Raw genomic sequence first — 50,580 nt, 5'->3', positions numbered from 1 at the left:
TTCCTTTGCCCATTTTGCCTGGTGGGTCGATCCTCCACAAGCCCTCTTGGTTTGGGGTTCCGTCCAGGGCCCCCCTTGGCCCGGAAGGCGGGGCAGGGATCAGCTGGCGGTGGCTGGCCGGTCGTCGGCGAGCTCGCGGCGGGTCTCGGAGCGGGTCGGCGCGGCGGCAGCCCGGCGGGCCGGGTCGGTGCAGAGCTCAGCGATCTGGGCCTCGGTCATCGGGCCGCCCCGGGACCGGGTGACGCCCAGGTGGTCGGGGACCTCGACGGTCGCCTCGAAGTCCCAGATGTACCACTCCTTGCGGCCCCAGGCCTTGTTCTTCAGCTTGATCTCGATCGTGCCCTGGGCGGTCTGCAGCTTGGGGCTGCGGTCCAGCGCGGCCCAGCCCGACGGGCCGGCGTTGAGCGACGTGGTCCGGGAGACCGTCGACTCCCAGTTCCACTGCCGGCCGATGCTCTGGCTGATGCTCGTCGACACGTTGCTCAGCGCGCTGGAGCCGAAGGTGGTCGCGGGCACCTCGGCGGTCATGCTGATCGACCCACCGGTGGTGTCGGACCATTCGACCGACAGGCTGTTGTCGTACGGGGTGCAGTTGAAGTGCGAGGCGACCTCGTGGAAGCCGGCGGTGGTCTCGGTCACCGGTGTCCCCGCAACGAACTGGCAGGACACGGCCCGGCTGTCGCAGTGCTCGAAAAGCTCCGCGCGGGACGGTCCGTCCCAGAACCTGACCGAGCTGTACTGGTTGTCGGCGGGCACCTGCGCGAGCTGGTCGTGCGAGTACCACATGTGGGGGGTGCCGGACTGGTTGGTGTTGACGTAATAGTTGCTGGCGCAGTCGGTGATGTTCTTGTATGAACTGATCACGTTACTCCAGGCGGCGCCGGCGTCAGCGAGGTTGTTGAAGTTGTAGTACTTGCCGCCGCTGCAGGTGCCGGATCGCGAGACCATGCTCAGTGAGCCGCCGGTGTAGTTGGCGTTCTGGTACGCGATCCCGAGGACCACCTGGGCGGCCGCGGACGTACCCGAAGCCATGGCGCGGGTGGCGGCGGTGCCGGCGGCGGCGATCCGCTCGGTGGTCGCCGCGTCGAGTCGGCTGCCGTCACGCGGGGCGTCGGTGACCGCCCCGGCGGTCGCCACCTTCATGGCGGTCCGGAAGTCGCGGTAGCAGGCCAGCTCTTCGGCGGACTCGTAGAGCAGACAGTCGGCCATCTCCGCGGTGGGCACGGTGGAGGAGGCGGCGGCCGGGGTGCTCACGGCGAGCATCGGACCCAGCATCAGTACGGACAGGACGGTCGCGGTGCGGGCGTGTCGGAACATCCGACGGCGTTGCAGGAATGTCATGAGTGCCAAGTCTGGTGATGCAGGACCGCGCAGCCTTGGTGGAATTCGAAGGATCAGCTGAGGAAAATATGAGGAAGGAACATGGCCAGTGCTCTTTCCGGTGGAGTCAGTGATCGCCGTTACATTGACTCTGCCCGAAACCCTACAGCATTTCTGTCGGGTCTGAAACAGTGCGACCATTCGTGGCGCCGCTGACCAGGGCGTTCTGGTCGCCGCGAGGCGGTGGCCAAGATCGTCCGTCGAGGGCCGGGCGCGCACCGGGGGTACGCTCAGCCGATGGCCGGCGACACCTTCCGCTTCGGCGAGTACGAACTGGACATGGCCCGCTACCAGCTGCGGCGATCCGGTGAGCCGGTCCACGTGGAGCCCCGGGCACTCGACCTCCTGCAGTACCTCATCGAACACCGGGACCGGGTGGTATCGAAGAACGAGCTGCTAGACCAGGTGTGGGGCGACCGTTTCGTCAGCGAGGCGGCGCTGACCACCGGGCTGCGTACCGCCCGGATCGCCGTCGGTGACACCGGCCGTCACCAGCGGCTGATCCGGACCGTGCACCGGCGGGGGTACCAGTTCGCGGCACCAGTGACGGTGACCCGGGCCGGTGACCCCGCGGCCCCCGGACCGCAGCCGGCCGCACACCCGACCCGACCGGCACCGGCCCGGTCTGTGGTCGCCGGGGAGGCCGGCGGCGCGGACCGCCAGATCGTCCGGTTCTGCCGGGCCGACGATGGCACCCGGATCGCCTACGCCAGCGTCGGTTCGGGTCCGCCGCTGCTCAAGGCCGCCAACTGGATGACCCATCTCGATCTGGAGTGGACCACCCCGGTGTGGTCGCACTGGCTCAACGGGCTGGCCCGGGACCGGCAGCTGGTCCGCTACGACGAGCGGGGGTGCGGCCTGTCCGACTGGGACGTGCCCAGCTTCTCTTTCGACGACTGGGTCGACGACCTGGACACCGTGGTCGAGGCGGTGGGGCTGGACCGGTTCCCGCTGCTCGGTGTCTCCCAGGGCGGTGCGGTAGCGGTCGCGTACGCCGTGCGCCGGCCGGAGCGGGTCAGCCGGTTGATCCTCGCCGGCGCGTACGCCCGGGGCCGCCAGGTCCGGGCCCGCAGCCAGGCCGAGCAGGACGAGGCGGCCCTGGATCTGAACCTGGCGCGGGTCGGTTGGGCACACCAGGACCCCAGTTTCCTCGGTGTCTTCGCTTCCCAGTTCCTGCCCGAGGGCACTCCGGAGGAGTTGGAGGAGTTCATCGGCTTTCAGCGGCGGACCACCTCGGCGGCGAACGGGGTCCGGTTCCTGGAGGAGTTCGCCCGGATCGACGTCTCGGACATCGCCCACCGGGTGCAGTGCCCGACGTTGATCCTGCACTGCCGCGATGACATGCGGGTGCCCACCTCGCAGGCCAGCGAGCTGGCCACCCTCATTCCGGACAGTCAACTGGTGCTGCTGGACAGCCGCAACCATCTGCTCACCGCGTCCGAGCCGGCCTGGCCGGAGTTCCTGGCCCAGATCGACGCCTTCCTGACCGATTGACCAGCGGAGAGCCAGCATGAGGATCCTTGTCGTGGGCGGGACCGGCCTGATCGGTACGCACGTCGTCGACCTGCTGCGCGAGCGCGGCCACGCGGTGGCCACGGTGGCGCGGACCGCCCGTACCGGGGTCGACCACGTGCTCGACGTCGAGACCGCCTCGGTCGAGGACCTGCGGCCGCTGCTCACTGGCCACGACGGCGTCGTGTACGGCACCCGGGTCGACGAGCAGCGGGTACTCCCCGCACCGATCCATCCCGTGCTGCGCAGTGAACTCGTCGATCCCGTGGCGCGGATGTTCACCGCTGCCCGGCACGCCGGCCTGACCCGTGGGGTCCTGCTCGGCTCCTACTACACCTACCACGTCCGGCTTCGTCCCGAGTGGCGGCTCGGCGAGCGGCACGCGTACATCCGGTGCCGGCTGGAACAGGCCCGGCAGGTGCGGACGGCGGCCGGAACCGACCTGCCGGTCACCGTGCTGGAGCTGCCGTTCGTCTTCGGCCGAGCCGGTGACCGGCTACCGAACTGGGCCGGTCCGCTGGACCGGTGGGCACGGTCGGCGGCGCCGCTGCTGGTCCCGGTCGGCGGAACCGCCGCGGCCTCGGCCGGCAGCGTCGCCGCCTCGGCGGTCGACGCGATCGAGGGAGCGTACGGCGGGGACGTTCCGGTCGCCGACGCCAACCTGACCTGGGTCGAGATGCTCGGGCGGATCGCCGAGGCGGTGGGCCGGCCCCGCCCGGTCCGGCGGCTGCCCGCCGGTGCGGTCCGCGTGGCCCTGCGGGCCGGCGGGGCACTGCAGGCGCTCGCCGGCAGGGAATCCGGGCTCAACCCCGCTCACCTGGCCGACCTGCTCCTCGACGAGCTGTTCATCGAGCCGCTGACCGGCCGGTCGCTCGAACCGTCGTTGCAGGAAACCTTCGGCGCGTCACCTGCCGGCAGGTGAGCGGGTCACTCGGCCGGCTGCAGGGGTTCGCAGGCGGCCAGCGCCGCGGCGACGGTCGGATCCGAGGAGTCCAGGTCGTCGGCCCACTCGACGTCGTTCTCCGCCAGGCAGTTGCGGTACGCGACGATGCCGCTGGCGTCCGCCCCGTTCTCGGTGCCGCCGCCGGGTCCACGGGCCGGTAGCTCGGACTGACACGCCTCCTGCGCCGCCGCCCAGGTGTCGTCGTCGACGTCGTCAGGTCGGAGCATGTCGCCGAATCCGCCGCCCATCCTGCCGCCGCCCGGTCCCGCACCGCCTGGCCCGCCGGACGGGAACCCCGACGGCGCGCCGGACGGCAACCCCGACGGCCGGTCGCCGGGCTGCCCCGACGGCATCCCGTTCGGGGCACCACGTCGGAAACCTCCTCCGGCCTCGGGAACCTCCACGCCGTCGACCCCGTTGTCCCGCAGGCAGTCCACGTACTCCGCCATGGCTCCGGCGCCAGCTGCCGCGGTTTCGCTGTCCGAGTCCGGGTCGGACGCTCCACAGGCGGCAAGTAGCAGCAGGCAGACGCCTCCGGCAGTGCCCCACATCGAACGACTGAGCGCAACGTGCACGATCATGCCCTCCCCATCAGATGGCCCGCGACGGACGTCGCCGGTGCGGGCGTCAGCAGAGCTGACGAACCTCCGCGTCACGTCAGGATTTGCTGTGACGGCGCTGGGGATGGCGACCAACGCGGGGAGGGCACCGGCGAACCGTCGGTTCACAGGAAACGCCGAGCTGTCACCGAGCCGGTCCTGAGCCGGTGCCGGAACACTTCCCGGTCATGAGACTCGGCTCCATCAGGGCGCTGGTCAGCCGGCTGCCCGCGAGCCGGTGGCTTGTCGCCGTGGCGGCCGGTGCGACGCTGATCCCGGCGGGTGTCGTCGCCTACGCGGTCGCCGTCCCGACGAGCACCGACGACGCCGTACCCGTAGCCATGACGCAGGTGGACAGAGGGACGGTCACCGTGGCGATCGCCGCGGCCGGCTCGGTCGCACCGGCCGAGGACCGCCAACTCGGCTTCGCGGTTGCCGGCACGGTGACCAGGCTGGACGTACGGCTCGGGCAGGACGTCGCCGCCGGTGACGTGCTCGCCGCCGTCGACGACAGCAACGCGGCGGCAGCTGTCGAACAGGCTGAAGAGGCGCTGACGGCAGCGCGGGAAGCCCTCGCCGAGGCGCAGGCGGACGCCCGCACGGACGGGACGGACACCGACGTGAGCACCGGGTGCACGACGACCGCGCTGGCGGCCTGGACCGCTTCCGACCCCTCCACCAGCCCGACGCCGGAGGCGACTAGGTCGGCCACCCCGGACCCGTCCCCTACTGTCGGCACCACCACCTCGCCGGCACCTTCGCCCACCGCGTCCGTACCGGCGGAATCGCCCACCCCGACCCCACCGGCCACGCCGGCGAACTCGCCGGCCGCGCCCACCGGCGACCCCGGGGACCGGGCCGACGGTTCCGACAGCGGTTGCGGTAGGGCGGCGGACGGGCGCTCCAGCGGAGACCCGGTGCTGCGGGCCCGGCAGCAGGTCACCGCGGCGCAGCTACGACTCGCCGCCGCCGAGGACGATCTCGCCGGTACGGTGATCAGCGCTCCAGTCGACGGCAAGGTGCTCGGTGTCTCCGGCACCGTCGGCAGCACGGTACGAGCCGGTGACACCTTCATCGAACTCGGCGCGGTCGCCCAGATGCAGGTGACCGCGAGTTTTCCCGAGGCCGACGCCGCGCGGTTGTCGGTCGGCCAGCCGGCCGTCGTCACCCTGGCCACCCGGCCGGGCGAGGAGTTCCCCGCCCACCTCGGTCAGGTCGACCCGGTGGGCAGCGTCGACGGCCAGCTGGTGCGCTACGGCGTGATCGTCGACTTCGACGACGTCCCGGCCGGCCTGCTGGTCGGTCAGAGCGCCGGGGTACGGGTCGTCGTTGACGAGGTGACCGACGTGGTACGAGTCCCGGTCACCGCGGTGAGCCGCAGCAGCGTCGGCGGCGAGGACATCGTCGTCGTGCGGGACGGATCCGGCGTTGAGCAGCAGCGGGTGGTGACCGTGGGCGTCCGTGGCGACCAGTACGTCGAGGTCATCGACGGCCTGGCGGTCGGCGACGAAGTGGTGGATGGGTGATGCGATCCGCCGGTCGGCTCTCAGCCGCCACCGAGCCCGCTCCGAGTCCGCGTCGAGGAAGTCACCAGAAGCTGTCCGCCATGCCTGTGCGTCGCCTCGCCGGCCTTCGCCGGCCGTTGATCCTCAATGCGGTTCTTGTCCTGGCCGTACTCGGCCTGCTCGGCTGGACGTACCACACAGTGGTCGGGCCGGACAACACCGCTGTCGCCGCCGGCTCGGCGGCAACCGCGACCGTCGTCGTCGAGCAGGCCACGGTCACGGCGACGGTCACCGCCTCCGGTTCGGTACGCAGTGCGAAGACGGCGGTCGCTGACTTCGTCACCGGCGGCACGGTCACGGAGATCCTGGTGTCCGTCGGGCAGCAGGTCGACGAGGGCGCGGTCCTCGCCCGGGTCGACGACACGGTGGCCCAGCGGGAACTGGACGCCGCGCGGGCCAACCTCGACGCCGCGCAGGACGCCCTCGACACCGCCGAGGTCGCTGGCGTGTCGACGGCTGACGCCGTCGCCGCGGTGACCGAGGCGGAACTCGCGGTCGACGAGGCGCAGGCGGCCGTCGACGGCACGACGTTGACAGCCCCGGTGGCCGGTACGGTCGTCGCGGTCAACGGCAGCGTCGGCGCGTCGACCGGAGGCGGCACCGGGTCGTCGTCGGCGGGTGGCGGCACCGGGTCGTCCTCGTCGTCGGGTGCCAGTGGGTTCGTGGATCTGGCCGACCTGACCCAGTTGGAGGTGACCGCCTCGGTGTCGGAAACCGATGCGACGCGGCTCGAGACCGGTCAGCCGGCGACCGTACGGTGGAACGCGCTGCCGGACACCGAGGCCACCGCGAGCATCGGGGTCATCGACCCGAACGCGGCCACCACCAACGGCGTGGTGAGCTATCCGATCACCCTCGACCTGGACTCGCTGCCCGAAGGCGTCCGGCCTGGACAGACCGTGGAAGTGACGGTGGTTGTCGGCGAGGCGGTGGACGTGCTGACCGTCAGCCCGGCCGCGCTGACCGGCACCGGCACCCGGCAGTCGGTCACCGTGCTGGTCGACGGCGCACAGGTCAGCCGTACCGTCGAGGTCGGCCTGCAGGGCGACGACGCGGTGGAGATCATCTCCGGGCTGGCCGTCGGCGAACAGGTGGTGGTCGTCATCCCCACCGAGTCGGAGAGCGGGTCCGGCGGCTTCCCCGGTGGCGGCGGGTTGACCGGCGGTGGCGGCTTCCCCGGCGGGGGCGGACCGGGTGCCGGTGGCTTCTCCGGTGGCGGCAGGCCGGGGGGTGGCCGGTGAGCCCGGTTCTGGACGTACGGGACGTGACCAAGGTGTACGGCGTCGGTGAGTCGGCGGTCGCCGCTCTGCGGGGCGTGTCGCTGCAGGTCGACCGGGGTGAGTTCATCGCCGTGATGGGCTCGTCCGGCTCCGGCAAGTCGACGCTGATGAACATCCTCGGCTGTCTGGACGTGCCCAGCACCGGCCGCTACCTGATCGACGGGGTGGACGTCAGCCAACTCACCGAGCGGCAGCTGGCCATGGTCCGTAACCGCCGGATCGGCTTCGTCTTCCAGTCGTTCAACCTGATCCCGCGGACCACCGCCGTGGCGAACGTCGAGCTGCCGCTGGCGTACGCCGGGGTCCGTCCGACCGTGCGACGCCGGCGGGCGCTGGCCGCGCTCGACCTGGTCGGGCTGGCCGGACGGGCTGGGCATCTGCCGAACCAGCTCTCCGGCGGCCAGCAGCAGCGGGTCGCGGTCGCCCGCGCGTTGGTGACCGAACCGGCGCTGGTGCTGGCGGACGAACCGACCGGAAACCTGGACAGCGCGTCCACCGAGGAGGTGCTGACCATCTTCGACCAGCTCAACGCCGACGGCCGCACCATCATGCTGATCACCCATGAACCGGAGGTCGCTGACCGGACCCGCCGGCTGCTACGGGTCCGCGACGGGCGGATCGTCTCCGACGACCGACGCCACGGTGCCGGTCAGCCGGGTGCGGGCAGACCGTACCGTGAGGTCGCCCAGTGGGGCCCGTAGAGATTGTCCGCTCCGGGCTGCGCGGCATCGGCGCGAACAAGCTGCGTTCGGCGTTGACCACACTCGGCATCCTGATCGGCGTGGCCGCGGTGATCCTGCTCGTCGCCGTGGGCAACGGGTCGGCGCAGACGGTCAACGAGCGGATCGAGGCGCTCGGCACCAACACGATCACCGTGTCGGCGTCCGGCGGTGGCGGCGCCGGGCTGACCGTCGCGGTCGCCGAGGCGCTGCACGATCCGGTGCTCGCCCCGGACGTCCGTTCGGTGTCGCCGGTGGTCAGCACCTCGGCGACCCTCACCTACGGCGACGCCGACCACTCCGTCGGGCAGTTCGTCGGCAGCTACCCGAGCTACCTGGCGGCGTCGAACACGCCGGTCGGCGAGGGGGTCACCTTCACCGAGGCCGATGTCGCGCAGGGCCGCCGGGTGGCGCTCGTCGGGCAGACCGTGGTCGACGAGCTATTCGCCGGAGCGGATCCGCTGGGCAGTCAGATGATGGTCGACGGCACCCTGTTCACCGTGGTCGGCGTGCTCGCCGAGAAGACCTCCACCGGCGGTCTGCAGGACGCCAACGACCTGGTGGTGGCGCCGTTGACCGCGGTGCGCCAGACATTGACCGGGTACGGGTCGATCAACTCGGTGCTGGTGGAGGCGGCTGGGCCGGACCGGGTCGACGCCGCGCAGGCACAGGTCAGCGCGATCCTGGACCGCAAGCTGGCCACGGACGGCGCTGCCGGCTCCGGCGGCGTCTCCGGCGGTTCCTCGTACCGGATTCAGAACGCGGCACAGCTGCTGGAGACGCAGGCGTCGACGGCGGAGACGTTCACTGTGCTGCTCGGCGCGGTCGCGGCGATCAGCCTGCTGGTCGGCGGGATCGGCATCACCAACATCATGCTGGTGACGGTGACCGAACGGACCCGCGAGATCGGTGTCCGCAAGGCGCTCGGCGCCCCACCCGGCACCATCATGGCCCAGTTTCTTGTCGAGGCGACGCTGCTCAGCGCGATCGGCGGCGGGGCGGGGGTCGCGGTCGCGGTGATCGGCAGCCGGTTCACCATCGTCGGGGTGGAGCCGGTGATCGTGCCGAGTTCGGTGCTGCTGGCGCTGGGCGTGTCGGTGGCGATCGGCCTCTTCTTCGGCAGCGTCCCGGCCCGCCGGGCGGCGAATCTGCGACCCATCGACGCCCTGCGGTACGAGTAGGTGACCGACTGATGACAACGGGTGGAGATGACGTGCGCGACGACGACACCGAATGGCTGGCCGCGGCGACGCCTCGGCCGTGGACGAACCGGCTCACTCCGTGGCTGGTTGCCGTGCTGCTGTTGGTCGCCGGGTTCGCCGTCGGCGTGGCGGTGCCGTCCAACGACGACACTGGCGCGGGTGCCGGGCCCGGACTGCGCGGATCCGGCGCCGGGCAGTTTCAGCCGGGGGCGGGGCAGTTGCAGCGGGGCGGCGCGGCCGACGCGACGGGTGCGGAAGGGGGCGGCCCGCAACCGGCAGCGGTCGGCACGGTCAAGCTGGTCGACGGCGACACGGTGTACGTGGAGACCGAGGCCGGGGAGGTGGTGATCGTGCGCACCGATGGCGGGACGGCCGTCCGGGTGCCTGGTGACCTCGACGGGTTGGCCGTCGGCGTGCCGGTGTCGGTGGCCGGCGAAACCGCGACGGACGGCACCGTCAGCGCCGAGTCGATCGTCGCCGGTGACTGACAGCTGACGCTGATCACATCCAGATCGACAAGATCAACAGTAGTTGGCAACATCGATGTGACGTCGGCAACACGATAGCGCAACGTCGATTTCCCACTCTTGGGCGATGGGTGACCACGGCAGTCCCGACCTGGTCGGGAACGTGCTGACCCACTGCCCGTACTGCTCGCTGCAGTGCGGCGTACGGATGCGGCCGGCGCCGCCCCGACCGCCCGTCATCGAGCCGGCGGACTTCCCCACCAACCGGGGCGGGCTCTGCGCCAAGGGCTGGAGCGCGCCGGAACTGCTCGACCACCCCGACCGACTGCTCACCCCGCTGGTGCGCGCCGACCCGGCCGACCGGCGCAGCCCGCTGCGCCCGGCCAGTTGGGACGAGGCCCTCGACCGGATCACCGCCGCCATACAGACCAGCCAGCACCGGTACGGACCGGCCAGCGTCGGCCTGTTCGGCGGCGGCGGGCTGACCAACGAGAAGGCGTACCAGCTCGGCAAGTTCGCCCGGGTCGGACTGCGTACCCCGCACATCGACTACAACGGCCGGTTCTGCATGTCGTCGTCGGCCACTGCCGGCAACCGGGCCTTCGGTATCGACCGAGGCCTGCCGTTTCCGCTGGCCGACATCGCCGACGCCCGCGCGGTGCTGGTTGTCGGCGGCAACCCGGCCGACACCATGCCACCGGCGATGCAGTACTTCGACGCCGGCCGGGCCGCCGGCGCGGTCCACATCGTCGCCGACCCGCGCCGCTCGGCGACCGCCCGGGGCGCCGGCATCCACCTGCCGGTGGCGCCCGGCACCGACCTGGCCCTGGCCAACGGGCTGCTGCACATCGCCATCCGGGCCGGCCACGTCGACCAGGCGTACATCCGGGACCGGACCACCGGGTTCGACGCGGTCCGCACCGCCGTCGCCGGCTACTGGCCGGACCGGGTGGAACGGATCACCGGCGTGTCCGAGGAGTTGCTGCAGCGTACGGTGCACGCGCTGGCCACCGCGCCGACCGCGATGATCCTCACCGCGCGCGGTGCCGAGCAGCACAGCAGCGGTACCGACACCGCGCAGGCGTACATCAACCTCGCCCTCGCCCTCGGCCTGCCCGGCCGGCCCGGCAGCGGCTACGGCACCATCACCGGGCAGGGCAACGGCCAGGGCGGCCGGGAACACGGCCAGAAGGCCGACCAGCTGCCCGGCTACCGGCGCCTCGACGACCCGGCCGCCCGCGCCCACGTCGCCGCCGTGTGGGGCGTCGACCCGGCCGACCTGCCCGGCCCGGGGGTCTCCGCCACCGAGATGATCGACCGGATCGGTACCCCCGGCGGGGTGCGCACCATGCTGGTGTTCGCCTCGAACATCCTGGTCTCCGCGCCCGACCGGGACCGGGTCGCCGACCGGCTGGCCGCGCTGGACTTCCTCGCGGTGTCGGACATCTTCCGGTCCGAGACGGCCGCCGTCGCCGACGTGGTGCTGCCCACCGCCCAGTGGGCGGAGGAGGAGGGCACCATGACCAACCTGGAGGGTCGGGTGCTGCGCCGCCGCCGGGTGCTGCCACCACCGGACGGGGTACGCGACGACCTGAGCGTGCTGGCCGCGCTCGCCGACCGGCTCGGCCGGGGCAAACACTTCTCCACCGACCCGCAGACCGTCTACGACGAGCTGCGCCGGGCCAGCGCCGGCGGGATCGCCGACTACGCCGGCATCAGCTACCAGCGGATCGAGGCCGAGGACGGGGTGTTCTGGCCGTGCCCGGCCGACGGCCATCCGGGTACGCCGCGACTGTTCACCGAACGGTTCGCCACCGCCGACGGGCGCGCCCGGTTCATCCGCGTGGAGCACCGGGATCCGGCCGAACTGCCCGACCGCAGCTACCCGTACCTGCTCACCACCGGCCGAATAATGGGCCAGTACCAGAGCGGCAACCAGACCCGCCGCTCGCCGTCGCTGGCCAGCACCGCCAGCGACCCGAAGGCCGAGATCCACCCGGACCTGGCCCGCCGGCTCGGCATCGGCACCGCAGACCTGGTCGAGTTGACCACCCGCCGGGGCCGGGCGGTGTTCCGGGCGTACCTGACCGAGCACATCCGGCCGGACACCGTCTTCGTGCCGTTCCACTGGGGCGGCACGGCCAGCGCCAACGCCCTGACCGATCCGACGTTGGACCGGCACTCCCGGATGCCGGCGTTCAAGGTCTGCGCGGTGGCGGTCCGCCGCTTCGCCGGACCCGACGGAGCCGGCCGGGCCACCACCGGCCCGGTCGGAGCCGGCCCGAGCAGCGCCGCCCCCGACGATTCCGCCACCTGACGAAGGGACCCACGATGCAGTCGACCCCACGTTTCCTGCAAGGAGTGTTCGCGTTCGACGGCAAAGGGTTGGACACGCCGCTGCCGTTGGATGGCAGCCTGCGCTACACGGTGCCGGACGGGCTGGTCACGCAGACCGTCTACTTCCGGGGCGGCAACAGCAGCGGCGAGCTGGTCTACGTCCTGCTGCTGCGCGACGGCGACCCGATGCGCTACTTCCCGATCGGCGCCCGCGACGCGGTGCACGTGCCGTTGCGGGTCGTCGAGGACCTGGTCGCCGGCACCGTGGTGGAGCTGCAACTCGCCGCGCCGGAAGGCGTCACCGGCACCGTCGTGCTCGATCTCGGCCTGGTGGAGGTGTGAGGTGACGCAGCGACGACCGCGACTGGTGGTGGTCGGCAACGGCATGGCCGGTGCCCGTACCGTCGAGGAGATCATCGACCGGGTCGGCCCGGATCGGTACGACATCACCATGTTCGGCGCCGAACCGTACGGCAACTACAACCGGATCCTGCTGTCCAACGTGCTCTCCGGCGCCGAGGAAGAGGACGGCATCTTCCTCAACAGCCTGCCCTGGTACCAGGAGAACGGCATCGCCCTGCGGGCCGGGGTGGAGGTGACCCGGATCGACCGGTTCGCCAGGGTTGTTCACGCCGTCGACGGCACCGTCACCCCGTACGACAAGTTGGTGATCGCCACCGGCAGCGTGCCGTTCGTGCCGCCGATCGACGGCGCCCACCACCCACGACGCGGCTTCCACCAGGGAGTGTTCACCTTCCGCACGCTCGACGACACCCGGGCGATGATCCGCTACGCCCGCGACCACGAGCGGGCGGTGGTGATCGGCGGCGGCCTGCTCGGCCTGGAAGCCGCCCGCGGCCTGCAGCAGTACGGCGTGTCGGTGACCCTGCTGCACGCCGCCGGGCACCTGATGAACGCCCAGCTCGACGCCACCGGCGGAGACATCCTGCGGCGCAGCGTCGAACGGCTCGGTATCGACGTGGTCACCAAGGCCCGCACCGAGCGGATCCTCGGCCGGGACGCCGTCGATGGGGTCCGGCTCGCCGACGGGCGCACGTTCGCCGCCGACATGGTGGTGATCGCCGCCGGAATCCGACCCAACACCACGCTCGCGCAGGTCAGCGGCCTGCCGGTGGAGCGGGGCATCGTCGTCGACGACCACCTGCGGGTGCTCGACGAGCCGGACATCTACGCGGTCGGTGAATGCGTGCAGCACCGAGGGCAGACGTACGGCCTGGTTGCGCCGCTGTGGGACCAGGCGAAGGTGCTCGCCGGGCAGCTCACCGGCACCGACCCGACGGCGGCGTACCACGGCTCGCGGACCGCGACCAAGCTGAAGGTCGCCGGGGTCGACGTGGCCGCCATGGGGGTGACCGCGCCGGAACGCGACGACGACGAGTTCGTGGTCTTCGCCGAACCCCGGCGCGGCGTCTACAAGAGCGTGGTGGTCCGCGACGACCGGCTGATCGGTGCCACCCTGGTCGGCGACGTCGGCAAGGTCGGCTTCCTGATGCAGGCGTTCGACCGGGGTTCGCCGCTACCGGAGGAGCGGGTCCGGCTGCTGTTCGACCTCGGCGGGCCGTCGGCCGAGGTGTCCGCCGCCGAACTCGACGACGACGCCCAGGTGTGCAACTGCAACGGGGTCAGCAAGGGCACGCTGGTCGCCACCGTCGCCGGCGGGGTTCGCACGGTGACCGGGGTGATGGACGCCACCCGGGCCGGCAAGGGCTGCGGCTCGTGCAAGAGCCTGGTCGGCCAGATCGTCGAGTGGGCGGCCGGCGGCGAGGTCGGGGAGGACCCGGCGGCCAACTGGTACGTGCCCGGGGTGCCGATGGACAAGCCGACCCTGATGGCCGAGATCCGCGCCCGTGGGCTGCGCAGCGTGTCGGCGGTCTTCGAGGCGCTCGCCGACGGCCGCGAGGACGCCAGGAGCAAGATGGGGCTGGTGTCGCTGCTGCGGATGATGTGGGGCGACGAGTACGTCGACGAGCGCGGCGCCCGGTTCATCAACGACCGGGTGCACGCCAACATCCAACGCGACGGCACCTTCTCGGTGGTGCCGCAGATGAAGGGCGGCTGCACCACCCCGGCCCAGCTGCGCCGGATCGCCGACGTGGCCGAGAAGCACCAGGTGCCGTTGGTCAAACTGACCGGCGGGCAGCGCATCGACCTGCTCGGCATCCGCAAGGAGGACCTGCCGCAGGTGTGGGCCGACCTGGACATGCCGTCCGGGTACGCGTACGGCAAGAGTTTCCGGACCGTGAAGACCTGCGTGGGCAGCGAATTCTGCCGGTTCGGCCTGGGTGACTCGACCGCGCTCGGCATCGCGATCGAGGAACGGTTCCAGGGGCTGGAGGCGCCGGGCAAACTCAAGCTGGCGGTCACCGGGTGCCCGCGCAACTGCGCCGAGGCGTACGTCAAGGACCTCGGGGTGGTCGCGATCGAGGGCGGCCGTTGGGAGATCTACGTCGGCGGCGCGGCCGGTGCCCACGTACGCAAGGGCGACCTGCTGGCCACCGTCGACGCGCCGGATGAGGTGATGACGCTGACCGGCCGGTTCCTGCAGTACTACCGGGAGAACGCGAACTGGCTGGAACGCACCTACGCGTTCGTGCCCAGGGTCGGCGTCGACCGGCTGCGGGAGCTGATCGTCGACGACGTCGACGGGCTCGGCCCCGGACTCGACGAACGGATGGCGGCGGCGGTGGCCGGCTACCGGGATCCGTGGCGGGAACGGGACGCCCCGGCGACCCCGGGCCAGTTCCGGACCGCGTTGCCGCTGGTGCCGCTGCCGGCGGTACCGGTCCGCGCCGAGAGCAGCCGGTCGTGACCGCGGTCGAGGACAGCCGGCTGATCGAGCACCGGATCGGACCCGGCGACGACATCCCACCCGGCGAGGGCCGGGCCTACCCGGTCGCAGGTGACCTGGTGGCGGTGTTCCGGCTGACGTCGGGGCAGTTGCGGGCGGTGGCGGCGGTCTGCCCGCATGCCGGCGGCCCGCTCGCCGACGGGCTGATCGACGCCGAGGTGGTGATCTGCCCGCTGCACCAGCACGTCTTCGAGCTGGCGACCGGGTGCTCGCGCACCGGGCAGCCGGCACTGCGCAGCTACCCGGTCCGGCAGGACCCAGCCGGCACGGTGTGGGTGTCGGTGCCGGCGGCACGGGTTCCGGTACCGCCTGCCGGTGGCGCCGGCCGGTAGATCTCACAACGTCGGGGCCGGCCCGGTGCGAACCATGACCACGCTCCGACATCACCGTTTTCCACGCCAGGAAACATTCGGTTCATAACCTGACTCCCCAATGCCACCCCGGTAGACGTCCGATCATCGCCGATCCGGAAACGTCGCTCGGCAGCATCTCGATCGCCACCCTACGGCACCCGATGGCTAAGGAGCCAACCTGATGGCCAACGAGACAGTCAACGCGGAGACCATCGAGACCCGCCCGCAGGAGAACCGGAAACGGTGGATTGCGCACTGGGAGCCGGAGGACCCCACCTTCTGGCGTACGGTGGGCCGGCCGGTGGCCCGGCGCAACCTCATCTTCTCCATCTTCGCCGAACACATCGGCTTCTCGGTGTGGCTGCTCTGGAGCATCGTGGTGGTGCGGCTGAGCAGCGCCGGGTGGGACCTCAGCGTCAGCCAGACGCTCTGGCTGACCGCCGTACCGAGCGGTGTCGGGGCGTTCCTGCGGCTGCCGTACACCTTCGCGGTGCCGATCTTCGGCGGCCGCAACTGGACGGTCGTCTCCGCCCTGCTGCTGATCATCCCGTGCGCCGGTCTCGCCTGGGCGGTCAACAATCCGGAAATCGGGTACGGCACCCTTCTGATGATCGCCGCGACAGCCGGATTCGGCGGCGGAAACTTCGCATCCAGCATGGCCAACATCTCGTTCTTCTACCCGGAACGGGAAAAGGGCTGGGCGCTCGGCCTGAACGCCGCCGGTGGCAACATCGGCGTCGCGGTGGTGCAGTTCCTGGTGCCGAAGGTGATCGTGCTCGGCGGCGGGCTGGCGCTGTCCCGGGCCGGCCTGATGTACATCCCGCTGGCGGTCATCGCGGCGGTCTGCGCCTACCTCTACATGGACAACCTGGCCGAGGCGAAAGCGGACGTCGAACCGGTCTGGTCGTCGTTGCGCCACCCTGACACCTGGATCATGTCGCTGCTCTACATCGGCACGTTCGGCTCGTTCATCGGCTACTCGGCGGCCTTCCCGACCCTGCTGAACGCGGTGTTCAACCGGCCGGACATCGCGCTCGGCTGGGCGTTCCTCGGCGCCGGGATCGGCTCGGTCGCCCGGCCGCTCGGCGGTCGGCTCTCCGACCGGATGGGCGGCGCCCGGGTGACCGCGGCCAGCTTCGTCGTCCTTGCGGCCGGCGCCTACGCCGCGCTGTGGGCGGTGCAGCAGCAGAACCTCGGCGTCTTCTTCGTCAGCTTCATGGTGCTGTTCGTCGCCACCGGCATCGGCAACGGGTCGACGTACCGGATGATCTCGAAGATCTTCCGGGTGAAGGGTGAGGACCGCGGCGGCTCTGCGGAGACGATGCTGCGGATGCGCCGGGAGGCGGCCGGCGCGCTCGGCATCATCTCGTCGGTCGGCGCGTTCGGCGGCTTCCTGGTGCCGATCTGCTACGCCTGGGCCAAGTCGACGTACGGCAACATCGAGCCGGCGCTGCGCTTCTACGTCGTGCTGTTCGTGGTGATGCTGGCCGTCACCTGGTTCGCCTATCTGCGGCGGGGTTCCCGGATGGCGCAGGCCGGCGTCTAGGATCGGGCGTCGTGCGCGTACTTCTCATCGGTAGCGGCGGACGCGAGCACGCGCTCGCGTCCAGCCTGGCCGCCGACCCCGCCGTCGACCAGTTGATCGCCGCTCCGGGCAATCCGGGCATAGCGGCGGTGGCCGAGCTGCGCCCGGTCACCGCCACCGACCCGCAGGCGGTCGCCGCCCTCGCCGTCGAGGTGGCGGCCGACCTGGTCGTGGTCGGTCCGGAGGCACCGCTGGTCGCCGGGGTCGCCGACGCGGTACGCGCCAAGGGCATCGCCTGCTTCGGGCCGTCCGGCGCGGCCGCCGTACTGGAAGGCTCCAAGAGTTTCGCCAAGGACGTGATGGCCGCCGCCGGGGTGCCGACCGCCCGCGCCGTGACCTGCCGGAACGCCGACGAGGTGGCCGCCGCGCTGGACGCCTGCGGCACCCCGTACGTGGTGAAGAACGACGGGCTGGCCGCCGGCAAGGGGGTGGTGGTGACCGACGACCGCGCCGCCGCCCTCACCCACGCCGACTCCTGCGGGCAGGTGGTGGTCGAGGAGTACCTGGCCGGGCCGGAGGTGTCGCTGTTCGTCGTCACCGACGGCACGGCGGCGGTGCCGCTGCTGCCGGCCCAGGACTTCAAGCGGGTCGGCGTCGGCGACACCGGCCCGAACACCGGCGGCATGGGTGCGTACGCGCCGCTGCCGTGGGCGCCGCCGGACCTGGTCGACCAGGTGATGGCCGAGGTGGTGCACCCGACGCTGACCGAGATGCGCCACCGGGGCACCCCGTTCGCCGGGCTGCTCTACGTCGGGCTGGCGGTCACCGCCGCCGGCCCCCGGGTGATCGAGTTCAACGCCCGGTTCGGCGACCCGGAGACCCAGGTGGTGCTGGCGCTGCTGGAAACCCCGCTGGCCGGCCTGCTGCACGCGGCGGCGACCGGCACGCTCGCCGACCACCCGCCGCTGCGCTGGCGGGACGGGGCAGCGGTGACCGTGGTCCTCGCGTCGGCCGGCTACCCGGCGGCGGCCCGCACCGGCGACGTGATCACCGGTGCCGGGCAGGCCGGGATCAGCCACGCCGGCACCGCCCGCGACGCCACGGGGCAGCTCGTCTCGGCCGGTGGTCGGGTGCTCAGCGCCACCGGAGTCGACGCCGACCTGGCCGGCGCGCGGGACGCCGCGTACCGGCTGCTGGCCGGGGTCGACCTGCCCGGTGGGCACTTCCGGGCGGACATCGCCCTGGCCGCCGCCGAAGGCCGGATCACCCTGCCCTGACCCCGGGTGCCGGATCACCCCGTGCCGGCCGGATAGCGGCCCGCGCGGCGGGTACGCCCCGGCGCATGGGGACGAGCTACCAGGACGTACTGGACAGCCTGAACGAGCTGGACTTTCCCGCCGACAAGGAACAGATCGTCGCGGAGGCGCGGCGGGTCGGCGCCAGCCCCGGCGTGGTACGCGCGTTGCGCGGCCTGCCGCCGGTCGAGTACGCCAACCGGACGGAGGCGGCCCGCTCGGCGCACATCGACGCCGCGCCGGAGCAGGACCCGGCCCAACGGGCGGCGCGGGCGCGGTTCCGGGACCACCAGCGGGTGGCCCAGCATCTGCGCCAGCCGTAAGTGCCGGGGTTCACCAAGTCCGGGCCGGGGGGTCAGCTGCCCGGCGGCCGGGGCAGGTCCCGGGTGACAACCTTGCCGGCGGCGTTGCGCGGCAGCGCCGACAGGAAGATCACATGCCGGGGGACGGCGAACCGGGCGCGGTAGCGGCGCACGTACTCCCGGACCGCCTCGGCGTCGAGCGTCTCCTCCGGGTGCAGCACCAGGTACGCGGCGAGCCGCTGGCCGTACTCCGCGTCGGGCAGGCCGACCACCGCGGCCTCGCGTACCTGCGGTAGCTGGGCCAGCAGGTCGGCGACGTCGGACGGGAAGACGTTCTCCCCGCCGGAGACGATCATGTCGTCGGCCCGGCCGCCGACGAAGAGCAGCCCGTCGGCGTCGACATGGCCGAGGTCGCCGGTGCCGAGCAGCCCGTGCCGGCGTTCGGCCGTGCCGTCGTCGCTGGTGGTGTAGCCGTCGAAGAGCAGCTCGTTGCCGACGAAGATCTGCCCGACCTGCCCGGTCGGCACCGGTTCGCCGTCCGGCCCGAGCACCGCCAGCCGGGTGCCGTACGGCGGCCGGCCGGCCGTGTTCGGTGCCCGGCGCAGGTCGGCCGGAGTGGCGATGGCCGCCCAGGAGACCTCGGTCGACCCGTACAGGTTGTAGAGCACGTCGCCGTACCGGTCCATGAACCGGGTGGCGATGCCGCCGCCGAGCGCCGAGCCGCTGACCGCGACCACCCGCAGCCCGGTCGGCTGCTGCCGAGGCTCCGGTACGTCGTGCAGCAGCCGTTGCAGCATCACCGGTACGGCGAACAACGCGGTGCAGTCGTGCCGGTCGACGGCGGCCAGCGCGGCTGCCGGCTCGAATCGTCGGTGCAGCACCACGGTGGCCCGCAGCGCGAACGCGATCTGCAGGGCGGCGTACCCCCAGGTGTGGAAGACCGGCGTCGCGATCATGATCCGGTCGTGGACCCGCAGCGGGATCCGGTCGATGATCGATGCCAGCGGTCCGAACCCGGTCGGGGTCCGTCGCCGGGCGCCCTTCGGGGTGCCGGTGGTGCCGGAGGTGAGCACGATGATGCGGCCGTCGCGGCGCGGCGGCTCCAGCCGGGTGTCCGTCGGAGCGTCGCGCAGCAGCTGCGCCACCCGGGTCTCGTCGACCCGGACCACCCCGGTGTCGACCTCGACCACCTGCTCGCCGAACTCGCGGTCGTGCAGCAGCACCCGCAGCCGCAGCTCGTCGGCGACGGCGGCGAGCTGCGGCCCGGCCAGCCCGGTGTGCAGCAGTACGGTGTCCGCGCCGAGTAGCCCGGCGGCGACCATCGCGGCCACCATGTCGGGGTGGTTGCGGCAGAGCAGGCCGATCCGGTCCCCGGCGGAAACATCCAGTGCGGTACGTAGCGCCCCGGCCAGCCGCTCGGCGCGGTCGAGCAGCTCCCGGTAGGTCAGCTGTTGTCCGCCGTCGTCGATGAGCGCGACCCGGCGTGGATCGCGGGCGGCGGCCTGGCGCAGTTCGCCGACGAGGGTGAACCCCCAGCGACGCAGTGCGGCGAGTTGGGCGACGGTCCGCACCGGCGAGCCGGGGGTGAGCACCCCGCGTCGGGTCAGCGTGGAAATCAGGAACGGCAGGTCCACCGGCACACACCCCCAGCTGCGGGCGTGACCGGTCGGAGGGATGGTCGACCCCGCTGATACAGGACACGTATCAGGCGGGGTTACGGATCGGTGGTCAGCTCTTGGGGATGTCGAACAGGTTGGGGATCTGGGCGGCGAGTCCGAGATCGCCCTTGGCCTTGAGTTTGCCGGTCATGAACATCATCATCGGGTTCGCCGTGCCGGCGACGACCTTGAGGAAGTCGACCGGTCCGAGGGTCAGGCTCAGCCGCGGTTCGCGCTCGGCGGCCGGGGATACCACGCAGGTGCCGTTGTCGACGACGATCTCGTAGGTGTCGGTGCCGCCGTCCGGCCGGCCGGTGATGTTCCAGTGGATCACCGCGCTGGTGGCGCCGGCCTTCTCCGGACGGAACAGCACGGGCATCCGGTTGAACACCTCGTCGAGGACCTTGCCGCGCAGGTCGCCCTGCATCACCTCGGCGATCTTGGAATGCGGGGTGGTCTTGACCAGCTTGCTGAACTCCTTGGCGTCGATGGACGCGAAGTTGGCCGGGTCGAACTCGGTCATCGCATACCCCTCCAGATCGGAACGTCGGGCCTACCTTAGCGTAATGTTACGCGTCGGTAGGTTCGGCCGGTGGGGCCTGACGCGGACCCCAGCCGCTGCGGGGGCCCGACCACCCGTAGAGTCGGGCGTGCTCAGTCCTCGCCTCGGTAGACGCAGCCGGAGGTGCAGGTTTCCCGGACCGTAACCGCTGACAACGGCAACTGACCGGCAAGTCGCTGCCAGATCCATCGGGCCAGCACTTCGCTCGTCGGGTTCTCCAGCCCGGCGATCTCGTTGAGATAGTGGTGGTCGAGTTGCTCTCGGACCGGTGCGAACGCCTGCTTGAGGTCACCGAAGTCGATCACCCAACCGGTGCGCGCTCCGACCTGGCCACTGACGTGCACGGTGACCCGGTACGAGTGTCCGTGCAGGCGGGCGCACTTGTGGCCTTCGGGTACGTAAGGCAGCCGGTGTGCGGCCTCGAAGGTGAACTCCCGAAAGATCTCCATCAGGCAATCCCAATGTATTTGTGAGTCTGTAAACTCAGACGCCACTGCGGATTCTCTAGGCAGTACCGCACCGCAGCCGCAGTATTGGCGACTCGATCCGGCCCGTCCATCGGCTGCAGCAGAAAATGGCCGAAGTCGAGGTGCTCGAAGCGGGCCGGGTCGGCCTCCGGCTGGGGAAAGACGAGCTTCAGGTCGTCACCCCGGGTGAGTAACACATCCGCGCCGGCCTTGGGACTGACACAGATCCAGTCGATGCCCGCAGGTGCGGGCAGAGTGCCGTTGGTCTCGACCGCGACCTCGAAGCCTGCTTCGTGCAGGGCGGTCACGGCCGCCTCGTCCAGCTGCAACAGTGGTTCGCCGCCGGTGCACACCACATACCGTCGGCTGCGGGGGTGCGCCCGCCCTCGCCAAGCCTCGGCGACGGCGGTGGCCAGCTCGGCGGCGGACGAGAACCGCCCGCCCCCGGTGCCGTCGGTGCCGACGAAGTCGGTATCGCAGAATTGGCAGATCGCACGATGTCGATCGCGTTCCCGCCCGGTCCAGAGGTTGCAACTAGTGAATCGGCAAAATACTGCGGGGCGACCGGCATGCGTACCCTCGCCCTGAAGCGTGTAAAAGATCTCCTTGACCCGGTACACGCCGATCATCCGTCGCCGGAGATGGCAGGATCGATCATGCCGAGCTCGGCGAAACCGCGTTGACGGAGCAGGCAGGAGTCGCAGCTGCCGCAGGCCCTGTCGTCGATCGGGTCGTAGCAGCTGTGAGTCCATGCGAAGTCGACCCCCAGCTCCAGGCCCCGCTGGATGATCGCGGCCTTGGTCAGCCGGATCAGCGGGGTGTGGATGCGCAACCGCTGTTGCCCCTCGACGCCGGCCTTGGTGGCAAGATTGGCCATCGCCTCGTACGCAGCGATGTACTCAGGGCGGCAGTCCGGGTAGCCGCTGTAGTCCAGTGCGTTGACCCCGATGAATATGTCCGACGCGTTCAAGGTCTCCGCCCAGGCCAGCGCGAACGACAGGAAGATCGTGTTGCGTGCCGGTACGTAAGTGACCGGGATGGTGTCGTCCATCTCATCGGGGTTGGTACGGTGCGGTACCGCGAGCGCGTCGTCGGTCAGTGCGGACCCGCCGAAGGCCCGCAGATCGATGTCGGCGACGATGTGTTGGGCCGCGCCGAGCGCCTTCGTCACGCGGGCGGCGGCGTCAAGTTCGACAGTGTGTCGCTGCCCGTACCGAAAACTGAGCGTGTGGGCCCGGTAGCCCTCGTGTATCGCGATCGCGAGCGCCGTCGTGGAGTCGAGGCCGCCGCTGAGCAGCACCACAGCATTCCGCGTCCCTGTCGGCAGGTGCTCCGTCACCTTCCACCCCCGTCCATCGGCACAGGTCTAGCCAGCTGGCAAGCATACCCAGCGTGCCGCCGGAGCCTCGCTCAGGGCCGGCGTTCCGGCCGGGAGCGGAGTCCTCGTATCAGTCCATTCGAGTGGGGTGTTGTTCCGTTGGTGACCAGGGGAATACCCGTTCCTTGCGGGCGGGGAGGAAGCCAAGCGTTGTGGGCGTTCAGGCAGGCCCTTCATCAGGCGGCCGTGGCTCAGCGCCGGTAGGTGCTCGACGCTGCCAGCGCGATGCCGCCCCGGACGTTGAAGTCAACCGTGACCTTGAGAAAGACGGGGTCGAGTGCGGCTACCAGATCATCCCGCATCCTCGTGGCCAGGTGCTCGTGGAAGATGCCTTCATCCCGGAAGGTCTCCAGGTAGAGCTTGAGGCTTTTGGTTTCCACACCCCGGTCACCCGGACGGTAGTCGATCCGGATGGTCGCCCAGTCCGGCTGCCCCGTGATGGGGCAGCGGCAGGTGAACTCCCGGCAGTCGATCGTGATTTCCTGCGAGCTGTCCGTGATCGGAAAGGTGTCGAGTGTCCCGTCAGGCTTGGCCTGCGCCTGCCCGAGCTTAGTCAGCGCCATGGACCGATCATAGGCTCTGCCGTAATGTGTCCATCTTGTCCCTGTTCCCGGCCGCTGCGTGCGGCATGCCCGGTACGTCCACTCGCTGCTGGTGACCCGGGAAGCCGCCCGCACCCGAGGTCATGATCTTGCTAGTTTCGAAGCCGGGTGGCAGCGTCACGTACCGTGGTGCTGCATGGAGATGGAGGCTGCTTGACCCTTCGGTGCCGGCTTGCGGAAACAAGCCTCACACCACCACGAAAGGCGTTGGCTGAAGACCGTCGTCCTGAGCGTGGTTGGAAAGCGCACGGCCGGGATCGCGTCAGGTACGGACGGGGAAGGTCGGAGGTGATTCTCGGGATGAACCTGGGGGAAATTTGCCCACTTCCCCGGTCCGCTCTGGGCGGTGGAGATCCTGAAGAGGGGTGGTGCCAGGATTCCGGGCATTCCCAACGCGGTCGGCCGGGTGGCGCAGACCGCCTTCGTGTACTATGGATCAAGCAATGACGCAATCTGCGGGCGACAGCCGAGTCGACGAGATCGAGCAGGTCATCGTGAAGAGTCGGCGCTACCAGACGGTGGCTTCAGCCACCGTGCGACGTCTGGCCGGAGCAGCTCTCGTCGCGGCTCGCGGCGATGTTCCCGATGCGGTGAAACGCACCAAGCGCGGGCTACATGAGATTTACGGTGCGTTTTTACCGCCCAAGCCGCCCAACTATGCAGCGTTACTCAGGCAGATCGAATCTGCCGTTGACACCGGAGACGACGAAGCGGTACAGGCGGCCCTCCGACGTGCGATGACGGTGCATCTATCCACCCGGGAGCGGCTGCCACACCTGACAGGGTTCTACCAAGAAGTCTTTCGTGAACTGCCCGAGCCGAGTACGGTGCGTGATTTAGCCTGCGGCCTCAGCCCGCTGGCTGTGCCGTGGATGGGCCTACCCGAGCAGGCCGTGTACGTCGCGTCCGACATCGACGCCCGCCTGATCGACTTCGTGGGTTCCGTGCTGACGAGATTGGGTGTAAAACACCGGGTGGGGGTGGCTGACATCCTTGAGGATCGCGCTCGCGAGCCGATCGATGTCACACTGCTGCTGAAGACGTTGCCCTGCCTGGAAACTCAGCGCAGGGGATCCGGTTGGGAAGCGATCGACCTCGTCAACTCGCCGATCATCGTGGCTACCTTTCCGACCAGATCTCTCGGTCAGCGGTCGAAAGGGATGTTCCAGACCTATTCGCGGAACTTTGAGTCGCAGGTCCGGGAGCGGTCATACAGCTTCCGGCAACTGGAAATTGGCAACGAGCTGGTCTACATCATTCAGAAGTAGCTTTCGCTGAGCCTTCAGAAGAACTGGAACGAGCGGAGTCGCGGCTCAGGGAGGACTGAGACCACCTGGTCTCACCCCTTGTGGATCGCTATCAGCTCCTCCGACGCCAGGCTGGCCCGTGAAATGCGCCAACCCCGATCGCGGGCCAGCTCGGCGAGCTCCTCGACATGTCGAGACACGAAGACCGCAGCTCGACCGTTCATGGCCCGGGTGGGGAACGAAACCACCACGTCGCGGCAGTCCAGTCGGTCGATCAGCGCCTGCCCGGCACCAGTACGGCGTCCCTCCATGCAGTGGTACGTCTTGAGCAGTAGCGCCAGGTCGGCGCTCACCTGCCGGCCGTCGGCGAGCACATCCTCGTGCTGGACCTCGCAGTCCGGGTAGGCTCGTGCCAGAAATGCGTTGCCCAACCCTACCAACGACGCGTTGAAGTCGTAGCCGACGTACCGGGCCTCGCTGACCTGCCTCAACCAGGGCAGGGTGAACGGGTTCAGCGCGCACGCGAGGTCCGCCACCGTCCGTGGCGGCGGTACCAGTCCGAACAGGACGGGGTAGAAGTCGTCGAGGTCGGGCAGACGCTCGGCGGTGGAGAAGTGGCCGCCCAGCATCTGCCGGCACCAGTCCCGCCGGCCCTGGGGATCGTCGAGATCGGCTCGGTCGACCGCCCGTCGTAGCGCCGGTGGCCGGGCGGTGAGCAGATGCAACGCAGCCACTTTGTGCAACCGGGCCCGGACCCGCCGTTCCAGCTCGGCCGGGTCGCCAGTGCCCCGCCCTTCCCGCCGTACCAGGTCGACAATGGTCTCCGGGTGGATGTCGCGGTATTTGGCGGCCGAGGTGATCCGGGCGATCACCTTGTGGACGGCGGGAGGTTCGGCGGTTCGTGCTGGGGACGCGGCGATGCCCGGCGGGTGGGCACCTGCTGGTCGCAGCCTGGCCAGTGGTTGGTCGTGGTCCGGCGCCCGGTCCGGTGGAGGTGCGGTCACCGGCCGGTCATCCCTGCCCGCCCGGCTCGGGTGCGGCGGATCCGGCAAGCTGGCCGGACCGGATCATCTCCAGCAGGCGGGTGTAGAAGCGAAGATTGTGCAGGGTGGCGAGCCGGTCCGCCAGTCCGTCCTTCACCCGGAACAGGTGGTGCAGATAGCTGCGGCTGTACCGCTGGCAGGTCGGACAGTCGCAGGTCGGGCAGATCGGCTGGTCCTTGCGGGAATTCTCCTCGTCGAGGATGTAGATGTTCTGGTAGAAGCTCCGATCCGGAGTGAGCTGCCGGCTGGCGATATCAGGTTTGAACGCGTAAAGGCGGCCATGCCGGGCATCCCGGGTCGGGATCGTGCAGTCGAAGATCCATCGAGTGTCGAGTCCGCAGAGGGAGACCAGATGCTCGGGCCGGCCGACTCCGAGGGCGAACAGCGGCGCGTCGGGTGGAGTGATCCGGGCGAGCAGGGCGAACATGTCGCGCTCCAACTCGCCAGCGGAGTTCAGCGGCCAGCCGCCGAATCCGAACCCCTGCGCCCCCGACTCGACGAGGGCGTCGACGCAGCGTTGGCGCAGCGTCGGATCGGTACCGCCCTGGACCACCCCGACCAACAGGGGCGGCTCCGATGTCCGGCGCTGCCGACACTGGAGGTCGTACGCCTGTCGGGCCTGCCGGAACCAGCGGATCGTGCGCTCGGTGGAAGCGAGCTGCTGAGCCGGGGAGTCCTCCGGGCCGGTGCAGTCATCGAGGGCGATCACCACGTCGGATCGGAGGCCGAACTGCCATTCGATGACCTTCTCGGGGGTGAGCACGATCTTCTTCGTGTCCGGTGACTCTTGGAAAGTCACCCCGTTCGATCGGATTGACCCAATTTGTCCCCGTTTGCGGATCAGGGAGAGGATCTGAAACCCGCCGGAATCTGAGACGATCACACCGTCCCAGGCCATGAAGTGGTGTAGCCCGCCGGCCCGTCGGACGGCCTGGAGCCCGGGGCGCTGCGCCAGGTGCATGGCGTTCACCATCACCGCCTGGATTCCCACTGTTGCCAGATCACGGCTGTCGACCGCGCGGACCGAGGCCCGTGTGCCGTCGGGCAGGAAGGTCGGCAGAACGATCGAACCGTGCCCGGTCTCCAGCCGGTGCCCGGCCTGCAATCGGTGCCCAGCGGGAGCGGCAGGGTCTGCGGAAATCATCAGGTCGCAGCTCCTCGACGGCGGCAGACGGCTTCCCCACGATACGCGACCCGCCGGACGCCATCTCGGTCGCCGCCCGGACGGGCGGCTGACTGGTAGGTCTTGACCGGGCTGTCCTTGCCGGACCGGCATATGTCCTTCTCGGACATGCACGTGCAGGGGCTCGAACGCTACCACTGTCCGGCGGCATTTTCCTGGCCGGCCCTACGGTGAATCCTGCTGAACAGCATTTCCTTATGGTCCGATCATGGACTGGCGTTCCGGTCGCCAGATGGCAGCCGGGCTCAACCGACTCTCATCACCCTGATGTGCAGCTGAATCCGGATTCGCTCTGGTCGGTCAACACAAGGGTGACCATTGGCCGTGGAGCATCTACTCGGTCGGCGGCTGATACGAAAGTGCCTGCGGCGGGTGGACGTCGCCGGTCCGTCGCGTCCCGGGGCCGAGTAGTCCGCCGGCGGCGAACCGCAGGGCGGCACCAACCAGGATCGCCAGAAGGCCGCTGACAACGAGCGGACCCAGCGTGCGCCCAGTGACCGGAAGGCCGTCATCCGATGTGCCGTCGCCCGGTTCCTCGCTCACCGGCGGTCCTTCCCCGACATACCGGAATGCGATCTCGTTGGAGGTGCCGACCGGGGTGCGTACGGAAATCGTCGTCGTGCCGGCCTCACAGGCGGGAGTCGGGAAGGTCAACACGTTGAATGCGCCACTGACCGTGACGACCTCCGGCCCGAGCGTCTGGCCGCAGATTGTCACCCGGGTCTGCCCGGGAACGAAGCCAGTGCCGCTGACCGTCGCCGTGGTGCCGCCGGCGGCGGTTCCTTCACCGGGGTTGACCGAGTCGATCCAGGGCGTGGCATCGCTGTGATACGTGGAGTCGGTGAGCGTGTCGATACCCGCAGGTCCTGGTGATGTCGGATCGGTCGGCGGTGTCGGCCGCACGCACGCTGCCTCGGCGACGGTCACCGTGCCGGCCGGAACCGTGACCGAGCCATCGGCCGTGTCGCCGGCGATCTCGAAGGTCGCCGTGGCGGCGGTGGCGGCGGTGACGCGGGTGCCGAGCTCGCGGATCTCGGTTCCGGTGACGCTCGCGGTCAGCCGCGCGCCGGTCAGCCCGGTAACCGGCAGCGGCCGGCTCGACGTGATCGGTGACCCTTCGACAGGCAGGCTGACGGCTGCACCGAACACGGTCAGCCCGTCGAGCGCCGTCTCCACCGCCGCCCGCCGGTCCGCTCCACAGCTCACCGAGGCGGAAGCCGCGGTCACCGTCAGTGCGGGTACGCCGAGAACACTGACGGCCAGGTCGCTGACCGTGCCGGACCCGGTGCTGTGGTACGGCCATCTGGTGACGGACACCTCCTCGACCGTCCCGCTGGCCGACACACCGACGGCCGTCGGCAGGACGACCTCGATCGCGGGTCCGCTGTCGGTGCCGGGCTTCGGCGGGGCGGTGGCGCTGCCGACGATGGCGTCCGCGTCGATCACGGTGGTGCCGAGAATGTCTGCGGCGAGGTCGAATCGGACGCCGACGGCGTGCCCGTCACCTTCCGTTGCCGTGACGGGCCCGGACACGGACAGGCTGGCGAGCGCTCCGGCCAGGGCTGCGACGGTGAGCATGGATGTATTGCGGCGTGTGGTGGTACGCACAGTTCCTCGTCTCGGACTTCGGCATCACACCGCGCCAGGTGGGGATACGACTCGCACTGGCGGGCAGGAGCAGGAGTGGTGTGGCCGGAAGAATTCGGCAACGACAGGCTGAACGAGAGAAAATGCGACCAGTTACGCAATTATCGCTAGATTGGCCATATCGGTCAGATCGTGACCGACTGCCAGGGTGCTGGTGCAGCTACGGAGCACGAGGAACGCCGAGAGGGTCAGCGGTCCGCCGGTGCTCGCCGGCTGCCCGGCAGTGCCGGCAGGTCGGCATGTCAGACTGCCGTACGTGACATCGCGTCCGCAGATTCCCAACGTGCTCGCCGCCCGGTACGCCTCCGTCGAGCTTGCCGCTCTCTGGTCCCCGCAGGAGAAGATCCGGCTGGAGCGCAAACTCTGGCTCGCCGTCCTGCGCGCCCAGCGCGACCTCGGCATCGCCGTGCCGGACGGGGTGATCGACGCGTACGAGCGGGTCGTCGACCAGGTCGACCTGGCCGCCATCGCCGAGCGCGAGCGGATCACCCGGCACGACGTCAAGGCCCGGATCGAGGAGTTCAGCGCGCTCGCCGGCCACGAGCACATCCACAAAGGGATGACTTCCCGGGACCTGACTGAGAACGTCGAACAGCTACAGATCCGGGCATCGCTGGAGCTGATCCGCGACCGGGTCGTCAGCACCCTGGCCCGGCTGGCCCGGCTCGCCGTCGAGCACACCGATCTGGTCCTCGTCGGCCGCTCACACAACGTCGCCGCCCAGGCCACCACGCTGGGCAAGCGGTTCGCGTCGGCGGCCGAGGAGCTGCTCATCGCGTACGAACGGTTGACCGACCTGATCGACCGCTACCCGCTGCGCGGCGTCAAGGGGCCGGTCGGCACCGCCGCCGACCAGCTGGACCTCTTCGACGGTGACGCCGCCAAGGTCGCCGAGCTGGAGCGTCGGGTCGCCGGTCACCTCGGCTTCCGGCGGGTGCTGGACAGCGTCGGCCAGGTCTACCCCCGATCCCTCGACCTGGACGTGCTCTCCGCCCTGGCCCAGGTCGCCGCCGCCCCGTCCTCGCTGGCCACCACCATCCGGCTGATGGTCGGCCACGAGCTGGTCACCGAGGGCTTTCGGCCCGGGCAGGTCGGCTCCAGCGCCATGCCGCACAAGATGAACACCCGCTCCAGCGAGCGGGTGAACGGGCTGGCCGTGGTGATCCGGGGCTACCTGTCGATGGTGGGCGAGCTCGCTGGCGACCAGTGGAACGAGGGCGACGTCTCGTGCTCGGTGGTACGTCGGGTGGCGCTGCCGGACGCGTTCTTCGCCGCCGACGGGCTGTTCCAGACCTTCCTCACCGTGCTTGACGAGTTCGGCGCGTACCCGGCGGTGGTCGCCCGGGAACTCGACCGCTATCTGCCCTTCCTGGCCACCACCCGGATTCTCGTCGCGGCGGTGCGTGGCGGCGTCGGCCGGGAGACAGCGCACGAGGTGATCAAGGAGCACGCGGTCGCGGTGGCGCTGGCCATGCGGGAGCAGGGTGCCGCCGACAACGACCTGTTCGACCGGCTCGCCGCCGACGGGCGGCTCGGGTTGAGCCGGGACGAGATCGCCCTGGTGGTCGCCGACCGGGCTGGCTTCGTCGGCGCCGCGCCGTCGCAGGTGCGGGCGGTGGCGGCCCGGGTGGCCGCGGTGGTCGCCGACCACCCGGTGGCCGCCGCCTACCAACCGGCCCCGATCCTGTAGAGCTAGCTGCTGCCGGCCCCGATTCGGTGGACCTATCTGCCGCCGGAGCCGGCCGAGCCGCTGGTGTCGTTGCCGGCGCTGGCGTCGGAGTGACTCGCGTCGACCTTGAACTGCTTCGAGTCGTCGCCGGCGTCGGGCCGGAGCTGCAGCACCACGGCGGCCGTCCCGTACGCGCAGAGCTCCATGTGGGTGCTGCCCACCTGCCGGGTGTCGAACCGCATTCCGATGACGGCGTTCGCGCCCTTCTTCTTGGCGGCATCGCCCAGCTTGCCGATGATCTCGGTCCGGTACTTGGTGAGGCTGGCCGGTCCGCCCGGGTCGGACTTGCCGCCCCGCAGCGCCTTGACGCCTTCCTTGAAGGGGTTGATCGAGCGGACCACGGAGGTGACCACCTCACCCAGCACGATCCGGATCTCGTATCCCGGTAGATCGTTCGTCGTCACGATCAGCACGGAACCGATGCTATGAGTGATGGTGTGCCCTGCTCGCGGGCATTGGTGGGGCCTGCGCCATCCGTCAAACGGCACAGCGCGGCCACTTGGTACCTCAGCGGAGCCCGCGCCAGCTAACGGTCAGCGGACACCCGCTGGGCAGGCACTAGTCAACTGCCGGGAATAGAGGATCCACGGCCGCGGAGCGACGGCCCTCCTCGCCAACGAAACGGCAGTTCATCCGTTTCTTGGCTGGTTGGGGCTACTGGGCGGTTCTTGGGCACTCCTGCCAGGATTGCCGCCGTGTCCGACTACGACTACGCGTACCGCGGGCTCTCCCGCCTCCAGGGAGATGCAGGCCGGCTGACCATGCTGCTGGAGACATCCGGCGGGGTGACCCCCGAGGGCCCGGTGACGCATCCGCAGCTGTTCACAGGTTTCCTTACCGCCCCCGTCGCTGCCGCGACCGCGTTCCTCGTCGTCGCCGACGTGGCGGCGACGCGTTACTACCGGCCACAGCTCGCCGCCTCGCTGGACCCGGTGGTCACGGCCAACGGCGACCGGCTGCGGATCGAGTCCTTCTCCGGATGCTGCGGGGTCTACGCCCGCCTCGACATCCTCGACGACGGCCTGGACGGCGAGGTGATCCGGCACGGCACCACCAACGTCGACGTCAACTCGGATTTCCGCCGAGCGCTCAACCGGGTCGGTGCTGCCACGCCGCTGCACCTGCTCGTCGGGGCGGACGAGGTTGCCGTCACGACGCTCGACGGGCGGTACGTGGAGAAGCAGGTACCCCTGCCGTCGCGGTGGGTGCGCGGCTTCGCCGAGGCGCAGGTGCTGGCCACCGGGCTGAGCCTGCGGGCGGAGGTGTCGCCGGCGGACGCGGAGGCGGTCCTGCGGGCAGCGCCACGCCCTACCACCCGGTCAGTCATCGGCACCACGCACTGGGTGAGCGTGACCGGCCGCGGCCTGCGCCCGGCCACCCGCCCCGGACCGGGCACGATCGGCCTGCCCGGCGTCGAGCGGCTGACCACGCTGTGGCCGGTCCTGCCGTACGCGGACGCCGTCCGGATCTACGCCCCAGCCGACGGGACCCTCGGGCCCGTCGCGTGGGAGGCACGGCTGCCGGGGATGCGGCTGACCTTGATGCTCTCGCCGGCGGCGGCACGGGGCTTCTCCGGCGAGGGCGGGGTGCTCGACGATCTGGCCACTTCGACGGCGACCGAGGACGCCGCCCTGGTGTCCGCGCTGCTGGCCTGGGACCCGACGATCGATGTCGACCAGCTGGCCCGGATGGCGGACCTGCCGTCACACCGGGTCCGGGCAGCCCTGACCACCCTGGGCACGGCAGGTCAGGTCGGCTATGACCTCGCCGAGCAGTCGCACTTCCACCGCGACCTGCCGTACCGGCCGCAGCAGGTCGAAAGGTTCAATCCGCGGCTGCGGGCAGCGCGCAAGCTGGTCGCAGCCGGTGCCGTCACGATCGCCGACGGGTTGGCGACCGTCGGTACGGGCAAGGAGATCCACACCGTACGGTTCGGTGCCGCCGGCTGGGTGAGCTGCACCTGCCTCTGGTGGGCGAAGTACCAGGGCGGACGAGGGCCGTGCAAGCACGTGCTCGCCGCCCGTATCACCACGAACTCGATGTGAGGCTACAGTGGACATGATGGACCGGATCGTCGCTGGTGACGTGGCCGGGGTGGGCCGGGCGATGAGCAAGCTAACCCCGGCACGGCGCGCCGGACACGCCGAGACGCTCGCCGAGTTCCGGACGGCACTGCTGTGTCACAAGTGGGAGGAACTGCCTCAGCCGGAGCGGTTCGGGCGCCTCGCCGCCGAATTCGCCGCGCAACCCGACCCCGGCACAGCCGGAAAATGGCTCACCCGGATGGAGAACCACTACTGCCAGAAGGCTGACATCAGTTGGGAGGACGACAAGAACAAGACCGCTGGGCCGCACCGGTGGGTGGTCGAGGTGGTCGACCACTGGACGGCCGAGCAGCAGGCCGAGCTGGTCGCCGCGATCGACAGTGCAAGGAAACTCTTCCCGCTTGCCGACTACCTGATCCGGCGCACCGGCTGCCCCCCGCCGACCTCCCGCTCGTTCCTCCTCAACTGGCTCTCAGCCCGGTGGTACGGCGGGGACCCGGATCTGGTCCCCAACCCGCCCGGCATGACGTTCGGAGAGCGGGTGCGAAACGACCCGCTCGCCCCGATCCTGTTGCCTATCGCCCGAACGAACCCAGACAAATACATGTCGGACTCTGCACAGGCCGAACTGATCGAGGCTGGCCTGATCAGCGGCGACCACGTCGTCGACCTCGTCTTCCGCCGAGTGGACTGGGGCCATCTCTGCTCGCCGCGAGGGGACAAGGCGCTGGTGCGGTTGATCGCTGATGATCCGCGGTGGCGTGCCCTGGCGGCGGAGTACTGGTCGACGAGGCTGCAGGGGTGGCTGGAGCGGGTCCGGCAGACGAGCGAACGCAGGGAGCTGCGGAGCTGCCTCGAGATGATCAACGACCTACCCCCCGCCTTGGCGCAACATGCGGCCGTCGGCCGTGACTATCTCATGTTGTTGGACCTGTGGGTGCCGGTGGCCGAGTACGCCCGGGTCCGCCTCGCCGAGCTTGACGAGGCCGGCCTGATCGAGCCGGAGCTGGTCACCGAAACGACCCGACGACTCCTTCGTCGAGCGGACAAGAAGCTCATCCGGGCGCACCTGACGTGGCTCGACCGGACAGCGCGACGAGACCCGGCACGAGCCGGCCAGCTGGTGCGATCGGCAGCTCTGGCGTTCGGACATCCGGACATCGCCGTGCAGGAGCAGGCGCTCAAGATGATCGCCCGGCATCTGGATGCTGCCTCGGCGGCGGAGCAGGTTGGTGCCGACGAACCCATCAGGGCTGTCCTGCAGGCGGCGGCGGACCGGCTGACACCTGCACTGTCGGCGCAGGCCGCTGACCTGTTCGGACCGGTGGCGCGGCGCGACGAGCCGTACGTCGAGACGCTGCCGCTGGTCCGCGCGCCCGCCGCGGTGCCGGAACCGCTCGGCACGCCCGCCGAGGTCGCCGAGCAGGTGGCCGCTGTGCTGGCCGGCAGCCAGGACATCGTGCTGTTCGAGCAGGCGCTCGACGGACTCGTCCGTCATTCGGTGCACGACCGGGCCGGACTCGCCGCGGCGCTGGTTCCCGTCGTGCGGCGGGTACCGGGACGGCCCAGTGACTGCACACCCGTACACCTGTGGGTCGTCGTCCAGGCGGTGACCGGAGCGGTGCCGGACGACGACTGGCTCGTTGCGCGCTGCTGCTGTTGCCGCGGCGAGTTCTCGCCCCCAGGTCAGCTGCTCGCCACACGTATTCGGGAGGCCGCCGTGGCGGTACGCGCCGGCGACCTTCCGTACCTGCTGGCGGTCCCGACCGACGCCACCGGAGCCCTCGACGCGGCGGTACTCGTGGAGCGCCTGACGGGGTATGCCGAGCGTGGCATCGCCGCGCGATCGGCCGATCTTGGTCAGGCCCTGCTGCGGGTCATTCCCACCACCGATGAGCGGATCATCGATGCGGCCGACAGGCTGCCGGGCGACGCCGGTCGCCAGCTGTCCAGCTGGCTACGGGCCGGCGGCTACCCGCATCAGCCGTCGACACCGGACGACTGGGACAAAATCGGTGCCTTCGACATCGTGCACAAGTTGATCGACCTGCCCGGGGCCGTGACCGATCTACAACTGCCGGCCGACGCCGAGCGGCTCTTCCGTACCGGCACGAGGTGGGATCGGCAGTGCCGCAACCAGTTGGCGGCCTGGGTGGCCACGTTGCCGCACCACCGGGACAGGGTGGCGAACTGCTACTACGACTACAGCGCTCGTGAGCCCTACACGGAGCGGGACAGGCGGGCCTGGATGCGTCTGCTTCCGCAATTGGCCGAGTCGGGCGGCCCGGCCGATTTCGCCCTGCATCTCAGACTCGCGCTGGCCATGGACGCCGACCGTCCTCGGGAACGCGCGGCGGCGATCGACGCGACCCTGGTCCTGGCTGCCCGTGGTGACCTCAACGGCGAACTGCTCGGCCGGCAGATCGTGAAGCTTGGTCCCGAGGGGTATTCGTTTGTGACCCTCAGCCGGGCAATCGAGACTCTGGGGGAGATGGCCGCTACCGGTGCGTACGCCACGGTGTGGTCGGTGTGTCGAGGCGCGCTCCCCGGCCTGCTCGAAGGCGAACCGGTGGCGCGGGGGGTAGGGAAGTTGCTGACCCTTGCGGTGGAGTGCGTGCTGCGGTGCGGGGCGAGCGGCGAGATTCCGCAGGTGACCACCGTGGCGGCGCGTCGTGGGTCGAGCGAGCTGGTCAAGAGCGCCCGAGCGCTGGTGGCGGCGCTCGCCGGCACCCGTCGGTAGCGACCGGATGCCGCACAGCCGGTGAGAGCAGGGCGGCGCGGACTCCGTGATCAGTCCACGGGGTCCGCGCCGTCGCGCGCCAGAACCAGTCGGTCCCAGACCAGGTTCAGCTCGGGGTCAGACGCCGGTCACCGACCGGATCCAGGACCGGTTGTACGCGACACTGCCATAGTTCTGGATGTTGACGCCGTTGGCGGTCGACGCCACCCCGACCTGCTGGCCGTTGTAGAACTGCGGGCCGCCGGAGTCGCCCCGCCAGGCGTTGCCGTTGATCCGGGTGCTGCGGATCGCCCGGCCGCCGTACGCGTCGCTGACGCTGGTGCTGGTCACCTGGACCGAGGCGGTCTTCAGCTGGGTCGACGCGCCGCAGCCGCTGTAGCAGGTCATGCCCCAGCCGTAGATGCTGTTGGTCGAGCCGACCGGCGGGTAGCTGCTGGACAGCGTCACATAGCTGGTGCTGACCGGGCTGGAGAAGTAGAGCAGCGCCAGGTCGTAGCGGCCGTACGCGGAGCTGATCGTACGGGTGACGCCGCCGGAGGAGCGGTAGACGCTGCCGATCCGGACCGACATGGAGCCGCTGACACAGTGCCGCGCGGTGAGCACCCAGTTGGCGGCGATGATCGTGCCGGAACAGGTGAACGAGCCGTTGCTGAAGACCGCGGCGGCCCACGGGGCAGACGACACCGTCCCGCCGCCGATGATCTCTTCCGGTGCGGCCGTCGCCGCGGTCGGCGTGGCCAGCAGGCCGATCAGGGTGGTGGCTACTGCTGCCGCAGCCAGGCGAACACGCATGGGTGGGCTCCTTCCGAGGGGGCGACCCGGGGTACGGGTGGTGAGCCACGCCGCCGGACCTGTTATCCGGCGGCAGAGTGTTACAGCGTCCGTCCGACGGTCGTCATCGGGCGTTTGACGAATGACGTTAAGCCCTACGGCGGTCATCTACAAGAATCAAATTGAAGTCATACGATGCGTTGATGCCCCGCAGTGGCGTCCCGCGCTCTCGATCCCGCGCTGCGTCCGGTGGCGGTCGCCAACGGGGGTGCGGCAGGCCGTTCGTGGGCGTTCGGTCTGCCCAGTGAGCCGGTCCGTCGGCGGTGGCCGATGTCGTCGTTATCGGTTCGTGGCTGATTTGTGGCCCGATCACCGATTCGGCTCTTCGACCGCCGGTGCGTCGCACCCGGTGCCACCAGGTAGGCTGAGCGGTGCGCGGCCCGTTCGAGGCCGGCACCCCCAACGCGTACACGGTCAGGAGTGCCACGTGGCTCGCGTCGTCGTCGACGTCATGCTCAAGCCGGAAATTCTCGATCCCCAGGGCCAGGCTGTCGCGAACGCGCTGCCGAGACTCGGTGTCAGCGACGTCTCGGCGGTGCGGATCGGCCGACGGATCGAGATCGAGTTCGCCGGCGAGCCCGACCTGGATCGGGCCCGTGAGATCGCGGACAAGTTGCTGGCCAACCCGGTCATCGAGGACTACCAGGTCCGGGTGGCCGAGCAGCCTGAGACAGCCGGTGATCCATCATGAGTGCCCGGATCGGGGTGGTCACCTTCCCGGGCTCGCTCGACGACGGCGACGCCGCCCGCGCGGTGCGGCTCGCCGGTGGGGAGCCGGTCCGACTGTGGCACGGCGACGCCGATCTGCGCGGCGTCGAGGCGGTGGTGCTACCCGGTGGCTTCTCGTACGGCGACTATCTGCGCTGCGGAGCCATCGCCCGGTTCGCCCCGGTCATGCAGTCGATCGTCGCTGCTGCCGGTGACGGCCTACCGGTGCTCGGCATCTGCAACGGCTTCCAGATCCTCTGCGAGGCCCACCTGCTGCCCGGCGCGCTCACCCGCAACCAGCACCTGCACTTCCGCAACCGGGACCAGATGCTCCGCGTCGAGACCGCCGGGACCGCGTTCACCAACGCGTTCTCTCCGAAGCAGGAGATCCTCGTCCCGCTCAAGAGCGGCGAAGGCTGCTACGTGGCCGACGAACAGACCCTTGACGAGTTGGAGTCGACCGGCCGGGTGGTGGCCCGCTACGTCGGCGGCAACCCCAACGGTTCGCTGCGGGACATCGCTGGCATCACCAACCCCACCGGCAACGTCGTCGGGCTGATGCCCCACCCGGAACACGCCGTCGAGGACCTGACCGGTCCGTCCCGGGACGGGCTGGGCTTCTTCACCTCCATCCTCAAGCACCTCGCGGGAGTGCCGGCATGACCACCCAGTCGGAGGCGGCGGCCGCCGCCGGCCCGGCAGAGACCAACCTCGGGGTGCAGGGTGAACGATACGCCGATGGCCCGGACACCGTCGAACGCGCCACCGACACCCCTGGTGAGCTGCAGCCGTACACCGAGCTGGGGCTGCGTGACGACGAGTACGAGCGGATCCAACAGATCCTCGGCCGCCGGCCGACCCAGTCCGAGCTCGCCATGTACTCGATCATGTGGAGCGAACACTGCTCCTACAAGTCGAGCAAGGTGCATCTGCGGCAGTTCAGCGAGAAGGCTCCGGCCAGTGACCTGATGCTCGCCGGCATCGGGGAGAACGCCGGCGTCATCCGGGTCTCCGACACCCTCGCCGTCACCTTCAAGGTCGAGTCGCACAACCACCCCAGCTTCGTCGAGCCGTACCAGGGGGCGGCCACCGGCGTCGGCGGCATCGTCCGCGACATCCTCGCCATGGGCGCCCGCCCGGTCGCCGTGATGGACCCGCTGCGGTTCGGCGCCGCCGACCACCCCGACACGGCCCGGGTGCTGCCCGGCGTCGTCGCCGGGGTCGGCGGCTACGGCAACTGCCTGGGCCTGCCCAACATCGGCGGCGAGGTCGTGTTCGACCCCTGCTACCAGGGAAACCCGCTGGTCAACGCGCTCTGCCTCGGCGTACTGCCGGTCGACCGGCTGCAGAACAAGGCCGCCGCCGGAGCCGGCAACGTCGTGGTGCTGATGGGTGCCAAGACCGGCCGGGACGGCATCGGCGGGGTGTCGGTGCTGGCCAGCGCCACCTTCGACGACGCCAGCCAGCAGCGCCGCCCGTCGGTACAGGTCGGCGACCCGTTCATGGAGAAGCTGCTGATCGAGTCGTGCCTGGAGCTGTACGACGCCGGGCTGGTCGTCGGCATCCAGGACCTCGGCGGCGCCGGTTTGACCTGCGCGCTCACCGAGACCGCCGCCGCTGCCGGCACCGGCATGCGGGTCTGGCTGGAGCGGGTCCCGCTGCGTGAGCCGTCGATGGAGCCGCACGAGATCCTGGCCAGCGAGTCGCAGGAACGGATGCTGCTGATCGTCGAGCCGGCGCAGCTCGACGCGGTGCTCGCCACCGCCGAGAAGTGGGGCGTGCTGGCCACCGCGATCGGTGAGGTCACCCCGACCGAGCCGGACGGTCGGCCCGGGCGGCTGGTGATCACCTGGCGTGACCACGTGGTGGTCGACGTTCCACCGGGGTCGCTGGCCGACGACGGCCCGGTCTACGCCCGGCCGATGCGCGAGCCGGCGGACCTGATCCTGCTGCAGGCCGACCGGGCGGAGACGCTGCCCCGCCCCGGCTCCCCGGACGAGCTGCGGGAAACCCTGCTGCGGATGATCGCCTCGCCGAACCTGTGCGACCGCAGCTGGGTGACCGAGCAGTACGACCGGTACGTGCTGGGCAACACCGTGCTGGCCCAGCCCGAGGACGCCGGGGTCATCCGGATCGACGAGCAGAGCGGGCTCGGCGTCGCCCTGTCGGTCGACGGCAACGGACGGTACGCCCGGCTTGACCCGTACCAGGGGGCGAAGCTCGCGCTTGCCGAGTCGTACCGCAATGTGGCGGTGACCGGTGCCCGCCCGGTGGCGGTCACGAACTGCCTCAACTTCGGCTCCCCCGAGGACCCGAGCGTGATGTGGCAGTTCGCCGAGGCGGTTCGCGGCCTCGCCGACGGCTGCGCCGAGCTAGGTATCCCGGTGACCGGCGGCAATGTCAGCTTCTACAACCAGACCGGTGCCGCCGCGATCCACCCCACCCCGGTGGTCGGTGTGCTCGGGGTGCTCGACGACGTGGCGCAGCGCGTCCCGATGGGCTTCGTGCCGCCGTCACACAGCGACGGTGACCTGATCATGCTGCTCGGCGAGACCGAGCTGGAACTCTCCGGATCGGAATGGGCCTGGGTCACCCACCGGCACCTCGGCGGTACGCCGCCCAAGGTCGACCTGGACCGGGAGCGGGTGCTGGCCACCGTGATCGCTGAGGCGGCCCGGGTGGGGCACATCACCTCGGCCCACGACCTCTCCGACGGAGGGCTCGCCCAGGCACTGGTCGAGGCGTGCCTGCGCCGGTCGATCGGGGCGCGGATCGCGTTGCCGCCGGAGTTCAGCGACGGCTCTATGCCGTTCGTGTTCCTGTTCAGCGAGTCGGCGGGGCGGGCCATGGTGGCCGTGCCGCGCGGGCACGAGAAGGCGTTCACCGCGCTCTGCGTGGAGCACGGACTGCCCTGGACCATGATCGGGGTGACCGATCCGGCGGCCCGCCTGTTGGAGGTCCGCGATCAGTTCAGCGTCGGTCTGGACGAGCTGCGTGGCGCGCACACCGGCACCCTGCCGGCGCTGTTCAGCGCGGTAGGGCCGCGCAACGTGCCGGCGGACCCGCAGGATCCGGACGCAGTCGGGATCCTGGCCAGTGACGCGGTTGCGGTCGACGCCCCGGCCGGTACGCCGGAGCACATCCCGGCGACCGTGGACGTCGACCCGGACAGCGACGAGGCTGACGCGGTGAGCGAGCCTGCTGCGGTGACCGAGCGGGAAACGGAAGCAGTCACCGACAGCGACACGGTGGCCGACGACGATGCGGCCGACGACGAGGCGGCCGACGGCGACGCGGCTCAGCCGGTGGACCGCCCCGATCCGTCCGCCAGCAAGCCGAAGAACCAGAGCTGACCGGGCGGACGACAAGCTGACCGAGCGATGATGGGCCGGACCCCGCTAGGGTCCGGCCCATCTCATTGATGTCGCGTCGATCGGCCGTCAGTCGTCGAGCCAGTCGAGGGAACGTCGCTCACCCCGGTTGCCTGCCTGCGGCGTGGCACCATGCCGCGGCTGGTCCCCGGGCGGCTGCTCACCGCCGTACGGCTGCTGGTCGTAGGGCTGCTGTCCGTACGGCATCTGCTGGTCGTAGCCACCCCGTTGGTCCGGGACGCGGCGGTCGTCGTAGCCGCCGCCCTGGTCGTAGCCGCCACCGGTTGGGGCACCGTACCCGCCTGGTTCCCGGCCGGACTCGTAGCCCGCCGACCCGTAGCCCTGGTCGGAGCCGTAGCCGCTGCCCCGGTCGCCACCGTAGCCACCGGCCGGGTAGCCCGCGTCCGGGTAGCCACCGGCCTGGGGCTGACTTTCCCCGTAGCTTCCGCCGTAGCCGGCACTTGTGCCGTAACCACCGCCCTCCGGCCCGTAACCGGGGCTGCCGCCCCGGTAGCCGGGCTGCGGCGGCTCCGGACCACGCGGTGGTGGCGGCACGTCGCCGCGCCCCTGATCCGGGCCGGGGTAACCGGCGGATTCGTACGGTGGGCCGGACTGCCCGTAGCCGCCCGGCTCGTAGCGCCCGGTCGGCTCGTCGTAACGATCGGCGCCGTACCCGCCGGCGGGGGAGTCCGCTCCGTAGCTGCCGCCGGAGTAGCCCGCGCCGCCGGCGTCGCCGTAGCTCCGGCTACTGCGGTAGCCGCCGGCCTCGTCGGCTGGCGGCCGACCGGCCGGCTCGCCGTACTGACCGGGTGCCGGCGGGGTGCCGTAGGTGCCGGGTGCCCCGGACGACGGGGCGTTGCCGCCGTACGGGCCGCCGGACGACGGGGCACCGCCGTACGGGCCGCCGGACGACGGGGCACCGCCGTACGGGCCGCCTGACGAGGGCGGGACGCCGTAGGTGCCGGGTGCCCCGGACGACGGGGCGTTGCCGCCGTACTGACTGCCGCCGTAGGTGCCGCCGGAGCGGGCCGCACCGCCCGGTCCGCCGTAGCCGGATCCACTACCCGGCTGGTCGGCGCCGGGAACCGCGCCGTAAACGCTGGTAGCACCGGCGGGGTCGGAGCCGTAGCCGGGCTGGGTCGGTGGTCCACCCCAACCGGGGCGCTGGTCCGCGCCGTACCGTGGTTCGGGCCCGCCCGGCGGGGTCGGACCGGGCGGCGGCGGAGCACCGTACGGGTCGGGAAACTCGTCCTTGATCGGTGGCATCTGGTGCAGCATCGTCGGCGCGTCCGACAACGACGGCCGGGTCACCATGGTGGCGTCGGAGACCGGGCCGGGCGGCATCGGCGGCATCGCCACCCGGGTCGCGTCGTCGGCACCGTGGTAGACGCCTCGACTTCCCGGCGCGGCGGCCCGACCGCCAGCTGGGTCGTCGTCAGCCGGCTCCGGGTCGTCGTCGACGTCGCCGTCCTTGCGCCGCACCAACAGCAGCACGATGGCCCCGACACCGAGCGCGACCAGCAGGCCGCCCATGATGATCAGCAGCCAGGAGCCCATCCCCCCGCCGCTGCTCTCGTTCGCCAGGTTCTCGGTGTCGACCGGTGGGGCGTCGGTGGCCGCGCCGCTCGGCGTCGCCTCGGCGGTCGCCGACGGGGTCGCCTCCGGGGTGGCCGACGGGGTCGGCTCCACGTTCGACTTCAGGGTGATCCGGTCGACGGTGATCGACTGCCCGGCGGCGGCGGTGACGACCTTCACATCGCTGTCGTCGTACTCGTCGGCGGTCGCCGCGATCCGGATGTCGCCGGGGACGATGGGTCGGTCGTTGCTGGAGGTGAACCGGTAGTTGCCGTTGCCGTTGGTGGTGGTGTCGTAGCTGTTGCTCTGCGAGTCGCTCATCACGACCACGGCGCCTTCGATCGGTACACCGGTGGAGACGTCGGTGACCTTGCCGGCGACCTCCTTGACCCGGGGCGCCTCCTGCGGCCCGCGGACCGAGACGTCGCGCTGGACCCGGCCGTTCTCTCCGTCGACCACGGCGACGATCTCCACCCGGCCGGTGCGGTTCTGGTTGGTCCCGACGTTGCCGGCGATCAGCTCGACCGTGTAGGTCTTGCTCGCGCCCCGGTCGATCGTGTCGGTGAAGTCGCACTGACCTTCGCACCGCAGCTCGTTGATGTTCGTGGCGACCCGGATGTTGAAGGACGTCCCGCCCTCCACCTCTTCGTCGGCCGGGTTGTTGTTGCGGACCTCGAATTCGAGGGTGGCGCGGCCGCCGGAGGTGAGGTTGGCGTTGGAGAGGCTGCGGATGGTGACTGTGGGTGCCTCGGCGGCCGCTGGCGCGGCGGGCAGGCCGACTAGTGCGACGGCAGCCAGCGCTGCGACAACACCGGCCCGCGAAAGCCAGGCTCGTAGGTGTGTTGTCACGTCCACCGCCTTCCGGTTTGATCCTTCCCCCGCACCAGGATTCGGGCAGGGGTCACCCGTGACGAGTACACCGTCGGCAACTATGCCTTGCCGGGACGGATGTGCGCGACCCAGGGGCGGGAGCAACTGGTACCGGAGCTAGTCGTATCGTCCCGATGTGTCCTCTCCGTACAGTAAGTCCACTACGGTCGCCGCCGTGCGGGACGCCCTTGCGTCCGGTGCCGTCCCTGCCCGTGTGCAGCTGCGCGACGCGGTCCGCTTGCTGTTGGCGGCGCTGGCCGAGCGAGCGCCGGGCCGATCGGTGGAGGTCCGTGTCCCACCTTACGGTGCAATTCAGTGTGTAGCCGGGCCGCGACACACCCGCGGCACGCCCGCGAACGTGGTGGAGATCGACCCGGTGACCTGGGTGCTCCTGGCGAGCGGCGACCTCGACTGGGCCTCGGCCATGGCGAACGGACAAATCTCCGCGAGTGGTCCGAGGGCCGATATATCGCCGTACCTGCCGCTGTGAGGCAGGCCGGCGATCTGGCGGCCGGCTGCGACGGTCACCCGGCAGGTGTGGGGCCAAATGGAGCACTCTGGGCCAACCGGAACCTCGCGTACACTGTTCGGCGACGGTATTCCGGTGACACCCCGCGCTGAGGCGTGCAGGCCACGTGCAGGCCAGGCGTCAGTGCGGACCAGTACGAGGGAGCGGCAGGTGCCTCGAGGCGACGGCCGGTTGAGTCACGATCTTGATCCCCAACGACCCGGTCCGCAGGATGCATGTGGCGTGTTCGGTGTGTGGGCACCGGGGGAAGAGGTCGCGAAGCTCAGCTACTTCGGTCTCTACGCCCTGCAGCACCGGGGCCAGGAAGCCGCTGGGATCGCGGTGAGTGACGGCTCCGGCGTGGTGGTCTACAAGGATCTCGGCCTGGTGGCCCAGGTCTTCGACGAGCCGACCCTGGCCAGCCTGCGCGGCCACCTCGCCATCGGGCATGCGCGCTACTCCACCACCGGTGGCTCGACGTGGGAGAATGCCCAGCCGACGATCAAGGCGACCAGCGCCGGCACGACGATCGCCCTGGCGCACAACGGCAACCTGGTCAACACCGCGGAGCTCGCCCGCGAGGTGGTCGACCGAGGGCTGTCCGGCGACGGCTCGACCTCGGACACCGCCCTGGTCACCAGCCTGCTGGCCAGCCGCCCGGACCTGTCGGTCGAGGCCGCGGCGCTGGAGGTGCTGCCGACCCTGCGGGGCGCGTTCAGCTTCGTCTTCATGGACGAAACCACGCTGTACGCGGCGCGTGACCCGCACGGCGTCCGGCCCCTGGTGCTCGGCCGGCTGGAGCGGGGCTGGGTGGTCGCCAGTGAGACCGCCGCGCTGGACATCGTCGGCGCCACCGTGGTCCGCGAGGTGGAGCCAGGCGAGCTGATCGCCATCGACGAACACGGGCTCCGGTCGGCCCGGTTCGCCCCGCCGGAGCCGAAGGGCTGCCTGTTCGAGTACGTGTACATCGCCCGCCCGGACACCACCATCGCCGGGCGCAACGTGCACGCCGCCCGGGTGCAGATCGGCCGCCGCCTGGCCCGGGAGCACCCGGTCGAGGCGGACCTGGTGATCCCGGTGCCGGAGTCGGGCACGCCGGCCGCGATCGGCTACGCCGAGCAGTCCGGCATCACCTACGGCGCCGGCCTGATGAAGAACTCGTACGTCGGCCGTACGTTCATCCAGCCCTCCCAGACGCTGCGCCAGCTCGGCATCCGGTTGAAACTCAACCCGCTGCGCGAGAACGTCCGCGGCAAGCGCCTGGTGGTGGTCGACGATTCGATCGTGCGGGGCAACACCCAGCGGGCGATTGTGCGGATGCTGCGCGAGGCGGGTGCCCTGGAGGTGCACGTACGCATCTCGTCGCCGCCGGTGAGCTGGCCGTGCTTCTACGGCATCGACTTCGCCACCCGGGCTGAGCTGCTGGCCAACGGGCTGGACACTGAGGGTATACGCCGGTCCATCGGTGCGGATACTCTCGGTTATGTATCGCTTGCCGGTCTGATAGCGGCAACCGAGCAGCCGAAGACACGATTGTGTCGGGCATGTTTCGATGGGGAGTACCCGATCGAGTTGCCAGCTGGCAATCTGATCGGCAAGCACGTGCTCGAAGGTGTGGACCGCCGGGTCGCTGGCGGGGTCGGCCATCCGGGGGACATCACCGAGCAGGACTATCAGGCCGGCGGCGACCGGACCGGCCCGGGCGCTCAACGGTTCGCTGTCAGCACTGGCGGCCCCGAGGCCCTGCACCGCCCGTAGCACCGGCCGGACCGGCCTCGGCCGTCCGACCGGCAGCCCGAGTCGAGCGATCCTCGACAGCTACCCGACGCGGCTTCGCCGCGAGAAGCACAAAGGGGAGAACCGTGACGCACGTGACTGAGCGCGGCAGCGCGGACGTCGGCCCGCCCGCCGACGACTCCGGCGCCCGGACGGTCAACCGCCAGCCGTGGACGGCCAGCGCCGGCCGGTCCGGCCGCAAACGCACGGTGACGTACGCGGACGCCGGCGTCTCCATCCACGCCGGTGAGCGCGCCGTCGAGCTGCTCAAGTCGAAGGTGCACAAGACGACCCGGCCCGAGGTGATGGGCGACATCGGCGGCTTCGCCGGGCTCTTCCGGCTCGACGTGCAGAAGTACCGGCACCCGATCCTGGCCTCGTCGACGGACGGGGTGGGCACCAAGCTGGTCATTGCCCAACAGATGAACATCCACGACACGGTCGGCATCGACCTGGTCGCGATGGTGGTCGACGACCTGGTCGCCTGTGGGGCGGAGCCGCTGTTCCTGCTCGACTACATCGCCTGCGGCGAGGTCGTGCCGGACAAGGTCGCCGAGATCGGCGCCGGCATCTCCGACGGCTGCCGGTACGCCGGTTGCGCACTGCTCGGCGGCGAGACCGCCGAACACCCCGGGGTGCTGCGGCCGGACGAGTACGACGTCTCCGCGACCGGCGTCGGCGTGGTCGAGGAGAGCGAGATCCTCGGCCGGGACCGCGTCGAGGTGGGCGACGTGGTGATCGCGATGCGCTCCTCGGGCCTGCACTCCAACGGCTACTCGCTGGTCCGCCACGTGCTGCTCGGTGCCGGTCGGATGCGGCTGGACACGGTGGTCGACGACTTCGGCCGGCAGCGGACCCTGGGTGAGGAGCTGCTCACCCCGACCAAGATCTACGCCCGGGACTGCCTGAAGCTGATCGAGGAGTGCGAGGTCCGGGCCCTGGCCCACGTGACCGGCGGTGGCATCCCCGGAAACCTGGTGCGGATCCTCCCTGAGCACGTCGACGCGCTGGTCAACCGCGCCACCTGGAGGCCGCAGCCGATCTTCGATCTGGTGCAGGCGAAGGGGCGGATCGAGGACAACGAGATGGAGTCGACGTTCAACATGGGCGTCGGCATGTTCGCCATCGTCTCAGCCCAGGACGCCGACCGGGCGCTCGCCTGCCTGACCGGCAGCGGCATCGAGGCCTGGCAGGCCGGCGACATCATCGAGGGCAGCGGCACCGTACAGATGGTCGGCCACCACACCCGGGGCTGACGGCGGGCCGCTGCCGCGTCATCCGGGCGGGCCGTCGCCGCCGCGTCCCGGCGGGCCGTACCGCCGATTCACCTCGGCAGACCCCGACACCTAGCCTGAAACGGCATCCGTCACAGGCAGGAGGATGGGGATGAGCAGGGCCGAAACCCGGCAGGACCCGGCCGGTGGGGAGCGGCCGGCCCCCACCGGCATGCGCGGCGTGGCGACCGTCCCGAGCTACGTCGTCATGCAGCCCACCACGCTGTGCAACCTGGACTGCAGCTACTGCTACCTGCCGTTGCGGGCGGCCAACCGGCGGATGCCGGTCGCCGTGGCCGAGGCTGTCGCCCGGCCGGTGAACGTCTGGGCGGCGCAGCGGGGACGCCGGTTCTCGGTGGTCTGGCACGGTGGTGAGCCGCTGGCCGCCGGGCCGGACCATCTGGCGGCGCTGATCCGCCCGTTCAGCGCCGACGTGGAGCACCACGTGCAGACCAACGCGACCTTGATCGACGACCCCTGGTGTGAGTTCTTCCGCGAGTACCGGGTGAGGGTCAGCGTCAGCGTCGACGGTCCGCGGGCGCGTAACGACAGCCGGCACACCCGGGGTGGTCGGCCCGCTTACGACCAGATCCGGAGCGGTGTCGAAGCGCTACGCCGGCATGGGATCGAATTCTCGGCGCTCTGCGTGGTCAGCGACCCGAGCCCTGGCCTGGCCACCGAGCTGTACCGCTTCTTCCTCGACCTCGGCTGCGACGTGCTGGGCATCAACATCGAGGAGACGGAGGGCGTGAACGTCCGGCCGAACCGCTGGCCGGACCGGGCCGTCGCCGGCTTCTGGGCGGAACTGGTCGGAGCCTGGCGGCGGGCACCGCGGATCCATCTGCGCGAGGTGGAATGGTCACTGCGGTACGCGGCGGCCGTGCTCGACGGCACGGCCGACGAGGTGCTGCCCCGCCAGCTCGACCCGATCCCCACCATCGGGTACGACGGGTCGGTGGTGCTGCTCTCGCCGGAGCTGGCCGGCTTCTCCGACCCCCGGTACGGGGACTTCACCAGCGGAAACGTGCTGACCAGTGGGCTGGCCGAGATCCTCGCCACGCCGGAACGGACACCCTGGGTCACCGAGTTCGTGGCGGGCGTCGAGGCATGCCGGACCACCTGTCCGTACTTCCGGTTCTGCGGAGGTGGTCACGCTGCCAACCGTTACTTCGAACACGGGCGTTTTGATGGTACGGAGACCAACCACTGCCGTAACAGCAAGATCCATCTACTGGAGGGAGTGTTGGCCCATGCCAGAGACCAGCCGGCAGCGGCCTGAACCGGTCGGTGCAGCCCCGGGCGCCACCGTCGCCGAAGCAGGTGGCGACGATCAGGTGGCGGACCGGGTGTACGCCGTCCGGGACGGTCTGGCACTGCTGCTCGCCGAAGCGGATCAGGCCCGGCGGCGGCGCGCCGAGGCGGACGGTGCCGACGGCGCGGTCTGCGCCTGGAACCACTTCGAGAACATTCCGACCTTCTACAACTGGAACAACCGCCCCCGTTGACCGCTTCAACCGGTTTCGTCGACCGCCCTGACCGGCCCCCGTACGCGGACATGGCGGACGCACCAGCCGCCCCGCGTGCCGATGGACATCCGGTGGTGCCTACCCCGTCTTGGGGTACGCACCACCGGATGGTGGCATTCCGACACACGTACGGCGACCAGCCGGGCCGGAGTCCTCGTCGACACGAATCAGCACGCGGACACTGACCGCGTGCTCTGATCAGTCGGACCCTCAGCGGGACGAAGAGGGTGTCCAGTTACCCCGGTCGTCGTCGGCTGGGTCGTCCTCGTCATCGTCGTCGAGGTACGGATCGTACTCGTCGTCGAAATCACGGTCCGACTTGCCGCTGCCGGCGAGCTCTCGCTGCAAGGCGGCGAGGTCGGTGTTCGGGGAGTGGTATTTCAGCTCCCTGGCCACCTTTGTCTGCTTGGCCTTAGCACGGCCGCGCCCCATGGCTCGACCCCCTCGCACAGAATTCGGGGCAGCCCGAAGGCGGGCCCCGATGACGTCAGGCATCTCTCGTGGCTCTTACGGTACATGGGCGAACCCAGGTTCGGCACCTCGGGTTGCATCGGGTCGCTCCCGCGCGTCATCGGCGGCCGACGTCGTCACGGGCAGCAGCGGGGTCCGTCACGGGCAGCTGGGAGGTAAGGAGCCCGATCCCCGCCGCTCGTGACCCGTACGGGTGATTCTCCACACGCCCGGTGACGGCCACCCGACCGGACCGGCGGGTCTGCTCCCAGGACGGCGCTGCTCAGGGGTGGCGGCTCACCGGAGATGGATCGCGCGCAGCCGACCAACCTCGGCCATCCGGCGTTCAGCGAGCCGGTCGGCCGCCACCGCCGGCGGCACGCCCTCCCGGTCGGCGCTGCGCAGGATCTCCCGAGTGGTCTGGTAGATGCGCGTCGCCCGCGCCTTGGCCCGGTCGAAGTCGAACCCGTACCGGCCGTTGGCCGACGGTGTCGTGGCCCCGGTCACCTCGTCGGCCACCTGGATCACCCCGCCGGCGTTGACGACGTAGTCCGGGGCGTAGAGGATGCCTCGCTCGGCGAGCAGCTTCTCGACGCCGGGGTGGGCCAACTGGTTGTTGGCAGCCCCGGCGACGATTGCGGCCCGCAGCGCCGGCACAGTGTCGTCGTCGAGCGCCCCGCCGAGCGCGCAGGGCGCGTAGACGTCGATCTCCTGGCGGATCAGCACGTCGGTGTCGTCCACCAGGTCCACCTGCGGGTGGGTGCGCCGGGCCCAGTCCAGGGCCTGTTCGCTGACGTCGGTGGCCATCACCGCGGCACCGTCGTCGAGTAGATGCCCGGTCAACTGCCGGCCCACCTTGCCGAGCCCGGCGATGCCGACCCGCCGGCCGGCGAGACTGGCCGAACCCCACCGGTGCTCGGCGGCGGCGCGCATGCCCTGGAACACCCCCCAGGCGGTGAGCTCGGAGGAGTCACCGGCCCCGCCCTGCGCACGGCTGCGCCCGGTGGCGAACCGGGTCTCCCGGGCCACGACGTCCATGTCCGGCACGAAGGTGCCGACGTCGCAGGCGGTGTAGTAGCGCCCGCCGAGCGATTCGACGAACCGGCCGTACGCGCGCAGCAGTGCCTCGGTCTTGAGCTGCTCCGGATCGCCCCAGATGACCGCTTTGCCACCACCCAGGTCGAGTCCGGCCATCGCGTTCTTGTAGGCCATCCCCCGGGACAGGTCCAGCACGTCGTGCAGGGCGTCGGCTTCGGAGGCGTACGGGTAGAAACGGGTGCCGCCGAGCGCCGGCCCGAGCGCGGTCGAGTAGATGGCGATGATCGCTCGCAGCCCGGTCGGCTGGTCCTGGCAGAAGACGACCTGTTCGTGCCCGGTGGCGGTGCCGGGGCCGGCAGTGGTGGTGAAGACGCCCATGTCTGCTCCTGAGACGGTGTCGGCACCCTCGTGAGGTGCGTCCGGTGCGCCGGGCCGGTGAGCCCTGCTGGCTTGAGCCTAGTATCGGCCGCAGCGCGACGGACCAGCCCGCTGCGGGGGTGTTTGCCCCCGGCGGGGGCGGTGTCGTGCGGTTTCGTGGGAGGATCGCGCCGTGCCGTCCCTCTTCGCTTCCTTCGCCTCATACCTGCGGGTGTACGAGCCGCTGGCCGCGTTCGACCGCGAGCGACAGGTCTACTGGCGCCGATACGTGCGGGAGGGCCGCGCGGTCGGCCCGCTGGAAGGGCCGGGCCGGCAGCGGACGGCGGTGATTGAGGCGCTCGGCGCGGGCTGGACCCGGCTGCCCGACCTGCCGGACGAGGCGTACGTGCTGGAGTCGGACGACACGCTGCTGGTCTGCCCGTGGAATCTGCGGGTGCGGGTGGCGGAGGCAGCGTTGAGCGCGCGCGACGGTGTCCCGTCGGTGCTGGCCGACGCGTTCGTCCCGCCGGTACTGGCCGGTCAGGCCAGGGCGGTGATCGACGACTGGCGCAGCGGTGCCCGGGTGCTGGAGCACGGGGTACCGCGGGTGCACGAGCAGGCCGCCACCTGGGGGGTGCCGTTGCGGTGGTTCGTCTTCGTGGACCTGGCCGAGCGTGACCTGATCGTCGCCGGGGCGCGCCGGGCGCTGCGCTACCGGACCGAGATCTCCAAGGCCCGTCGTCGGGCGTCGCGCGGACTGTCGGTGTTGCGCAAGTCGGTGGGGGATGCGCCGATCACCGAGGCGGTGGAGGAGAGTGCCCGCTGGCTCGAGGAGTTCCATCCGCGGTCGGTGGTGGAGCTTGACTACGGTGGGTTGGTGCGTCTGCTGCCGGACGAGACGCTGGAGGCCGACGATTCGCCGGGTCTGGTGAGCGCCGGGTTGGCGGCGCTCGGTCGGGGCGATGCCGAGGCGGCCGGCGAGGCGTACGAGAAGCTGGTTGCCCGGTGGCGTGCCGTTCAGCTACTGGAGCGCTGCAACTAGTAGTCGCCAAAAGGGGCGAATCAGATTCAATCACCGGGTACTAGGCGCAGATTTTTCCGCGAATCCTGAATAAGTTTCGTAATCACCCGTTCACGACCGGTGATCAAGAGTCCGATTATGGTATGTTCTGTCATAAGAAAAGGATAAAAATCGGTCATTGCTCATCCGTCCATCCAAGGACGTTCGGCCGTTCGGCCCATGTCGGACATCGGGGACTAGCCGGACCATGGGAGACGCGTCGGCCGGCGGGACCCCGGCCGATGTCTATAGCACTGTGGAGGAGTGACTGATGGCATCGCGTACGCACGAACCAGAGCCGTTGCTCACGCCGGCCGAGGTGGCGTCGATGTTCCGAGTCGACCCGAAAACCGTCACCCGGTGGGCGAAGGCCGGCAAGCTCAGCGCCATACGGACGTTGGGCGGCCACCGCCGATACCGGGAGTCGGAAGTACGTGCCCTGCTGCAGGGGCAGATTCCCCAGCAGCGGCAGGGTGATTGACTGGCCTCTCCAAGTGGCTGACATCGGCTACGCCAAGGGGGGGGGGGGCTCCCGTTTTTCTGGTGGCCGCGCCCTGTTTTTCCACCTTGTCCACGCACACAATATT

Annotated in this window: 44 protein-coding genes; 28 read left to right on the top strand and 16 right to left on the bottom strand. The window is 70.4% G+C overall.

The window, feature by feature from the left end:
* Positions 1 to 99: 99 nt before the first annotated feature.
* On the bottom strand, positions 100 to 1,341 hold the full coding sequence (locus ACXAHD_RS08950; RefSeq protein ID WP_281552502.1) for a hypothetical protein: 1,242 nt from the start codon (positions 1,339 to 1,341) through the stop codon (positions 100 to 102).
* A gap of 276 nt (positions 1,342 to 1,617) precedes the next feature.
* Between ACXAHD_RS08950 and ACXAHD_RS08945 the strand changes: the two genes are divergently transcribed.
* Together ACXAHD_RS08945 and ACXAHD_RS08940 are read left to right on the top strand one after the other, a co-directional pair.
* A complete protein-coding gene (locus ACXAHD_RS08945) occupies positions 1,618 to 2,874 on the top strand; it encodes an alpha/beta hydrolase (protein WP_281552503.1) in 1,257 nt (418 codons plus the stop codon).
* A 16-nt stretch (positions 2,875 to 2,890) separates the two neighbouring features.
* Entirely contained in the window at positions 2,891 to 3,814 is a 924-nt protein-coding gene (locus tag ACXAHD_RS08940; RefSeq protein WP_475049711.1) for an NAD-dependent epimerase/dehydratase family protein, read from the top strand.
* 5 nt (positions 3,815 to 3,819) lie between these two features.
* Here ACXAHD_RS08940 and ACXAHD_RS08935 read toward each other — a convergent pair whose 3' ends face one another.
* Positions 3,820 to 4,416, bottom strand: coding sequence for a hypothetical protein (locus ACXAHD_RS08935; protein WP_289211816.1), 597 nt, complete (start codon positions 4,414 to 4,416; stop codon positions 3,820 to 3,822).
* A 206-nt stretch (positions 4,417 to 4,622) separates the two neighbouring features.
* On the opposite strand from ACXAHD_RS08935, the gene ACXAHD_RS08930 reads away from it, so the two are divergent.
* From ACXAHD_RS08930 to ACXAHD_RS08875, 12 genes are all read left to right on the top strand, one after another.
* Positions 4,623 to 5,960 (top strand): efflux RND transporter periplasmic adaptor subunit, encoded by a 1,338-nt coding sequence (locus tag ACXAHD_RS08930; protein ID WP_282232869.1) that lies wholly within the window; start codon positions 4,623 to 4,625, stop codon positions 5,958 to 5,960.
* Between the two features lie 80 nt (positions 5,961 to 6,040).
* Entirely contained in the window at positions 6,041 to 7,240 is a 1,200-nt protein-coding gene (locus tag ACXAHD_RS08925; protein WP_289211817.1) for an efflux RND transporter periplasmic adaptor subunit, read from the top strand.
* A complete protein-coding gene (locus ACXAHD_RS08920) occupies positions 7,237 to 7,980 on the top strand; it encodes an ABC transporter ATP-binding protein (RefSeq protein WP_282232867.1) in 744 nt (247 codons plus the stop codon). The genes ACXAHD_RS08925 and ACXAHD_RS08920 overlap by 4 nt, the downstream gene beginning before the upstream one ends.
* On the top strand, positions 7,968 to 9,179 hold the full coding sequence (locus tag ACXAHD_RS08915) for an ABC transporter permease (RefSeq protein WP_289211818.1): 1,212 nt from the start codon (positions 7,968 to 7,970) through the stop codon (positions 9,177 to 9,179). Before ACXAHD_RS08920 ends, ACXAHD_RS08915 begins: the two co-directional genes overlap by 13 nt.
* An 11-nt stretch (positions 9,180 to 9,190) precedes the next feature.
* The gene (locus ACXAHD_RS08910; RefSeq protein ID WP_475049706.1) at positions 9,191 to 9,688 is read left to right on the top strand and encodes a hypothetical protein; all 498 of its coding nucleotides are present in this window, start codon (positions 9,191 to 9,193) and stop codon (positions 9,686 to 9,688) included.
* A 106-nt stretch (positions 9,689 to 9,794) separates the two neighbouring features.
* On the top strand, positions 9,795 to 11,984 hold the full coding sequence (locus tag ACXAHD_RS08905; RefSeq protein ID WP_289211819.1) for a molybdopterin oxidoreductase family protein: 2,190 nt from the start codon (positions 9,795 to 9,797) through the stop codon (positions 11,982 to 11,984).
* A 14-nt stretch (positions 11,985 to 11,998) separates the two neighbouring features.
* Complete coding sequence (locus tag ACXAHD_RS08900) at positions 11,999 to 12,346, top strand: molybdopterin oxidoreductase (RefSeq protein WP_281552506.1); 348 nt, start codon at positions 11,999 to 12,001, stop codon at positions 12,344 to 12,346.
* Position 12,347: 1 nt separating this feature from the next.
* Positions 12,348 to 14,834: a nitrite reductase large subunit NirB gene (gene nirB / locus ACXAHD_RS08895; RefSeq protein WP_281552507.1), complete on the top strand. Its 2,487-nt coding sequence runs from the start codon at positions 12,348 to 12,350 to the stop codon at positions 14,832 to 14,834.
* Positions 14,831 to 15,205, top strand: a complete 375-nt coding sequence (locus tag ACXAHD_RS08890) for a Rieske (2Fe-2S) protein (RefSeq protein WP_281552508.1) — start codon at positions 14,831 to 14,833, stop codon at positions 15,203 to 15,205. The genes nirB and ACXAHD_RS08890 overlap by 4 nt, the downstream gene beginning before the upstream one ends.
* A 202-nt stretch (positions 15,206 to 15,407) precedes the next feature.
* Positions 15,408 to 16,772, top strand: coding sequence for a NarK family nitrate/nitrite MFS transporter (locus ACXAHD_RS08885; RefSeq protein WP_281552509.1), 1,365 nt, complete (start codon positions 15,408 to 15,410; stop codon positions 16,770 to 16,772).
* 11 nt (positions 16,773 to 16,783) lie between these two features.
* Positions 16,784 to 18,028, top strand: a complete 1,245-nt coding sequence (gene purD, locus ACXAHD_RS08880; protein WP_475049700.1) for a phosphoribosylamine--glycine ligase — start codon at positions 16,784 to 16,786, stop codon at positions 18,026 to 18,028.
* Between the two features lie 65 nt (positions 18,029 to 18,093).
* Positions 18,094 to 18,369: a DUF2795 domain-containing protein gene (locus ACXAHD_RS08875; RefSeq protein ID WP_123606462.1), complete on the top strand. Its 276-nt coding sequence runs from the start codon at positions 18,094 to 18,096 to the stop codon at positions 18,367 to 18,369.
* Between the two features lie 32 nt (positions 18,370 to 18,401).
* On the opposite strand, the gene ACXAHD_RS08870 is transcribed toward ACXAHD_RS08875, so the two are convergent.
* The 6 genes from ACXAHD_RS08870 to queF form a co-directional block, all read right to left on the bottom strand.
* Positions 18,402 to 19,982, bottom strand: a complete 1,581-nt coding sequence (locus tag ACXAHD_RS08870; protein WP_475049696.1) for an AMP-binding protein — start codon at positions 19,980 to 19,982, stop codon at positions 18,402 to 18,404.
* Between the two features lie 94 nt (positions 19,983 to 20,076).
* Positions 20,077 to 20,529: an SCP2 sterol-binding domain-containing protein gene (locus ACXAHD_RS08865; RefSeq protein ID WP_475049690.1), complete on the bottom strand. Its 453-nt coding sequence runs from the start codon at positions 20,527 to 20,529 to the stop codon at positions 20,077 to 20,079.
* Positions 20,530 to 20,660: 131 nt separating this feature from the next.
* Positions 20,661 to 21,017 carry a 6-carboxytetrahydropterin synthase QueD gene (gene queD, locus ACXAHD_RS08860; RefSeq protein ID WP_282232856.1) on the bottom strand — a complete coding sequence of 119 codons (357 nt, stop codon included), beginning with the start codon at positions 21,015 to 21,017 and terminating at the stop codon, positions 20,661 to 20,663.
* Positions 21,017 to 21,664 (bottom strand): 7-carboxy-7-deazaguanine synthase, encoded by a 648-nt coding sequence (queE, locus tag ACXAHD_RS08855; protein WP_475049686.1) that lies wholly within the window; start codon positions 21,662 to 21,664, stop codon positions 21,017 to 21,019. The genes queD and queE overlap by 1 nt, the downstream gene beginning before the upstream one ends.
* Complete coding sequence (gene queC / locus ACXAHD_RS08850) at positions 21,661 to 22,374, bottom strand: 7-cyano-7-deazaguanine synthase QueC (protein ID WP_282232854.1); 714 nt, start codon at positions 22,372 to 22,374, stop codon at positions 21,661 to 21,663. The genes queE and queC overlap by 4 nt, the downstream gene beginning before the upstream one ends.
* Positions 22,375 to 22,604: 230 nt before the next feature.
* Positions 22,605 to 22,976 (bottom strand): preQ(1) synthase, encoded by a 372-nt coding sequence (queF, locus tag ACXAHD_RS08845; protein ID WP_282232853.1) that lies wholly within the window; start codon positions 22,974 to 22,976, stop codon positions 22,605 to 22,607.
* Between the two features lie 482 nt (positions 22,977 to 23,458).
* Between queF and ACXAHD_RS08840 the strand changes: the two genes are divergently transcribed.
* Positions 23,459 to 24,283 (top strand): Rmt family 16S rRNA (guanine(1405)-N(7))-methyltransferase, encoded by an 825-nt coding sequence (locus ACXAHD_RS08840; RefSeq protein WP_475049681.1) that lies wholly within the window; start codon positions 23,459 to 23,461, stop codon positions 24,281 to 24,283.
* Between the two features lie 71 nt (positions 24,284 to 24,354).
* On the opposite strand, the gene ACXAHD_RS08835 is transcribed toward ACXAHD_RS08840, so the two are convergent.
* The 3 genes from ACXAHD_RS08835 to ACXAHD_RS08825 all read right to left on the bottom strand — a co-directional run bounded on the left by ACXAHD_RS08835 (position 24,355) and on the right by ACXAHD_RS08825 (position 28,096).
* The gene (locus ACXAHD_RS08835) at positions 24,355 to 25,266 is read right to left on the bottom strand and encodes a class I SAM-dependent methyltransferase (protein ID WP_289211823.1); all 912 of its coding nucleotides are present in this window, start codon (positions 25,264 to 25,266) and stop codon (positions 24,355 to 24,357) included.
* A gap of 7 nt (positions 25,267 to 25,273) precedes the next feature.
* Positions 25,274 to 26,449, bottom strand: coding sequence for a tRNA-ribosyltransferase family protein (locus ACXAHD_RS08830; protein WP_289211824.1), 1,176 nt, complete (start codon positions 26,447 to 26,449; stop codon positions 25,274 to 25,276).
* 372 nt (positions 26,450 to 26,821) lie between these two features.
* Positions 26,822 to 28,096, bottom strand: a complete 1,275-nt coding sequence (locus ACXAHD_RS08825) for an IPT/TIG domain-containing protein (protein WP_289211825.1) — start codon at positions 28,094 to 28,096, stop codon at positions 26,822 to 26,824.
* Between the two features lie 295 nt (positions 28,097 to 28,391).
* On the opposite strand from ACXAHD_RS08825, the gene purB reads away from it, so the two are divergent.
* Positions 28,392 to 29,825, top strand: a complete 1,434-nt coding sequence (gene purB, locus ACXAHD_RS08820; RefSeq protein ID WP_289211826.1) for an adenylosuccinate lyase — start codon at positions 28,392 to 28,394, stop codon at positions 29,823 to 29,825.
* Positions 29,826 to 29,857: 32 nt separating this feature from the next.
* On the opposite strand, the gene ACXAHD_RS08815 is transcribed toward purB, so the two are convergent.
* Positions 29,858 to 30,277 carry a YbjQ family protein gene (locus tag ACXAHD_RS08815; protein ID WP_281552545.1) on the bottom strand — a complete coding sequence of 140 codons (420 nt, stop codon included), beginning with the start codon at positions 30,275 to 30,277 and terminating at the stop codon, positions 29,858 to 29,860.
* 282 nt (positions 30,278 to 30,559) lie between these two features.
* On the opposite strand from ACXAHD_RS08815, the gene ACXAHD_RS08810 reads away from it, so the two are divergent.
* Together ACXAHD_RS08810 and ACXAHD_RS08805 are read left to right on the top strand one after the other, a co-directional pair.
* Positions 30,560 to 31,909, top strand: coding sequence for an SWIM zinc finger family protein (locus tag ACXAHD_RS08810; protein WP_281552546.1), 1,350 nt, complete (start codon positions 30,560 to 30,562; stop codon positions 31,907 to 31,909).
* 13 nt (positions 31,910 to 31,922) lie between these two features.
* A complete protein-coding gene (locus ACXAHD_RS08805) occupies positions 31,923 to 34,649 on the top strand; it encodes a hypothetical protein (protein ID WP_475049675.1) in 2,727 nt (908 codons plus the stop codon).
* 117 nt (positions 34,650 to 34,766) lie between these two features.
* On the opposite strand, the gene ACXAHD_RS08800 is transcribed toward ACXAHD_RS08805, so the two are convergent.
* Positions 34,767 to 35,441 (bottom strand): S1 family peptidase, encoded by a 675-nt coding sequence (locus tag ACXAHD_RS08800; RefSeq protein ID WP_281552548.1) that lies wholly within the window; start codon positions 35,439 to 35,441, stop codon positions 34,767 to 34,769.
* Positions 35,442 to 35,907: 466 nt separating this feature from the next.
* On the opposite strand from ACXAHD_RS08800, the gene purS reads away from it, so the two are divergent.
* From purS to purL, 3 genes are read left to right on the top strand one after another with little or no spacing between them, the layout of a single operon-like run.
* Positions 35,908 to 36,171, top strand: a complete 264-nt coding sequence (gene purS, locus ACXAHD_RS08795) for a phosphoribosylformylglycinamidine synthase subunit PurS (protein ID WP_281552549.1) — start codon at positions 35,908 to 35,910, stop codon at positions 36,169 to 36,171.
* Entirely contained in the window at positions 36,168 to 36,851 is a 684-nt protein-coding gene (gene purQ, locus ACXAHD_RS08790) for a phosphoribosylformylglycinamidine synthase subunit PurQ (RefSeq protein ID WP_281552550.1), read from the top strand. The genes purS and purQ overlap by 4 nt, the downstream gene beginning before the upstream one ends.
* Positions 36,848 to 39,541 carry a phosphoribosylformylglycinamidine synthase subunit PurL gene (gene purL / locus ACXAHD_RS08785; protein ID WP_475049671.1) on the top strand — a complete coding sequence of 898 codons (2,694 nt, stop codon included), beginning with the start codon at positions 36,848 to 36,850 and terminating at the stop codon, positions 39,539 to 39,541. Before purQ ends, purL begins: the two co-directional genes overlap by 4 nt.
* An 87-nt stretch (positions 39,542 to 39,628) precedes the next feature.
* Here purL and ACXAHD_RS08780 read toward each other — a convergent pair whose 3' ends face one another.
* Positions 39,629 to 41,983: a carboxypeptidase-like regulatory domain-containing protein gene (locus ACXAHD_RS08780; protein WP_475049669.1), complete on the bottom strand. Its 2,355-nt coding sequence runs from the start codon at positions 41,981 to 41,983 to the stop codon at positions 39,629 to 39,631.
* 157 nt (positions 41,984 to 42,140) lie between these two features.
* Here ACXAHD_RS08780 and ACXAHD_RS08775 point away from each other — a divergent pair, with 157 nt between their 5' ends.
* The 5 genes from ACXAHD_RS08775 to amcA all read left to right on the top strand — a co-directional run bounded on the left by ACXAHD_RS08775 (position 42,141) and on the right by amcA (position 47,067).
* Positions 42,141 to 42,494, top strand: coding sequence for a sterol carrier family protein (locus ACXAHD_RS08775; protein WP_475049666.1), 354 nt, complete (start codon positions 42,141 to 42,143; stop codon positions 42,492 to 42,494).
* Positions 42,495 to 42,683: 189 nt separating this feature from the next.
* A complete protein-coding gene (gene purF, locus ACXAHD_RS08770) occupies positions 42,684 to 44,270 on the top strand; it encodes an amidophosphoribosyltransferase (RefSeq protein ID WP_233606602.1) in 1,587 nt (528 codons plus the stop codon).
* 104 nt (positions 44,271 to 44,374) lie between these two features.
* Positions 44,375 to 45,544 carry a phosphoribosylformylglycinamidine cyclo-ligase gene (purM, locus tag ACXAHD_RS08765; RefSeq protein WP_281552554.1) on the top strand — a complete coding sequence of 390 codons (1,170 nt, stop codon included), beginning with the start codon at positions 44,375 to 44,377 and terminating at the stop codon, positions 45,542 to 45,544.
* 190 nt (positions 45,545 to 45,734) lie between these two features.
* The gene (gene amcB, locus ACXAHD_RS08760) at positions 45,735 to 46,841 is read left to right on the top strand and encodes a cyclophane-forming radical SAM peptide maturase AmcB (RefSeq protein WP_475049715.1); all 1,107 of its coding nucleotides are present in this window, start codon (positions 45,735 to 45,737) and stop codon (positions 46,839 to 46,841) included.
* Positions 46,813 to 47,067 carry a multiple cyclophane-containing RiPP AmcA gene (gene amcA / locus ACXAHD_RS08755; RefSeq protein ID WP_281552555.1) on the top strand — a complete coding sequence of 85 codons (255 nt, stop codon included), beginning with the start codon at positions 46,813 to 46,815 and terminating at the stop codon, positions 47,065 to 47,067. The genes amcB and amcA overlap by 29 nt, the downstream gene beginning before the upstream one ends.
* A gap of 231 nt (positions 47,068 to 47,298) precedes the next feature.
* Here the strand turns inward: amcA and ACXAHD_RS08750 are convergent, their stop codons facing one another.
* Both ACXAHD_RS08750 and ACXAHD_RS08745 read right to left on the bottom strand, forming a co-directional pair.
* Entirely contained in the window at positions 47,299 to 47,520 is a 222-nt protein-coding gene (locus ACXAHD_RS08750; RefSeq protein WP_123606444.1) for a DUF3073 domain-containing protein, read from the bottom strand.
* Between the two features lie 315 nt (positions 47,521 to 47,835).
* Positions 47,836 to 48,954, bottom strand: coding sequence for a Glu/Leu/Phe/Val family dehydrogenase (locus ACXAHD_RS08745; protein WP_281552556.1), 1,119 nt, complete (start codon positions 48,952 to 48,954; stop codon positions 47,836 to 47,838).
* A gap of 172 nt (positions 48,955 to 49,126) precedes the next feature.
* Here ACXAHD_RS08745 and ACXAHD_RS08740 point away from each other — a divergent pair, with 172 nt between their 5' ends.
* Together ACXAHD_RS08740 and ACXAHD_RS08735 are read left to right on the top strand one after the other, a co-directional pair.
* A complete protein-coding gene (locus ACXAHD_RS08740) occupies positions 49,127 to 49,975 on the top strand; it encodes a DUF8083 family protein (protein ID WP_281552557.1) in 849 nt (282 codons plus the stop codon).
* A gap of 289 nt (positions 49,976 to 50,264) precedes the next feature.
* The gene (locus ACXAHD_RS08735; protein ID WP_007073996.1) at positions 50,265 to 50,474 is read left to right on the top strand and encodes a BldC family transcriptional regulator; all 210 of its coding nucleotides are present in this window, start codon (positions 50,265 to 50,267) and stop codon (positions 50,472 to 50,474) included.
* Positions 50,475 to 50,580 lie beyond the last annotated feature (106 nt).

Source organism: Micromonospora sp. ABR4_055, assembly GCF_056160425.1.
Note: the sequence above shows the minus strand (reverse complement) of the source record. Positions and strands in the feature narration are given on the sequence as shown.

Coding starts and splice junctions, on each gene's coding strand:
- ACXAHD_RS08950 (WP_281552502.1), bottom strand. CDS start 1,341: ATGACATTCCTGCAACGCCGTCGGATGTTCCGACACGCCCGCACCGCG.
- ACXAHD_RS08945 (WP_281552503.1), top strand. CDS start 1,618: ATGGCCGGCGACACCTTCCGCTTCGGCGAGTACGAACTGGACATGGCC.
- ACXAHD_RS08940 (WP_475049711.1), top strand. CDS start 2,891: ATGAGGATCCTTGTCGTGGGCGGGACCGGCCTGATCGGTACGCACGTC.
- ACXAHD_RS08935 (WP_289211816.1), bottom strand. CDS start 4,416: ATGATCGTGCACGTTGCGCTCAGTCGTTCGATGTGGGGCACTGCCGGA.
- ACXAHD_RS08930 (WP_282232869.1), top strand. CDS start 4,623: ATGAGACTCGGCTCCATCAGGGCGCTGGTCAGCCGGCTGCCCGCGAGC.
- ACXAHD_RS08925 (WP_289211817.1), top strand. CDS start 6,041: ATGCCTGTGCGTCGCCTCGCCGGCCTTCGCCGGCCGTTGATCCTCAAT.
- ACXAHD_RS08910 (WP_475049706.1), top strand. CDS start 9,191: ATGACAACGGGTGGAGATGACGTGCGCGACGACGACACCGAATGGCTG.
- ACXAHD_RS08905 (WP_289211819.1), top strand. CDS start 9,795: ATGGGTGACCACGGCAGTCCCGACCTGGTCGGGAACGTGCTGACCCAC.
- ACXAHD_RS08900 (WP_281552506.1), top strand. CDS start 11,999: ATGCAGTCGACCCCACGTTTCCTGCAAGGAGTGTTCGCGTTCGACGGC.
- ACXAHD_RS08885 (WP_281552509.1), top strand. CDS start 15,408: ATGGCCAACGAGACAGTCAACGCGGAGACCATCGAGACCCGCCCGCAG.
- ACXAHD_RS08875 (WP_123606462.1), top strand. CDS start 18,094: ATGGGGACGAGCTACCAGGACGTACTGGACAGCCTGAACGAGCTGGAC.
- ACXAHD_RS08865 (WP_475049690.1), bottom strand. CDS start 20,529: ATGACCGAGTTCGACCCGGCCAACTTCGCGTCCATCGACGCCAAGGAG.
- queD (WP_282232856.1), bottom strand. CDS start 21,017: ATGGAGATCTTTCGGGAGTTCACCTTCGAGGCCGCACACCGGCTGCCT.
- queE (WP_475049686.1), bottom strand. CDS start 21,664: ATGATCGGCGTGTACCGGGTCAAGGAGATCTTTTACACGCTTCAGGGC.
- queF (WP_282232853.1), bottom strand. CDS start 22,976: ATGGCGCTGACTAAGCTCGGGCAGGCGCAGGCCAAGCCTGACGGGACA.
- ACXAHD_RS08840 (WP_475049681.1), top strand. CDS start 23,459: ATGACGCAATCTGCGGGCGACAGCCGAGTCGACGAGATCGAGCAGGTC.
- ACXAHD_RS08830 (WP_289211824.1), bottom strand. CDS start 26,449: ATGATTTCCGCAGACCCTGCCGCTCCCGCTGGGCACCGATTGCAGGCC.
- ACXAHD_RS08805 (WP_475049675.1), top strand. CDS start 31,923: ATGATGGACCGGATCGTCGCTGGTGACGTGGCCGGGGTGGGCCGGGCG.
- ACXAHD_RS08800 (WP_281552548.1), bottom strand. CDS start 35,441: ATGCGTGTTCGCCTGGCTGCGGCAGCAGTAGCCACCACCCTGATCGGC.
- purQ (WP_281552550.1), top strand. CDS start 36,168: ATGAGTGCCCGGATCGGGGTGGTCACCTTCCCGGGCTCGCTCGACGAC.
- purL (WP_475049671.1), top strand. CDS start 36,848: ATGACCACCCAGTCGGAGGCGGCGGCCGCCGCCGGCCCGGCAGAGACC.
- amcB (WP_475049715.1), top strand. CDS start 45,735: ATGCGCGGCGTGGCGACCGTCCCGAGCTACGTCGTCATGCAGCCCACC.
- amcA (WP_281552555.1), top strand. CDS start 46,813: ATGCCAGAGACCAGCCGGCAGCGGCCTGAACCGGTCGGTGCAGCCCCG.
- ACXAHD_RS08750 (WP_123606444.1), bottom strand. CDS start 47,520: ATGGGGCGCGGCCGTGCTAAGGCCAAGCAGACAAAGGTGGCCAGGGAG.
- ACXAHD_RS08745 (WP_281552556.1), bottom strand. CDS start 48,954: ATGGGCGTCTTCACCACCACTGCCGGCCCCGGCACCGCCACCGGGCAC.
- ACXAHD_RS08735 (WP_007073996.1), top strand. CDS start 50,265: ATGGCATCGCGTACGCACGAACCAGAGCCGTTGCTCACGCCGGCCGAG.